The 57,671-nt window shown below is 47.7% G+C and carries 49 protein-coding genes, 1 tRNA gene and 1 pseudogene (1 of these 51 running past the window's edge); 31 read left to right on the top strand and 20 right to left on the bottom strand.

The genetic code is table 11. The features are described from left to right. On the top strand, positions 1-1,260 hold the 3' portion of the coding sequence (gene acs, locus ACLR2L_RS03015; RefSeq protein ID WP_413365568.1) for an acetate--CoA ligase. Its footprint begins 687 nt before the window's first position; only the last 1,260 of its 1,947 coding nucleotides appear in the window; the start codon falls outside the window, past its left edge; its stop codon occupies positions 1,258-1,260. Between the two features lie 12 nt (positions 1,261-1,272). Beyond that, positions 1,273-1,920 carry a response regulator gene (locus ACLR2L_RS03010; RefSeq protein ID WP_140959581.1) on the top strand — a complete coding sequence of 216 codons (648 nt, stop codon included), beginning with the start codon at positions 1,273-1,275 and terminating at the stop codon, positions 1,918-1,920. Between the two features lie 38 nt (positions 1,921-1,958). Here the strand turns inward: ACLR2L_RS03010 and ACLR2L_RS03005 are convergent, their stop codons facing one another. The 6 genes from ACLR2L_RS03005 to ACLR2L_RS02980 all read right to left on the bottom strand — a co-directional run bounded on the left by ACLR2L_RS03005 (position 1,959) and on the right by ACLR2L_RS02980 (position 9,906). Further along, positions 1,959-2,786: an amino acid ABC transporter substrate-binding protein gene (locus ACLR2L_RS03005; protein WP_413365566.1), complete on the bottom strand. Its 828-nt coding sequence runs from the start codon at positions 2,784-2,786 to the stop codon at positions 1,959-1,961. A gap of 140 nt (positions 2,787-2,926) precedes the next feature. Beyond that, positions 2,927-3,709 (bottom strand): hypothetical protein, encoded by a 783-nt coding sequence (locus tag ACLR2L_RS03000; protein WP_413365564.1) that lies wholly within the window; start codon positions 3,707-3,709, stop codon positions 2,927-2,929. Between the two features lie 143 nt (positions 3,710-3,852). After that, positions 3,853-4,311, bottom strand: a complete 459-nt coding sequence (locus ACLR2L_RS02995; RefSeq protein ID WP_413365562.1) for an ATP-dependent zinc protease — start codon at positions 4,309-4,311, stop codon at positions 3,853-3,855. Positions 4,312-4,313: 2 nt separating this feature from the next. Continuing rightward, positions 4,314-5,345, bottom strand: coding sequence for a succinylglutamate desuccinylase/aspartoacylase family protein (locus ACLR2L_RS02990; RefSeq protein WP_140959573.1), 1,032 nt, complete (start codon positions 5,343-5,345; stop codon positions 4,314-4,316). Next, positions 5,345-6,250 carry a 30S ribosomal protein S6--L-glutamate ligase gene (gene rimK / locus ACLR2L_RS02985; RefSeq protein WP_140959571.1) on the bottom strand — a complete coding sequence of 302 codons (906 nt, stop codon included), beginning with the start codon at positions 6,248-6,250 and terminating at the stop codon, positions 5,345-5,347. Before rimK ends, ACLR2L_RS02990 begins: the two co-directional genes overlap by 1 nt. Positions 6,251-6,474: 224 nt before the next feature. After that, positions 6,475-9,906 (bottom strand): PAS-domain containing protein, encoded by a 3,432-nt coding sequence (locus ACLR2L_RS02980; protein ID WP_413365560.1) that lies wholly within the window; start codon positions 9,904-9,906, stop codon positions 6,475-6,477. A gap of 255 nt (positions 9,907-10,161) precedes the next feature. On the opposite strand from ACLR2L_RS02980, the gene ACLR2L_RS02975 reads away from it, so the two are divergent. The 6 genes from ACLR2L_RS02975 (at position 10,162) to ACLR2L_RS02950 (ending at position 15,903) form a co-directional block, all read left to right on the top strand. Continuing rightward, positions 10,162-10,428 (top strand): DUF4212 domain-containing protein, encoded by a 267-nt coding sequence (locus tag ACLR2L_RS02975; RefSeq protein WP_140959567.1) that lies wholly within the window; start codon positions 10,162-10,164, stop codon positions 10,426-10,428. Between the two features lie 4 nt (positions 10,429-10,432). Beyond that, positions 10,433-12,157 carry a sodium:solute symporter family protein gene (locus tag ACLR2L_RS02970; protein ID WP_413365558.1) on the top strand — a complete coding sequence of 575 codons (1,725 nt, stop codon included), beginning with the start codon at positions 10,433-10,435 and terminating at the stop codon, positions 12,155-12,157. Positions 12,158-12,374: 217 nt separating this feature from the next. Then, positions 12,375-14,207: a DUF294 nucleotidyltransferase-like domain-containing protein gene (locus tag ACLR2L_RS02965; protein ID WP_413365556.1), complete on the top strand. Its 1,833-nt coding sequence runs from the start codon at positions 12,375-12,377 to the stop codon at positions 14,205-14,207. Beyond that, complete coding sequence (locus tag ACLR2L_RS02960) at positions 14,204-14,917, top strand: 3'-5' exonuclease (protein WP_413365554.1); 714 nt, start codon at positions 14,204-14,206, stop codon at positions 14,915-14,917. The genes ACLR2L_RS02965 and ACLR2L_RS02960 overlap by 4 nt, the downstream gene beginning before the upstream one ends. Positions 14,918-14,980: 63 nt before the next feature. Next, positions 14,981-15,067 (top strand) — tRNA-Leu (locus ACLR2L_RS02955). 320 nt (positions 15,068-15,387) lie between these two features. Further along, positions 15,388-15,903 (top strand): prepilin-type N-terminal cleavage/methylation domain-containing protein, encoded by a 516-nt coding sequence (locus tag ACLR2L_RS02950; RefSeq protein WP_413365552.1) that lies wholly within the window; start codon positions 15,388-15,390, stop codon positions 15,901-15,903. Between the two features lie 29 nt (positions 15,904-15,932). Here ACLR2L_RS02950 and ACLR2L_RS02945 read toward each other — a convergent pair whose 3' ends face one another. Beyond that, positions 15,933-17,918, bottom strand: a complete 1,986-nt coding sequence (locus ACLR2L_RS02945; protein ID WP_413365550.1) for a methyl-accepting chemotaxis protein — start codon at positions 17,916-17,918, stop codon at positions 15,933-15,935. Between the two features lie 120 nt (positions 17,919-18,038). Between ACLR2L_RS02945 and ACLR2L_RS02940 the strand changes: the two genes are divergently transcribed. Further along, complete coding sequence (locus ACLR2L_RS02940; RefSeq protein ID WP_413365548.1) at positions 18,039-18,269, top strand: hypothetical protein; 231 nt, start codon at positions 18,039-18,041, stop codon at positions 18,267-18,269. 74 nt (positions 18,270-18,343) lie between these two features. Here the strand turns inward: ACLR2L_RS02940 and grxB are convergent, their stop codons facing one another. Further along, positions 18,344-19,000 carry a glutaredoxin 2 gene (grxB, locus tag ACLR2L_RS02935; RefSeq protein WP_413365546.1) on the bottom strand — a complete coding sequence of 219 codons (657 nt, stop codon included), beginning with the start codon at positions 18,998-19,000 and terminating at the stop codon, positions 18,344-18,346. A 163-nt stretch (positions 19,001-19,163) separates the two neighbouring features. Between grxB and ACLR2L_RS02930 the strand changes: the two genes are divergently transcribed. After that, positions 19,164-19,802, top strand: a complete 639-nt coding sequence (locus ACLR2L_RS02930) for a LysE family translocator (protein WP_413365544.1) — start codon at positions 19,164-19,166, stop codon at positions 19,800-19,802. 4 nt (positions 19,803-19,806) lie between these two features. Here ACLR2L_RS02930 and ACLR2L_RS02925 read toward each other — a convergent pair whose 3' ends face one another. Then, the gene (locus ACLR2L_RS02925; protein ID WP_413365542.1) at positions 19,807-20,574 is read right to left on the bottom strand and encodes a ParA family protein; all 768 of its coding nucleotides are present in this window, start codon (positions 20,572-20,574) and stop codon (positions 19,807-19,809) included. 164 nt (positions 20,575-20,738) lie between these two features. On the opposite strand from ACLR2L_RS02925, the gene ACLR2L_RS02920 reads away from it, so the two are divergent. Continuing rightward, a complete protein-coding gene (locus ACLR2L_RS02920; RefSeq protein ID WP_413365540.1) occupies positions 20,739-21,914 on the top strand; it encodes a tetratricopeptide repeat protein in 1,176 nt (391 codons plus the stop codon). Next, on the top strand, positions 21,911-22,912 hold the full coding sequence (locus ACLR2L_RS02915) for a M28 family peptidase (protein WP_413365538.1): 1,002 nt from the start codon (positions 21,911-21,913) through the stop codon (positions 22,910-22,912). The genes ACLR2L_RS02920 and ACLR2L_RS02915 overlap by 4 nt, the downstream gene beginning before the upstream one ends. Here the strand turns inward: ACLR2L_RS02915 and ACLR2L_RS02910 are convergent. The 3 genes from ACLR2L_RS02910 to udk form a co-directional block, all read right to left on the bottom strand. Further along, positions 22,873-23,712, bottom strand: a complete 840-nt coding sequence (locus ACLR2L_RS02910) for an isopenicillin N synthase family dioxygenase (protein WP_413365536.1) — start codon at positions 23,710-23,712, stop codon at positions 22,873-22,875. The two genes, ACLR2L_RS02915 and ACLR2L_RS02910, sit on opposite strands and share 40 nt — an antisense overlap. A gap of 97 nt (positions 23,713-23,809) precedes the next feature. Continuing rightward, on the bottom strand, positions 23,810-25,018 hold the full coding sequence (locus ACLR2L_RS02905; protein WP_413365534.1) for a NupC/NupG family nucleoside CNT transporter: 1,209 nt from the start codon (positions 25,016-25,018) through the stop codon (positions 23,810-23,812). Between the two features lie 10 nt (positions 25,019-25,028). Next, complete coding sequence (udk, locus tag ACLR2L_RS02900) at positions 25,029-25,652, bottom strand: uridine kinase (protein WP_140959541.1); 624 nt, start codon at positions 25,650-25,652, stop codon at positions 25,029-25,031. 410 nt (positions 25,653-26,062) lie between these two features. Here udk and ACLR2L_RS02895 point away from each other — a divergent pair, with 410 nt between their 5' ends. Genes ACLR2L_RS02895 through ACLR2L_RS02885 form a run of 3 tightly spaced genes read left to right on the top strand, consistent with a single transcriptional unit; the run spans position 26,063 to position 31,605 of the window. Continuing rightward, positions 26,063-28,069 (top strand): EAL domain-containing protein, encoded by a 2,007-nt coding sequence (locus ACLR2L_RS02895; protein WP_413365531.1) that lies wholly within the window; start codon positions 26,063-26,065, stop codon positions 28,067-28,069. Between the two features lie 4 nt (positions 28,070-28,073). Continuing rightward, the gene (locus ACLR2L_RS02890) at positions 28,074-30,578 is read left to right on the top strand and encodes a chemotaxis protein CheB (protein WP_413365529.1); all 2,505 of its coding nucleotides are present in this window, start codon (positions 28,074-28,076) and stop codon (positions 30,576-30,578) included. Position 30,579: 1 nt separating this feature from the next. Continuing rightward, positions 30,580-31,605, top strand: a complete 1,026-nt coding sequence (locus ACLR2L_RS02885; RefSeq protein ID WP_413365527.1) for a PAS domain-containing protein — start codon at positions 30,580-30,582, stop codon at positions 31,603-31,605. Positions 31,606-31,651: 46 nt separating this feature from the next. Here the strand turns inward: ACLR2L_RS02885 and ACLR2L_RS02880 are convergent, their stop codons facing one another. Both ACLR2L_RS02880 and ACLR2L_RS02875 read right to left on the bottom strand, forming a co-directional pair. Continuing rightward, positions 31,652-32,623, bottom strand: coding sequence for a hypothetical protein (locus ACLR2L_RS02880; RefSeq protein WP_413365525.1), 972 nt, complete (start codon positions 32,621-32,623; stop codon positions 31,652-31,654). Further along, positions 32,620-33,438, bottom strand: a complete 819-nt coding sequence (locus tag ACLR2L_RS02875) for a PhnD/SsuA/transferrin family substrate-binding protein (protein WP_413365523.1) — start codon at positions 33,436-33,438, stop codon at positions 32,620-32,622. Before ACLR2L_RS02875 ends, ACLR2L_RS02880 begins: the two co-directional genes overlap by 4 nt. A 531-nt stretch (positions 33,439-33,969) precedes the next feature. Here ACLR2L_RS02875 and ACLR2L_RS02870 point away from each other — a divergent pair. Continuing rightward, positions 33,970-37,098, top strand: coding sequence for a TonB-dependent receptor domain-containing protein (locus ACLR2L_RS02870; RefSeq protein ID WP_413365521.1), 3,129 nt, complete (start codon positions 33,970-33,972; stop codon positions 37,096-37,098). A 214-nt stretch (positions 37,099-37,312) separates the two neighbouring features. Here ACLR2L_RS02870 and argR read toward each other — a convergent pair whose 3' ends face one another. After that, a complete protein-coding gene (gene argR, locus ACLR2L_RS02865; RefSeq protein WP_140959528.1) occupies positions 37,313-37,777 on the bottom strand; it encodes a transcriptional regulator ArgR in 465 nt (154 codons plus the stop codon). Positions 37,778-38,102: 325 nt separating this feature from the next. Between argR and mdh the strand changes: the two genes are divergently transcribed. Next, entirely contained in the window at positions 38,103-39,041 is a 939-nt protein-coding gene (gene mdh, locus ACLR2L_RS02860; RefSeq protein ID WP_140959526.1) for a malate dehydrogenase, read from the top strand. A 99-nt stretch (positions 39,042-39,140) separates the two neighbouring features. Here mdh and ppc read toward each other — a convergent pair whose 3' ends face one another. After that, complete coding sequence (gene ppc, locus ACLR2L_RS02855; RefSeq protein ID WP_413365518.1) at positions 39,141-41,762, bottom strand: phosphoenolpyruvate carboxylase; 2,622 nt, start codon at positions 41,760-41,762, stop codon at positions 39,141-39,143. Between the two features lie 244 nt (positions 41,763-42,006). Here ppc and ACLR2L_RS02850 point away from each other — a divergent pair, with 244 nt between their 5' ends. The 13 genes from ACLR2L_RS02850 (at position 42,007) to nqrM (ending at position 54,895) form a co-directional block, all read left to right on the top strand. After that, positions 42,007-42,627 (top strand): FKBP-type peptidyl-prolyl cis-trans isomerase, encoded by a 621-nt coding sequence (locus ACLR2L_RS02850; RefSeq protein ID WP_413365516.1) that lies wholly within the window; start codon positions 42,007-42,009, stop codon positions 42,625-42,627. A gap of 315 nt (positions 42,628-42,942) precedes the next feature. Continuing rightward, entirely contained in the window at positions 42,943-43,473 is a 531-nt protein-coding gene (locus ACLR2L_RS02845; protein WP_413365514.1) for a TRAP transporter small permease subunit, read from the top strand. Between the two features lies 1 nt (position 43,474). Continuing rightward, on the top strand, positions 43,475-44,857 hold the full coding sequence (locus ACLR2L_RS02840; protein WP_413365512.1) for a TRAP transporter large permease: 1,383 nt from the start codon (positions 43,475-43,477) through the stop codon (positions 44,855-44,857). A gap of 10 nt (positions 44,858-44,867) precedes the next feature. Beyond that, a complete protein-coding gene (locus tag ACLR2L_RS02835) occupies positions 44,868-45,962 on the top strand; it encodes a TRAP transporter substrate-binding protein (protein ID WP_413365510.1) in 1,095 nt (364 codons plus the stop codon). Between the two features lie 97 nt (positions 45,963-46,059). Next, positions 46,060-47,238: an enoyl-ACP reductase FabV gene (fabV, locus tag ACLR2L_RS02830; protein ID WP_413365508.1), complete on the top strand. Its 1,179-nt coding sequence runs from the start codon at positions 46,060-46,062 to the stop codon at positions 47,236-47,238. Positions 47,239-47,721: 483 nt separating this feature from the next. Continuing rightward, the gene (locus ACLR2L_RS02825) at positions 47,722-49,062 is read left to right on the top strand and encodes a Na(+)-translocating NADH-quinone reductase subunit A (protein WP_413365506.1); all 1,341 of its coding nucleotides are present in this window, start codon (positions 47,722-47,724) and stop codon (positions 49,060-49,062) included. A 3-nt stretch (positions 49,063-49,065) separates the two neighbouring features. Further along, positions 49,066-50,268 carry an NADH:ubiquinone reductase (Na(+)-transporting) subunit B gene (locus tag ACLR2L_RS02820; RefSeq protein ID WP_140959510.1) on the top strand — a complete coding sequence of 401 codons (1,203 nt, stop codon included), beginning with the start codon at positions 49,066-49,068 and terminating at the stop codon, positions 50,266-50,268. Beyond that, positions 50,258-51,013 carry a Na(+)-translocating NADH-quinone reductase subunit C gene (locus tag ACLR2L_RS02815; RefSeq protein ID WP_413365504.1) on the top strand — a complete coding sequence of 252 codons (756 nt, stop codon included), beginning with the start codon at positions 50,258-50,260 and terminating at the stop codon, positions 51,011-51,013. Before ACLR2L_RS02820 ends, ACLR2L_RS02815 begins: the two co-directional genes overlap by 11 nt. Positions 51,014-51,025: 12 nt before the next feature. Further along, on the top strand, positions 51,026-51,658 hold the full coding sequence (locus tag ACLR2L_RS02810; RefSeq protein WP_140959506.1) for an NADH:ubiquinone reductase (Na(+)-transporting) subunit D: 633 nt from the start codon (positions 51,026-51,028) through the stop codon (positions 51,656-51,658). A gap of 3 nt (positions 51,659-51,661) precedes the next feature. Further along, positions 51,662-52,270 (top strand): NADH:ubiquinone reductase (Na(+)-transporting) subunit E, encoded by a 609-nt coding sequence (gene nqrE / locus ACLR2L_RS02805; RefSeq protein WP_140959504.1) that lies wholly within the window; start codon positions 51,662-51,664, stop codon positions 52,268-52,270. Positions 52,271-52,292: 22 nt separating this feature from the next. Beyond that, complete coding sequence (nqrF, locus tag ACLR2L_RS02800; RefSeq protein ID WP_140959502.1) at positions 52,293-53,525, top strand: NADH:ubiquinone reductase (Na(+)-transporting) subunit F; 1,233 nt, start codon at positions 52,293-52,295, stop codon at positions 53,523-53,525. Positions 53,526-53,657: 132 nt separating this feature from the next. After that, positions 53,658-54,656 (top strand): FAD:protein FMN transferase, encoded by a 999-nt coding sequence (locus ACLR2L_RS02795; RefSeq protein WP_140959636.1) that lies wholly within the window; start codon positions 53,658-53,660, stop codon positions 54,654-54,656. A gap of 5 nt (positions 54,657-54,661) precedes the next feature. Next, positions 54,662-54,895, top strand: coding sequence for a (Na+)-NQR maturation NqrM (gene nqrM / locus ACLR2L_RS02790; protein WP_140959500.1), 234 nt, complete (start codon positions 54,662-54,664; stop codon positions 54,893-54,895). 40 nt (positions 54,896-54,935) lie between these two features. On the opposite strand, the gene ACLR2L_RS02785 is transcribed toward nqrM, so the two are convergent. The 4 genes from ACLR2L_RS02785 to ACLR2L_RS02770 all read right to left on the bottom strand — a co-directional run bounded on the left by ACLR2L_RS02785 (position 54,936) and on the right by ACLR2L_RS02770 (position 57,179). Beyond that, on the bottom strand, positions 54,936-55,625 hold the full coding sequence (locus ACLR2L_RS02785) for an ion transporter (RefSeq protein ID WP_413365500.1): 690 nt from the start codon (positions 55,623-55,625) through the stop codon (positions 54,936-54,938). Between the two features lie 81 nt (positions 55,626-55,706). Next, positions 55,707-55,871, bottom strand: a complete 165-nt coding sequence (locus ACLR2L_RS02780) for a YrhK family protein (RefSeq protein WP_413365498.1) — start codon at positions 55,869-55,871, stop codon at positions 55,707-55,709. Continuing rightward, positions 55,858-56,328 (bottom strand): carboxymuconolactone decarboxylase family protein, encoded by a 471-nt coding sequence (locus tag ACLR2L_RS02775; protein WP_413365496.1) that lies wholly within the window; start codon positions 56,326-56,328, stop codon positions 55,858-55,860. Before ACLR2L_RS02775 ends, ACLR2L_RS02780 begins: the two co-directional genes overlap by 14 nt. 47 nt (positions 56,329-56,375) lie before the next feature. Next, positions 56,376-57,179 (bottom strand): helix-turn-helix domain-containing protein, encoded by an 804-nt coding sequence (locus ACLR2L_RS02770; RefSeq protein WP_413365494.1) that lies wholly within the window; start codon positions 57,177-57,179, stop codon positions 56,376-56,378. 168 nt (positions 57,180-57,347) lie between these two features. On the opposite strand from ACLR2L_RS02770, the pseudogene ACLR2L_RS02765 reads away from it, so the two are divergent. Then, positions 57,348-57,671, top strand: a pseudogene (locus ACLR2L_RS02765) (DNA polymerase IV); the annotation flags it as partial.

Below are 57,671 nucleotides of genomic sequence, written 5' to 3'. Positions count from 1 at the left end.
AACGAGAGCGTAGATGTGTATTGGGATAGCCTGGTAGAAGATTGCTCTGCCCAGTGCGAACCTGAGGTAATGAATGCAGAAGACCCGCTGTTTATTTTATACACATCGGGTTCAACCGGCACGCCTAAAGGCGTAGTACACACCACCGGTGGATACTTGTTGTACACGGCAATGACCTTTAAATATGCGTTTGATTATCGCGAGGACGACATTTACTGGTGTACTGCTGACGTAGGCTGGATCACTGGTCACAGTTATATGGTGTATGGCCCGCTAATCAATGGTGCAACTCAGGTATTCTTTGAAGGTGTACCTACTTACCCTGATGTGCGTCGTATAGCACAGGTAGTTGAAAAATATAAAGTAAACTCACTTTATACTGCGCCAACAGCCATTCGTGCACTGATGGCACACGGCAATGCCCCTGTGGAAGGTTGTGATTTGTCGTCACTGCGTCTGCTGGGTTCAGTGGGTGAACCCATTAACCCTGAAGCATGGGAATGGTACTACCGCGTTATCGGTGAAAGCCGTTGCCCAATTATGGATACCTGGTGGCAAACCGAAACAGGCGGCATGATGATCACGCCGCTGCCGGGCGCTACTGCACTTAAACCTGGTTCAGCATCACGCCCTATGTTTGGTATTCAGCCAGCGCTGTTCGACGCCGAAGGCAATGAGCTGGAAGGTGCGAGTGAAGGTAACCTGGTGATCAAAGACAGCTGGCCAAGTCAGGCTCGCACGGTATACGGTGATCATGAACGCTTTATCAGTACCTATTTCAGTGCATATAAAGGCGTATACTTCACTGGAGACGGTGCGCGTCGTGACGAAGATGGTTACTACTGGATCACAGGTCGCGTGGATGACGTATTGAACGTGTCTGGTCACCGATTGGGTACGGCAGAAATTGAAAGTGCGCTGGTAGCTCACCCTAAAGTTGCTGAAGCAGCGGTGGTAGGATACCCACACGACATCAAAGGGCAGGGTATCTATGTATACATTACGCCTAATGAAGGGGTGGAGCCAGACGAGGAGCTAACCAAAGAAATCCGTGCCTGGGTACGCACTGAGTTAAGTCCTATTGCTACACCAGACAAGATCCAATGGTCGCGTGGGCTGCCAAAAACGCGCTCTGGTAAAATTATGCGCCGTATCCTGCGTAAGATTGCAGCAAACGAGCATGACCAACTGGGTGATACCTCAACATTGGCGGATCCGTCGGTTGTTGATACACTCATCGAGGAGCGTCTTAACAAGTAATACGGAGAGATAATGATAACGCTGCTAATTGCCGATGATCACCCTTTATACCGCGATGCGTTGAAGGGCGCGTTATCGTTATCACTACCCGACCTCACCTTACTTGAGGCCGGGGATCTCACCGCAACAGCCGACATCCTGCAAAAGCAGGATGTCGACTTGTTGTTACTGGATTTGCATATGCCAGGCAGCAACGATTTGTTTGGCTTATTGCATATTCGCAAGTTGTATCCTGATTTACCCGTAGCGGTTGTGTCAGGCACAGAAGATGCCACTATCATTTCCAAAATCGTAGGGGTTGGCGCCCTCGGTTTCATTCCCAAAACGACCAGCGCTGAAGATATTGCCAAAGCCGTGCAATCTATCCTGGATGGCGACATCTGGTTACCCGAGTCCATTAGTGAGAAAATTCAGGATGTTGACGAGGAGTTTTCAGAACTGGCCGATAAGGTATCCAGCCTCACGCCATCACAGTACAAAGTGTTGTGTTATATGCGCGATGGCCTGCTGAACAAGCAAATAGGGTACAATCTGGACATTGCCGAAGCCACAGTGAAAGCGCATGTAACGGCAATATTCAAAAAACTGGGTATTAATAACCGCACACAGGCTGTCCTTATTGCCTCTCAACTTGAGCTCGAACCTCCTGTTCAGCAGTAGTCAGCGATATAAAAACATCACACTATCTGTTTAATTGATTACAAGGCACTGGCTAGTGGTGATTGGTATCGTTTCATTGCCTGGCGGGTTTGTTCACTGAGCAGTGGATTGTTCAAAGGGTATATCGTTCTTCCCTTTAATAGATTTCTTGCCTGAATATAAAAATGCTGCGACGTGAGCAAACGCTGCAAATCGCCGTTTTCGTAAAGCCGGTTCAGGCCAATTTCAAGCCGCTTAGCCAGCTCGGGGCGGCGCGCAGCCACAAAGAAGAACATGGGGTTGTCGTATTGCAACGCAATGTATTGTTCAGTGGTAAGATTCAGAGAATGATGAGTACTTAATTCTTCAAAAATTTCGTGAACCGCTCGGGGAAAATAATCCACCATTCCACGATCCAGTAATTTGAAGGCACTGGTGTATACGCTGGGTGTTACGCTAAAACCGTGATACCTTAAGATGTCTGTATCAGGCCAATCACTGCCCTGAACGGCGCTGAGTTGCTTAAGATCCGGCAGTTCAATAGTCTCGCGAAAGCGTTCATCACCCTCTTTAATCAGCATCACCCTATAGCCGAACATGCCGCCAGTGAGAGGGATACGTATTACCGTGTTTTCCTGCTCTCTGGCATACGTGGTTACCGACCACATAATGTCGGTCTGACCGTTACGCAGATTCAAAAATTGCCGCTGCTGTGGCGTCGGAGCAGGGTTTGCAATAATCTGAACCGGCCCAAATTCCGGTTCCGTAAGCGCCATGGCCAAATTTAATAACGTAACAACGTACTGATAAATGTCGGTAGTACCGGGCTCATAGTTGGGGATGTACACAACACTATCGCGCTTAGGCTCGCTCGCTTCAAGCCTCATTGGCGACAGTATTAAAATACATAAGGTTAATATAAACAGGTGTTTATACATGCAAAAACAGACCCTTGCGCAGTTGTCTTGTTTGAGTATAGCGAAGGCTGAGTAATTATCTATGTGGCAGGCATACTATACCGTGTCGGCTATTGAAAACGCGACAAGGCATCAAGTGTTTCTTTGGTGAGCAGAGGGTTTCTGAGAACGTGGATTTCACGGCCGGACAGGGTGGTATCGGCAACGCGATAAAACGGTTGGCTATGCAGTAACGCATTTAACTGACCATTATTGTGCAACATTGTGAGGCCTTTGGTTAAACGCTCTGCCAGCTCCAGATTGTTTTTATTTACAAAAAAGAATAGCGGATTTGGGTATTTCAGGCCAACATGTGGTGCCAGCTTTAGTTTGTACTGCGGGTTTTCTGCTAACTCCTGGCTATACTCGTGCACTGCTCTTGGGTAATAATCTATCATTCTACGATGCAGTAATTTCAGTCCATTCCCGTAAGAACCAATCACGTTAAATTCATTAAATTGCAGTATTTGGGTATCAGGCCAGTTAGCCCCTTGTATCGCAGTCATCGCCTTTAATTCGGCCAGCGCGGGAGCATAGTTAAAACGCTCATCGTCGACGTGAATCAGCAGCACGCGGTATCCAAACAGGCCACCTATAAACGGCACCCGAACAGGCAGATACTGGGACTCCCGCTCTGCACTGGTGATCGACCAGGCGATGTCGGTGTTGCCGTTAGCAAGGTTCATGAATTGTCTTTGTTGGGGAGTCGTTTGCGGATTCGAATACACAGTTAACCTGCCGTATTCAGGCTCAGTTACCTGTAAGGTCAGCTCAAGTACGCTAACAACGTAGTTGTAGATATCTGAGGTGCCGGGCGCGGGGCTGGGAATGCGCACCATGTCACGCAGTGGCATTTCGGCATCCTGCGCAGAAAGACCTGGAACCTGGAACAGGCTAATCAAAAAAACAAACAGTATCCGCATAACTTAAAGCTACTTTGCGATGCCTCTGCTATCAATATTACCAGCCTAGTACGTATTACTTCGATTTTAAAGGATTATTTTGGCAGAGCATTCGGGCTTGATACGCAAAACTCAAGATCCGGATCGACAATACACTTGCCCGCCATGGCCTGACGGCCGAGTAGCATCAGATAGGTCATTTCCGAACGGTCTGTTAATGTGAGCTTTATCTTCCAGGCACGTTTGCCCAGCTCAAACCGGGTTTTAATCACGTAGCGCTTTTCTCTGGTCGCGGTAGAGCTTTTCACCTTTTTCTGACTCAGTACTTTGTATTCGCAGCGAACGGTTTTGGCAACGTCATGTATATCTGGGTGAATGTCGAAGCGAATCCAGCGAACATTATCTTTCTTGAATTCTTCAATATTATCAACGTGTAGTGACGACGTTGCTGCGCCAGTATCTACGCGCATCGTTAAGTTGTAAATGCCCAATTCAGGCAGGTTAGCGCATTCCAGCGCGCCGATTAATTGCTTCGGTTTTTTAATGCCAGCCATAGTTACAGTACCAATGTTGATTCAGTTGAAACCAGATTGTCTTGTAATAATTCTACTTGTTCCGCTACCGTATCGGGCGCTTTGAAGTAAGCAATATGATAGATAGCCTCGCCTTCCTGGGTAAGCGGAATATTTTGCTTACCTATTACAACGCCTTCGGCCGGGCTGATAATATTGGCTTTAAAAGTACCAAAGGAATCAGCAATCACCGCCAGCTTGTCGCCCTTAACCACATGGTCACCCAGCTGCGCAGAATGGGTAATAAAGCCGCTTTCCGGTGCTCTTACCCAGCCACTTGCGCGGGCAATAAAGGGAGTAATGTTAACGCCTTTGCTGCGCCCTTGGCTCAACATGCCCATGTGTCGCATGGTATTTAAAATGCCTTTCACGCCCGCGCGAATTGAAAATTCGTCGTAACGCAACGCCTGGCCTGCTTCGTAAAGCAGGATCTTTATGCCATCTTCACCGGCGGTCGCACGCAAAGATCCATCACGGAGATCGGCATTCAGCAACACGGGAACGCCAAACGCTTTTGCCATAGCTAGCACCTCGGGATCGTCCAGATTTGCGCGGACCTGGGGAAGGTTGCTACGGTGAATCGCGCCTGTGTGTAAGTCGATGCCAAAATCGCATTTGCTCACAACTTCCTTGTAAAACAGGTAGGCAAGACGACCCGCCAGACTGCCCGAGCGACTGCCCGGAAAGCTGCGGTTTAAATCACGTCGATCCGGTAAATAACGGGATTGGTTAAGCACGCCATACACATTGACCATTGGAACCGCAATCAGTGTGCCTTTCAAGTTATTGATCGCTTTAGACTTAATCAGGCGAGACACAATTTCAATGCCGTTAAGTTCATCACCGTGTAAGGCAGCGCTCACAAACATGGTCGGCCCCGGGCGCTTGCCGCGCTTTACAAATACCGGGATATTCATGCTGGTGGCGGTATACAGGGGAGGCATATCCAATGCTATTTTCTTGGTTTCTCCCGGTGCAATCTTTTTTCCACCAATTTCCAATGGTGCTATGGTCATTAACCCTTCCCTTTCGTTCTGGTGTTGTTCGGCTTGGCCGAGCTTTCGATGAATTCAATGATCATTCCGGCAACATCTTTATTGGTCGCGCCTTCTATGCCCTCGAGCCCGGGGGATGAGTTCACTTCCATTACTACCGGACCGTGATTTGAACGCAGAATATCTACGCCGCAGCAGTTAAGGCCGAGTGTGCGGGCAGCATCAACCGCCGTTTTGCGTTCAGCAGGTGACAAACGTACCAGACTGGCAGAGCCGCCGCGGTGCAGATTCGAACGGAATTCACCGGGCGCTGCCTGGCGTTTCATTGCTGCAATCACCTTGCCGCCGACCACAAAACAGCGAATGTCGGAGCCACCGGCTTCTTTAATGTATTCCTGTACCAAAATACTGGCATTCAAACCCATAAAGGCTTCAATAATCGCTTCAGCCGTTTTTTGTGTTTCAGCCAGCACCACGCCAATGCCCTGAGTGCCTTCCAGCAGTTTAATAACGACAGGGGCACCACCTACATTCTGAATTACGTCGTCTACTTTGTCCGGATGGTGTGCGAAGCCGGTGCGCGGTAAACCTATGCCTTTACGTGACAATAATTGAAGAGAACGCAGTTTGTCGCGTGACCGGCTGATGGCAACAGACTCGTTAATGCTGTATGTACCCATCATTTCAAACTGGCGTACAACGGCGGTGCCATAAAAACTGACCGAGGCACCAATGCGGGGAATAACGGCATCGTATTTGGGTAGCTTACTGCCATTGTATCGAACAGATGGATTACTGCTGGTGATATCCATGTAGCAGTGCATGGTGTCGATAATATCGACGGTATGGCCCCGCAACTCGCCGGCTTCTTTCAGACGACGGGTAGAATACAGACTGGGGTTACGGGATAAAATGGCAATGCGCATAAACTGACCTGTTCGCAGGGAAAATCAAAACGGTGTACTCTGCCTGCTTCATCAAGAATGTAAACCGAATAATATTTATCGTGACGGTGAGGGATTTTTATAGGGTATTACCCAAATCGCTCGGATGTTCTTTAAGATAAAGCTAACGCAAAACGCCGAAATAACAACTACTATTTCAATTGATTAAGTTAATGTTCAAATCAACAAATCTGCACGCCAATACGTTAGCGTGCAGCCTTGATGTGTCGCGTCATACTTTTTAATAACGCCCTCAATTTGGCGGGCTTCAGCGGTTTGCTCAGGTAGTTTACTCCCTGCTCTTTACAGCGTTGAACCACGTCTTCGTCGTGGGTGGCGGTAATGAGCGAGGCGGGCAAGACGACATCCAGATGTTGCCGGATGGCATCAATGAGATCCAGCCCATTTACACCGTGGCCTAACTGATAATCCATCAGCAATATTTGCGGTGAGAAAATATCGGCTTGTTTGATGGCGTCATCCCAGTTATCGGCAAGTACCACACTGATCCCCCAGCGCTCCAACAGGGTCTGCATGGCATCCAGGTTTTCCTGCTGATCATCTACACATAACACGCGCAGGCTGCCAAAAGATGCCGTTGGACTGCCCTGAGTTTGCGGCTGGTTTGCCTGAGGCTGAGCAATAGGAAAACTCAGTGAGAAACAGCTGCCACGGCCTACCTCGGAGTCGACGTGAATTTTGCATTGCATCTGATGGCTCAGTCGGCGTACCACACCCAGTCCCAGGCCTATACCGTGTTCTGCACTTTCATTAGTGCGATAGAAATCGCTGAAAATGAGCGCCTGTTGCTCCAGGGATATACCAATGCCCGTATCTCGCACTTGCAGTAATATTTTGCCATTGCGCTTTCTTGCTGACAGTAGTACTTTGCCTTTTTCGGTGTATTTAACGGCATTTGATAGCAAGTTTTGCAATATTCGATACAAAAAGGTTTTGTCGGCATACACCCAGCATTCGGGGATCCGGGTTCTGAGTTCGAGACCTTTCTCTTTGGCTCGCATCGCGGTTTCATCTACGATGGGGCCACATAACGCGCGAATATCAACGGGTTCCGGATTGGGTTTTAATTCACCCTGATCAAGACGTGAAATATCCAGCAGAGTGGCTATCAGCGCTTCGCTCGAAGTAACCGAATGACTCAATTTATTGACAATACTGACAACGGATTCAGGTAGAGACGCCTCCTGTAACGCAGAGACATACAGTTTTGCAGCATTTAACGGCTGCAATACATCGTGACTGGCCAATGCCAGAAAGCGGGTTTTGCTGGCGTTTGCATCTTCGGCGGCTTTTCGGGCACGGATCAGCTCTTTTTCGATGTCGCGCCGCCGCTCAATCTCCAGGCGCAGTTCTGCATTAATCGAGTGAACCTCTTCCGTGCGCTTTTTAATGCGGTGTTCAAGGTCAATGTTAGACTCTTCCAGAGCCTGTTGAATCTCAACGTGACCAGTGATGTCATTAAAGCTGGTTACAAAGCCGCCGCCTGGTAGCGGATTACCCACCATTTCAATTACCCGGCCGTCACTGCGTTGACGGGTAAAGCGATGCGGTGTGCCCGATTTCAAATGCTCCAGGCGTTTCTCTACTTCGGCTTCAATGTCGTCGCGTCCGAACTCGCCTTGCTGGGCGTTATAACGCATCAGTTTTTCAATGGGGGTGCCCACGACCAGTAATTCTTCCGGATAGGTATACAATGCGGCGTACTGTTTATTCCAGGCAACCAGATTCAGGTGCTTGTCTATTACACTGATCCCTTGATCCATGTTCTCCAGCGACGTAAGCAGTGCAGTCATATTGAACTGCATGGCCTGTGTAGTGTCGTCGAAAAAGTTAATCACTTCAGTAAAGTCGAGCTTTTTACCTCGCAGAACCGAATCGATTAAAGCCTTGGCACTGGAGGCACCAATAACACCGCCAAGGGCCCGTTCACAGAACGCCATAAAGGCTTCGTCAGGCGGCTCGGTGCGTTCAACCGTACAGTGGTGCAACTGCTGATACTCATTCACCAATTGCTGACAGCGCCCGGAGCCCATAAAAGTGGACAGCAGGGTAATCAAATCGGCAATGGTTACGTTAATACTATGGCTTTTTACCGGTGTATTGCGCACATCCGCGGGCGATACAAATGCTTCCGCCTGAATGCGGTCGATGAGTCGGGCGGGGGCAAACCAGGAAAACAGCACATAGGCAATTAAATTAGTGATCAAACTTATAATTGCGCCCTGGCTCAGCAGTTCGCTTTGCGCGTATTCCGACATGGTGCTGTTAACTATAGGCAATACCAGCCACAGTACCCAGGTGATCAGGCCCACCATGAGTCCGGCATATACGCCATGCGCATGCCCGCGTTTCCAGTAGAGTCCGCCAATTACCGCAGGCAACAGCTGGATCACCAGCGAAAACGCGATCAAACCAATGGAGTGGAGCGAGCGACTGCCGGTCATTTGCTGGTGGTAGAAAAATGCCAGTAGCAAAATAATGCCAATGATTATTCGACGAATTAACCGAATGCGCTTGCCGTAATCACCATAGGTTGCTGAATGTTGTTTAACCGCCAGCAGGCGCGGTAATACTACGTCGTTGGTTAACATGGTACTAAGTGTCAGGGTGGCAACGATAATCATTGCTGTAGCGGCCGACAAACCACCCACAAACACAATGATTTGCAATAGCAGGGACTCAGAGTGCATGGCGAGTGATAACACATAGGTATCGGGTTCGACATCCTGCCCGCTGAATACCGCTTGTCCGGCCATGGCAATAATAGGAATCACTGCAGCGGTTATCAAAAGATAAACCGGAAACAGCCAGCGGGCGGTTTTTAAGTGGTTCAGGCTAAGGTTATCTACAATGGCAACATGAAACTGGCGTGGTAAACAGATAATGGCGGCAGCCGCCATGATGGTTTGTGCAAAGAAAGTAAACGATCCGAACTGCGACAGGGCCTGCTCGGTAACAAAATTCGCCAGAATGGGCGTGCTTTCCAGGTTGTACCAGGCCTGATATCCCACATACGCCACCAACACTAACGCCAGCAGTTTAATGGTGGATTCAAACGAAATAGCCAGAATTAGCCCGCGGCGATACTCGGTTACATCGGTCTGTTTGGTACCAAAGTAAATGGCAAACAACGCTATAAACGCGGTTGAAATAACAATAATAAACTGGCTGTTAGGTTGATTGGTAAGCAGTTTGAATGTTGCGCCAATCGCTTTTAACTGCAGAGCGATATAGGGAATGGTCGCCAGCAGCGCAATAATGGTAACCAGCAATGCTACGGCTTGTCGTTTTCCGTAGCGCGAAGCAATAAAGTCGGCAATGGTGTTGATGTGCTGCTTCTTACTCACCAGAGTAAGTTTATATATGAAACGATATCCCAAAATATAGACCAGCACTGGCCCCAGTAATATGGGCAAATATATCCAGGTGTCCCTGGACGCTAGCCCCACGGCGCCGAAGAATGTCCACGCCGTACAATAAATGGCCAGCGCTAGCGAATAGATCACCGGATGAGACGTTATCCATCTTGCGGTAGGGGAGTTTTTATCGCCCCAACTGGCAATGTTAAATAACAAAAATAAATACAAAAGTGCCAGTGTAACCCAACCGAACGTCATGCCTTGTCCTAACAGGTTTTTAACAATATTGATGACATTATACGCAACCCTCTGATACCTGACCTACGACCATGGTCTCATTCCTAGATTGATATTGCGCGTCTAGAGTATATCCGAAGCTCCTAATTATGCGGTTTTTAGGCGATTTTGGCGATTCTAAACAGAAGTCTAAAACGCTAAAGTCGCCTGAGAAGCTTGTCGTTAGGAAAATGTAAAAAAAATACATCGAATTAACCTATTTACGAGGACGGAAAGATGGCATTTAAGAGTGATGACGACAAAACGGCGTATTGGAAGGAGAACCTCTCCCTTCTCGCCAAATTGTTAGTAATCTGGTTTGTCGTGTCTTTTGGCGCTGGCATCCTTTTTGTAGATGTGCTGAACAATATCCAGTTTTTCGGCTTTAAGCTGGGATTCTGGTTCGCACAGCAAGGTGCAATATACGTGTTTGTTGTACTCATTTTTGTGTATATGGCCAAAATGAACGCGTTAGACAAAAAATACGGCGTAGACGAGGAGTAATCCAATGGATGTACAATTATTAACTTTTATCATAGTTGGCGCCTCGTTTGCCCTCTACATCGCCATTGCGATCTGGGCCCGCGCTGGCTCAACCAACGAATTCTACGTTGCCGGCGGTGGCGTACCACCTGTCCTTAACGGTATGGCAACCGCTGCAGACTGGATGTCAGCGGCATCCTTTATTTCCATGGCCGGTCTGATTTCCTTTATGGGTTACGACGGCGCGGTTTACCTGATGGGATGGACCGGTGGTTATGTACTGCTGGCGTTGTGTCTTGCACCTTACTTACGTAAGTTCGGTAAATTTACTGTACCGGATTTCATTGGTGATCGCTACTACTCACAAACTGCACGTACCGTAGCGGTATTCTGTGCCATCTTCGTCTGTTTTACCTACGTTGCTGGTCAGATGCGTGGTGTAGGCGTGGTATTCAGCCGCTTCCTGGAAGTAGACATCACTACAGGCGTGGTTATTGGTATGGCAATCGTGTTCTTCTACACCGTATTAGGTGGTATGAAAGGCATTACCTATACTCAGGTTGCACAATACTGCGTACTGATTTTTGCTTATATCGTACCTGTGGTATTCATCTCTATGATGGTAACAGGTCACATTCTGCCTCAAACCGCATTTGGTGCCACACTGGCCGATGGGTCGGGTGTCTACATGCTTGATAAACTCAACAATCTCTCTGTTGAGCTTGGTTTCACTGAATACACGTCCGGCACTAAGAGCACTATCGACGTATTCTTTATTACCTTTGCACTGATGGTAGGTACTGCGGGTCTGCCACACGTAATCGTTCGCTTCTTCACGGTACCAAAAGTACGTGACGCGCGTAAGAGTGCGGGTTGGGCACTGGTATTCATCGCTATCCTTTACACAACGGCTCCGGCACTGGCTGCGTTTGGTCGTGTAAACATGATTGAAACAATCAATGGTAAGGATATGCAGGGTACGCCTTATGCTGACGCACCAGCCTGGATTACAAACTGGGAACGCACTGGCCTGATTACATTCAAAGATAAGAATGGCGACGGCAAGATGTTCTATGCAGCAGGTAATATCAATGATCCAGCAAGCAAAAACGAAGTAAACGTTGACCGTGACATTATGGTACTGGCTAACCCTGAGATTGCGAATCTGCCTGCCTGGGTAATCGCTCTGGTGGCTGCTGGTGGCGTGGCTGCGGCACTGTCTACATCGGCGGGTCTGTTGCTGGTAATCTCTACCTCAGTATCGCACGACTTGTTAAAACGGAACTTTGCGCCAAATATCACTGATAAGGCCGAGCTATTCTATGCGCGTCTGGCAGCAGGGATAGCCATTGTTATTGCCGGTTACTTTGGGATTAATCCACCCGGATTCGTTGCGCAGGTGGTCGCCTTCGCCTTCGGCCTCGCGGCATCCAGCTTCTTCCCGGCAATTATTATGGGTATCTTCAGCAAGCGCATGAATGATAAAGGAGCTGTTGCAGGTATGATTGCAGGTATCGCGTTCACCGCTGCCTACATCATCTACTTCAAGTTCATTAACCCTGCGGCTAACGTGCCTGCTAACTGGTGGTTAGGCGTATCACCAGAAGGTATTGGTACACTGGGTATGATGGTTAACTTCGCAGTTGCCTATGGCGTATACAAAATGACTGACGAAGCACCTCAGGAAATTCAGGACCTGGTGGAAAGCATCCGCTTCCCTAAAGGTGCCGGTGAAGCGTCAGCTCACTAATCTGAACTAACGTTCAAGTAAAGGCTCATCTTCGGATGGGCCTTTTTACGCTTAAGAAATGGCTTTTCCCGCTAATATTTACACAAAGGCTTTTACATAAATCAGAGCCTTTGTGTAAACAGCTGACAGGCTTTTGATCCAGGGCAGCAAGCCCGCGGATGAAAGGCGCTAACATATGAAGTGATGTCACCTTTTTCTGTTTAGCCCGGAGGCAACCATGAGCGCTACACCCCAGCAGGTTTTGGATTTTCTAAAAACATCCGCGCCGTTTGATGGACTGGCTGATGATGTATTGCAGGATATCGCCAAGCACGCCAGGTTGATCTATCTGGCGGCAGAAAATCAAACGCAGTTGCTCAAAGAAAACACCGGACGGTTGTTTCTTATCCAAAGCGGTCAGTTTTCGGTAAAGGATTCAGACGGTCCTGAACGGCATCTCAGCGAAGGTGACTATTTTGGCTTCCACAGTATTATTGATGGTGTGGCGTACCCTACCAGTGTGAATATTGATAGTCCCGGCCTGGTGTACTGTTTTGAGGCGGAAACGTTTAAGTCGCTGTTATTGCTGCCTGAAGTGGCTAATTTCTTCGAAGGCACCAAAACCGATGCCCTGCAAAATCAGGCAGTACAAGATTCAAATTCAATGTGGCTTTACAAGTCACTCAGTGAGGTAATTGAACGCCAGCCGGTGATCGCAGATATTGGCCTTTCTGTGCAGCAGGCAGCAGCGTTGATGAGCGAAAACAATGTATCGTCGCTACTGATCACCGAGAATGAAAAGCTGGCGGGTATTGTAACTGACCGCGATCTGCGCAACCGGGTGGTGGCAACGGCGCTTGATACAGGTTTACCTGTATCTGCCATTATGACCGACAAACCGGCAATGATTACGCAGAATCGCACAATGTTTGATGCGATGGCGCTGATGAGTGAGCGCAATATTCATCACTTACCGGTGATTGACAGGGTAACACGACAACCAATGGGGATGATTACGGCATCCGATATTATCCGGCATCAAAAAGGTAACGTGTTATTTATTATTGGTGAGTTGTCGAAAGCACAAAACCTGTATGAACTCACGCGACAGTCGTGGCAATTGCCACATTATCTGGCTACGCACGCCAAGCGACTGGGCGACTACGATATTGCGGGGAAAGTACTCGCGCAGGCGACTGACATGATGACCCGTAAACTGATTAATTTTTATCAGCAGCAACATGGCTCTGCGCCAATGGCCTATACCTGGATTGTCTATGGTTCCCAGGCCAGGGAAGATCAGACCATGGGATCGGATCAGGACAATGGTTTGTTGCTGGCACGCAAACCCAATGAACAGGAGGCCGAATATTTTGCCGGTATGGCTGAATACGTGTGTAATGGATTGGGTAAGTGCGGGATTAAATTGTGCCCGGGTAACATAATGGCAAGTAATCCGGCATTGCGGTTGTCACTTGACGACGCCATTGCAGAAGCCCAGCAATGGGTTAAGCAGCCTACCAATAAAGCCATTATGTACTTTAATATTTTTCTGGATGCGCGAGCTGCGGCCGGTGATGCTGACTTATTTCGCAAAATGCAGTTAGCCAGGGCACCCTTGTTAAAGCAGAAGATGTTTTTGGCGGCACTGGCACGTCAGGCCAACGCAGATTCTGTGCCGCTATCGATGTTCCAGAAATTTGTGTACGAAAAAGGGCACACCGTAAAGGACGCTATCGATTTAAAAGTTAAGGCCATTGCGATCATCAATAATCTGGTGCGGCTTTATGCGCTGGACAATGGCCTGACCATGCCGTCTACGCAGGCCAGACTGGCAAGTTTACCCGCCGGTTCCGGGCTGTCGTCTCGAGATGCCAATAATCTGCGTGATATCTGGTTGTTTTTAACCCGTTTGCGCTGGCGTCACCAATTACAAAATAAAGTCACCGACAATCTGGTATCGGTTACCGATCTGTCTTCCATAGAAAAGCACCAACTTAAAGCTGCTTTTAAGGCGATTGAACGCGCGCAGCAAGCGGCTGTAATGAAATTCTCCGGAGGGATGTCGTGAGCGGTGCAACTACAACATCGCTATCGTGGTGGGGAAGAATTCAGCGATGGATGAACGGAGGTGTGCTGCTGCCGGATGACAGAAAACACCTTATGCTCCGAGATGTTCCCTTGTTGGCAGTGGATTTGGAACTTACTTCCCTTGATCCTAAAAAGTCAAAAATCACCTCAGTGGGCTGGGTTGAAGGCAAGGCGGGGAGTATAGAGGTATCGTCCTGCTATTATGATGTGATACGCGCAACGGGTGACTTGGAGCAGAGTCCGGTTATCCACGGCCTGACCGCCGACACCATTGCCCAGGGTGCACATGTGAAAGAGGCATTGGTTAAACTTAGCCAGTACGCTCAAACGCATGTGTGGGTACTGCATAACGCTGGACTGGATATGGCAGTGCTGGACAGGGTAATGGCGGCGAACAATATTTCTGTGAGTAATGTAATTACACTGGATACCTTAAAACTGGCGGTGTATCAGTTACAAAAGCAACACGAAGTGCTTCCGCCCAACAGTGCAACGTTAACCGTGTGCCGTCAGCGGCACAATTTACCCTTAGCGCCAGCGCACAACGCGCTTGATGATGCGATGGCAACGTTACAGCTTTGGTTTGCACAATATTACCAGCTGGACCCCAAGGGCACCCTGTCTCTGCATGATTTTACCCACACCCAGGCAGTGGGATGCAGAAATTTAGGAAAAGTCGAAAATAAATGATTGACAATATTTGGGATACCGCGTATCTTCACGCCCGCGCTGAACGAGAGCTTAGCGCAAGATGCCCAGGTGGTGGAATTGGTAGACACGCTAGCTTCAGGTGCTAGTGGCCTTACGGCCGTGGAGGTTCAAGTCCTCTCCTGGGCACCATCCTTTCTAAGTAGTAAAAAAATCCCTTTGTAAAGAATACCCTTGCAGATAACGTGAGTCAGAGGACTATCCCAGTCTCTCGCAGAGCTCGAGCCGTTTCGCGGGCGTGAGCAACATTGTTTACTCACTCGGATCTCGCTTCATTTTTGCCAGGTCTTATTGAGTGACCGGACTTCCCCGTTTGGGGGGTTGTTGCTGTTATTTAAACTAATGGCTAATTAGCGTACTGTAATATCGTGGTAGGATACTGGTTGTGCGATCACGTGATTTTTCCTATACGCATAAAAGGGATGTTAACTATTACTGGCAGGGTTGTTTAGATGAAGAATCGTACAGGACGCAATGGCTTTACGTTAATCGAGCTAATTATCGTCATTGTTATTTTAGGTGTACTGGCTGTGGTGGCGTCGCCACGGTTTCTCGACTTCAGTTCTGATGCGAAGGTTGCTTCGCTTAAATCCATTGCCAGCCAGATGAAGTCAACCGTTTCCCTGGTGCAGGCTAAAGCGCGCGTTGTTGGTTTGCGCGCGGTAAGTACCAATCCCAATGCCGGACAGGTGGCGTATGTGGTTGATTTTGGATTTGGTACGGCAGAGGTGGACTATCGAAATCTATGCCCCGAAAGCCAGGCGGAACTTGGAACGCAGATGCAAATGCTCGATTTTATGCAAAATACCCTTAGTGCAGATATTTCTACCAGAGCAGACAACCAGTATACGCTGATTGGTTACACCGTGCCGAGCAGCGGCACACCGGTAAATCAAGGTTGCTACATTATTTACGATTCGTTTGGGTCGCCCAACTGCACCATTACGTTAGTTACCGACGACTGCTAACCGATTCCTTACTACCTGGCGCCTATACGCTACTCATACCGGAAGTTCCCCATCGTTTTGGTAAGAATCGCGTTATTGGCTTGTAGATCCGAGGTTACCTTGTTCAGTATCTCTGCAACCCTTACTTCTTCGGTGGCTGCATCCTGAACACTCACAACGTCAGCAGCAATTTGCTCAGATGTCATTGATTGTTCTTCGGCAGCAGCTGACATGGAATTTGCTTGAGTTTCCAGCTGAGTTGCGCTGGCTTTTACCTTGGCAGCGGTTTCTTCACCCTGGTTGGTTAAGGTTAGTGACGCTCTGGCACCATCGGCACTTTTCGATATCCCCTGAATAACATTCAGGCTAACCTGTTGCAATGAATCCAGTAACGACGATATTTTGTCTGACGAGCTGCGGCTTGCGTTCGCCAGTTGGCGAACCTCATCTGCTACCACCGCAAATCCGCGTCCGTGTTCACCTGCACGCGCGGCTTCTATCGCGGCATTTAAGGCCAATAGATTGGTTTGGTCAGAAAGAGAGTTAATCGTATCAAGAATACTGCTTATTTCCGTAAGCTGCTCTCCCATATTTTTAGCCACTGATTCCATGGCCGCCATTTGTTGGGTCAGTGCAGAAATCGATACCTGGATAGATTGATTGGCATGCATGGCTTCGTCGGCCAATAAATCCAAATGTCTGCTGGCTTCAAGTGTCTCAATGGCTGAACGGGCAATTTCTTTACTGGTTTCCGTCATTTGTTCAATTGCTGCGGCAATGCTAACTGCTCGCTGCTGTGTATTCTCTGATTCCTCGTTAATTGTCTTGGCAGAATGTGCTACTTGGTCGCCAAGCCGGGTACTGGCCTGCACAGACTGAGCCAGACCGGTTATCAGGTCGCGAATAGCTTGCAAGGTTTGGTTCATTGCGGCTGCAATACTGCCCAGTTCATTGTCTGAAGGTAAGGATACGTCGATGGTTAAATCGCCTTCCCTGGCAACATTGTGCAAATTGCGCGTCAAGCGGGATAATTGACTCCTGAGTGTCTGCAATAAGGTCACAATGATAAAAGCCGCAATGAATAACGCTACCAGCGCAACGACTCCGATCAATAAAAGCTGAAAGCGGGTAGCGTCAGCATGACGTTGGGATAGCGCTTGTGCATTTCGCCAGGTTTCGTCCAGCAGACTTTTTACCTGACCAATTTGAGTGGTGGCGGTTGAAAACCACTCGCTAGCCGCGGGTAACTGGCTAAAGTCGACATTTTCACGTTGTAATTGTTGATATACCTCGCGCATAGATTGCATTACAGTTGACTGATTTAAGCGTTTAAATTCAGCAAGGCTGTTATCATCCAATGCGTCTTCTAATGAGCTGCTCAGGTATTCAATATTTTCATTATAAATTTCAAGTTCCAGCAGAATCTGGCTGTTGATTGCTCGTTGAGCCAGTACACCGTTTACCTTTCCGCGCAATTGGCCGAGGCGCTCCTTTAACCAGGCTAGTTTTAATGCGTTAGAAATAGTGGCCGATACATCCCGGTTACTCACTCCCAATAGCAGTTGGTTGGCACTATCGAGCGCTACTTTATTCACAAAGCTGTAGTAGCCAAACGCACGCTTGCCGTTGAGACTATCAACTTCACGTCTTACCGCTGATTTATCCTTCAGTACCGTAAATAAGCCGTTGAGCTTGCGTTTAATCTCCAATTCTGCCGGCCAGTCTTCATTGGCCAGTTGCTGCAATGTTGCAACCGCGTTATCTACAACCTGGCGCTGTTCAATCACTTTGGCTTTTGCGACATCCGATTTTGACCCTAAAAAACCAGCCGTTAAGCCGCGCTCCACAGCGTGTTGGTGAGCGATTTTCTCTACCGCATCTACCAGCAGAACTAATCGCTGCTCTGTGTTCGCATGTTCCAGTTTTTCCACATCGCCAACTAGCACCGACACGGTAAGCGCGGCGCAAAATACGCCTAGCAAACCAGTGGCAAGTAGTGTCATTTGAATGATAGTTAATCGTTTCAACCAGAACATGATCTCTCCGTTTAAAATGAATAGGTCGAACTTCAGCCTAGCATTGTATGTCTTACGGGTTGAAGTATAGTCAATGTATACGTTTTAGCTAATTTAACGCGCCAATAAGGAATAAGTGCCATGAACATACAAAAAACCGCATTTGTAGTGGTAATTGCAGGACTGGCCGGATGCACAAATAAGCAACTGTACCAGGGGATGATGCAAAACCGTCAACATGCCTGCTTACAGGAATTGCCACAGGATCAGGAAGCTTGCTTTAAGCGCTACGAAATGAGTTTCGAAGAGTACCAGCAGATCAGACAGCAGGCTCAACAGCAGGTAGAGACGGCCAAACCTGAAAAGCAGTGAAACCAATAGCGCGTAACAGATTGATTGTAAGGGTATTTAACGCTAAGTTGAGTGAAAATACCCTTTTTAAGACGTTAAACGGCCTGATCGCTGTATAAGTGAATATTTGTTAGCTTTGCGACTTCGCCGACATAATCCTTCACTGCCGCAGGCCAGCTTAATCCTTTTACCATAGTCAGGTTTCGCAGGGATGGGAAAATATAAACATCATCCCAACTCAGCTGGTTACCGCGAGCCGAGGGCGGCGTTAATGCGGGTAGTTCAGCCAGCATAGCATTTACCTGAGAAAGGTAAGTTTCAGAATTAGCAAAGGCCTCATTAAAACTGCAACCCAGCATGGCTTCTTTTTTACGCTGAAAATAATCACGGGCCGATTGAGTTTCAAATTCCGGCTGTGCAATCATCAGATTTCGAGGGTACAGTAATCGGCTGATTGCACTGCTGTATTTAGTAATGTGTTCAGTTACAGTGCTTGCATAACCAGCCGGCAACAGTTGCTTGTCTTCAGGTGCCAGGGTAAGAATTTTGGCGACAATATCCAGACTCTCACCCATTGCACTGCCATCACTGGTTTGCAGAATAGGCACCATCTTCACACCCACCAAATTAATGCAGGTTGCTTCGTCGTCGTTTAATAGCAGTACTTTTTTATGAGGCAAACCCGAATAGTTAGCAACCATATCGGCTCGCACACAATAAGGGCAATGCAGATACTGAAACAGAGTAAACATGGAATGATCCTTAGCTTCACCAGGCCGGACATGGCGCGTACACATACAGCGGTAATTTTCCGGTTTGGCTTGAGACAAAACAGGGGATGACTATACACTATTGCATCCTGAAAAATCTAAATTCGTGGTTGTGTATCCCGCAAAAACAACTTAAGAGCAAATAGTGATCACCTTAACTTTTGAAATCGTCACCACCTTTATCCTGGCAACGTTGATGATCAGTTTGTCACCCGGACCCTCTAATTTGTACATCCTGGCCTGTACACTGGGTTCTGGTAAGCAGGGTGGTACAGCTGCGGCACTAGGTATGGCGGTTGGTTCGTCCAGTTACGCGATTGGCACTGCGTTTGGTTTGGCCGCACTCATACTTTACGTACCGGTACTGTTTGTACTTATAAAAGTGCTCGGTGCGGGGTACCTTATTTATTTGGGTGTAAGTGCACTGCGATTTGCAAAAGCCCCGCATTTAAGAAAACCAGTACAAGCCACCACATCGCAAATTGTTAAGCGGAGTTTGCTGGTGGAGCTCAGTAATCCTAAAACCGCATTGTTTTTTATTGCTTTTTTGCCTCAGTTTACTAAGGCCACGGGCGACGTGCTGGTAAATGACTTACTGGTGCTTGGGCTTATGTTCAGTGCTATTGCGCTATGTTGCGATTTGATCGTTGCACAGCTATCGCATCAACTGGGTAAATGGATGGCGCGCAGCCCAACCATTGCAGTGAGACAGGAGCAATTAGTCGGGCTGATATTTGTTGGCCTTGGGCTAACACTGGTTTGGGATCTGTGGCAGGCAGGATAATCTGTTACACGCCCTCAATTTCGTCGTAAAGTGCCACAAGCTGTTTGGTTATTTTGTGGCTGGGCATATAAAAGGGCAGTGGTGCTCGCGCCGAATGCGACTCCTTCACTTTAACTGAACTGCTCAATCGTGTTGCGAACAGGGGTAAACCTTTTTCTTCCAGTTCACCTATCAACGCTGAAGGCAGTTTAGCCTGTGGGTTGTACTGATTGATAATGACACCCGCAAACGCTAATTCCTGATTGTGGTCTTCCTTTATTTCCATCACGTTCTCCAGCAAGCGTTCAATCGCCTGTGCGGAAAAATGGTCGCAATCAAACGGCACTAAAAAGGCATCGGCGGCTATTAGTGCGGCTTTCGAATAAAAGTTAAAATTGGGCGGCGTGTCGATATAGATGCGATCAAACTCTTTACTTAGCGCATCCAGTGTCTCCCGCAATTTAAACATTTTATAGCGCGACTCCAGCTCCCGCTCAATGGTGGCCAAAGCGGGATCAGCGGGCAGTACGTAGAGGTTCTCAAATGCGGTGGGTTGCACAAACGCAGTTGGCGGTTGAGGCTTGCTGAACCAACCAACAATCTGCTTAAACATATCTGCAACAGTAAGCGTGTCGTCTTTTATATCTACACCGGCATAATGCGTTGCATTGCCCTGGGCGTCTAAATCAACCAGCAGCGTTTTAAAGCCCCGGCGCGCGCTTTCTGCGGCGAGATTTGTGCTGATAGTGGATTTTCCAACACCACCTTTTTGGTTAAACACAACCCTTTTCATGTTGTCCTTTCCTTATGCCGCTGAGTACAGGTGATTGATTATTTTGCAATCAATATCAGCATAAGAGATCCAGATCGAAAAGCAACGATATAAAATGTTCTTAAAATGTTAATTTTTTGTAAATTGAGCTAAAATAACAGAATCTTTATAACTGGGAGACAGGTATGAGCAGGTCTCTTTTTCTGGTGTTCATCTTACTCATGGCCGGACTACAAGGATGCCGTGTCACTCCAGACATATCTACTTCAGTTACGCATCCGGTGTACTGGCAGTATTTCCCTGATGCCAGATCAGTTGATGTGGAATCCACTTCTCAGATTCTCGCGCTTTCGCCTGACGCCGAGCGTTTTGTCACTGCCCTTAGCGCCACTGGTATAGCCGATGATTCGCTTGCACTTGATCGGTTTATTGACGCTATATTTCATCATCAGCAACAAGGTTTAAGTTATCACAGTGACGCCAATTATTCGGTCTCAGAAACGTTTCGCCTGCGCGAGGCCAATTGTTTATCGCTAACGCTGATGACTTACGCCCTGGCCACTCATGCAGGGTTTGAAGCCACACTCAGTACCGTGGAAATCCCTGAGTACTGGTCGCGCAAAGAAGGGTATAGCGTCCTCAATGGACATATCAACGTTACGTTGAAGCAGGTTTTCAACGGCAAAGTGATTGCCAGCAGAGTGGTGGATTTTGACGAGCGTATTGAATCACAACAGTTTCCAGCCACTGAAGTACCGTTAACCAGCGTCCTGGCGATGTTTTACAACAACAAGGCGGCAATCGGCTTAATTTCAGGAGAGTTGGACTATGCCTTTGCCTATATGGCCAAAGGACTGGAACTGGATCCTTCCATGCGTGAAGGGTGGGTAAACCTGGGCGTGCTTTATCGCCTTAGCGAACACTATGACGCGGCTGAACAGGCCTATTTACGTGCTGTCTCGCTGGATGCAACCGATCTCACTGCAAAGGAAAATCTGGCCGTACTGTATCGGTTCACCGGTCGGGATTTACTGGCCAGTGCACTTGAAGCACAAGTAATCTCTCAGCGCGAAAGCAATCCGTATTTTCATTTAATTCGTGGCGACGAAGCTTACGACAGCGGTCTTTATGCCATTGCTCATGCACATTACCGGCGCGCTTACCGACTCGACCGTAAAAACCATCTGGTGCTGTCGGCGTTGGGTAAGTCAGCATTCAGTGTGGGCAAACTCAGCGACGCCAAAGTGTACCTGGAACGCGCAATCAACAACGCCAGTCATGAACAGGACATCAACCGTTACACCTCCAAACTGGCTGCGTTGACATCAGTACATAACAAGACTCTAGGAGATTTTGAATGAAGTTAAGTTGGTCGCCTGTGTTGTGGCTATTGATGTGGATAAGTTGCAGCCTGGTTCGTGCCGACGAGCAACCGCGCTGGGTTCAGGATGTACATTATCTTGCATCGGATGAACTGGAAGGCAGGTTAACTGGCTCCGAAGGCGCAAGACGAAGCCGGGAATTTATTATTGACCGATATGAGACCCTGAATATATCCCCACTGAGCGCATTATCAGGCTATACACAACCCTTTACATTACCCGACAGAAAAGACAGGCCGGTAGATGGGATCAACGTTGTGGGGGAGAATGCAGGTCGGGATGCGCCGTATATAGTTGTAACTGCGCATTATGACCATCTTGGCAGAAAAGGGCGGCGTGTATTTAATGGCGCTGATGATAACGCCAGTGGGGTAGCGGCAATGCTTGAAATAGCCCTGCGAACGAAAAGGCAGCCGATGCAATGCAATTGGATTTTTCTGGCATCTGACGCCGAAGAGCACGGCTTGTTGGGTGCTAAAGCGTTTGTAAGTGCTAACATCATTAATAAAGAGAAGGTGTTTGGCAATTTAAATCTGGATATGTTGTCTCAACCAGGTGGGCGTTACGAACTATTGGTGAGCGGTGTGAGCAGCCATCCGCAATTTGCCGGATTGGCTAACGACATTGAGATCGCCACAGGGGTGCGGATGAACAACACTGATTCGGCACTGCGGGTAGGTCGCTATCCGGTGGCTACTGATCGCACAAAAGTCAGTGACCACGCAATATTTGCTGAGCAAGACATACCGTTTTTGTTTTTGGGGGTTGGCAGACACAATTACTATCACACACCAAGAGACACGGCTTCGCGAATTAACGTTGCTTTTTATTCAACAATGGTGGAGGCGTCGTGGCAGTATGCTAAAGGCCTGGATGCCTTATGTGCAGAGAGTATGCAGGCTGACGCGGTTGGCCAGCCTGCCGAAAGTTTTGGGTATTACACTACGCCCAGTTCGCGCAAACGCTCCTTAAGATAAGCGTCTGCGGTGTAACGTTCAGAGAGCACTACATCAGGACGAGGGTGAAGGAACAGTGGTAACGAAATTCGCGAGCGCGACATATCGGCTCCCTCAGGATTAATTACACGGTGGATAGTTGACGGATAATATCCGCCACTGGCTTCCTGCAACATGTCACCAATATTCACGATCAGCGTGCCGAAGTCGCAGGGCACATCCATCCAGGAACCATCTTTGCGTTGCACCTGTAAGCCAGGTTCATTGGCTGCGGGTAACACGGTTAGCAGGTTAATGTCGCCGTGCGCGGCAGCACGAATGGCATCCGGCTCTTCTTCGCCCTTCAATGGGGGGTAATGCAATACGCGTAACAGTGTCTGGCTGCTGTCTTTAATCATATCTGGCAAAGGCTGACTAAAGTTTGCTTTTACCTCTTCAGGTGCGTTTGCTTCAACCCAACTCAGTAACTCCGACGCTAAACTAGTCGCCTTTTCGTAGTAATCGGCCAGTTGGGCTTTGAGATCCGGCGGGCAAATACCCCACGGATAATAGTGGAAATACTCTTTGATATCTTTTTTAGTGAAACCCTTGGCAACTTCCGAGACAGACTGAGGGAAATAACCGTCCTGAGTGCCTTTGTTGTAGGTGTAATCAAACTTGGCGTCGTTGTCGAAAAACGTTTGCCAGGTTTTGTAGATGTCGGTTACAACCTGCTGCTGGATGGGGTGATTCTTAAGTACACCAAATCCAGTTTCGTGCAACGATTTAGCAAACAACTCAGCAGCGTTATCCGCCTGGTAATCAACGGCAACTAAATTCATTCTGTCTTCCTATCATTCTATTTTTAACGGCCGATTATAAATCGACTGGGGAGGGCGGCAATGCCCTCCCGTTGATACAAATCAAGCGTACGGCTTTTTACAGCGTAAGGTAAAATCCGGCCAGTGCCGCACTCATCAGATTAGATAACGTGGCAGCGAACACCGCTTTTAATCCAAGTTGCGCAATTTCCTTGCGACGGGTTGGCGCCATCGCACCAATTCCGCCCATCAGGATGGCAATAGACGACAAATTGGCAAAGCCGCACAGTGCAAAGGTAATAATGGCCTGACTCAAAGGTGACAAGGTTTCTTTGGCGTCAATGAAATCCAGATAAGCAATAAACTCATTTACCACCAGTTTTTGGCCTATAAAACTGCCTGCGGCCTGTGCTTCAGCCCATGGTACGCCCAGTGTCCAAGCCAGTGGTTGGAGAATAAACCCCAGGATTTGCTGAATAGTAAGTGATTCCACTCCAGCGAGTTCGCCAACCCAGCCAATGATGCCGTTTAACATAGCAATCAGGGCAACGAAGGCCAGTAGCATGGCACCCACGTTCAACGCCAGTTGTAAGCCAGAGGCCGCACCACTTGCCGCTGCATCGAATACGTTAGCGTAATGGTTTTCCTGCTCCTGAGACTCGGTCAACTCGTTATTGGGGGTATCGGTTTCCGGCTGCATAATTTTTGCCATCAGCAAGCCACCAGGCGCAGCCATAAAGCTGGCCGCTAACAGGTACTTAAGTTCCACACCCATCCCTGCATAGCCTGCCATTACTGAACCGGCAATCGATGCCAGACCGCCCACCATAATGGCAAACAGTTCTGAACGTGTCATGGTTGGAATAAAGGGGCGTACTACCAGCGGGGCTTCGGTTTGACCCACAAAGATATTGGCTGCCGCCGACATGGATTCCGGACGGCTGGTATTAAGCGCTTTCTGTAAAGCACCACCAATAATACGAATAACCCAGCTCATGATCTTCAGGTGATACAACACCGCAATTAACGATGAAAAGAAGATAATGACGGGCAGCACATTAAACGCAAAGATAAAGCCCAGTGATTTGTCGCCAATCGGACCAAACACGAAATTGATACCGTCCTGGCTGTAATCAATGATGTTTTGCACGAATACAGTGGTTTTCAGCAGTAACTGAATACCGGGTTCAAAATACAGAATAAACGCACCAATTAAGGCCTGAATGGCAAATGCACCACCAACGGTGCGCCAATTTATTGAGCGACGGTTGCTGGAAAACGCAAATGCAATGGCTAACAACAGGGCGACGCCCAATAAACTGATCATGTGTATTCCCTTACAAAAGAGCTTGCTGAATGTGTGATTTAATTACATCCAGTGCGATTTGATTTTTACCACCCTGGGTAACAACAACATCAGCCGTAAAGCGGCTGGGTTCTATAAATTGATGATACATGGGTTTTACCGTTGCCTCATATTGCTTGGCAACCGATTCAATGCTTCTTCCACGCTCTTTAATATCGCGCATCATACGACGCATCAGGCAGATATCGAGCGGCGTATCAATGAAGATTTTCACATCGTATAGCGGTAGTAACTCGGCACGGGCCAGTAACATGATGCCTTCCAGAATGATCACTGGCGCGGGCTGTAAACGCTCAGTTTGTGGCAAGCGTGTATGGGTTTTAAAGCAATAATGCGGGTAATCAATTGGCTCGCCGTTGCGCAGTGCCCGCAGGTGTGCCTTTAACAACTCATGCTCAAACGCATTAGGATGGTCGTAATTGTTTTTTTCCCGATCACCCATAGCCAGGTGGTCTTGCGCGCGGTAATAGTGATCTTCGCGCAAAATTTGTACCGGTCGTCCCTGCTCTGAAAATGCATTGATCAGATTTTCGGTGAATAGTGACTTCCCGGAGCCTGACGCGCCGGAAATAGCAATAATTAAAGGTTGTTGCATCGTTTTTACTGTCGTTTATAGGTAATTAATATCACGCTGGTTTAGCGGCAACTGCCCTAGAGGGGAGTGGGTGCCCGGACCGGCCAGTTTATATTTTTTCTGAATAACGCACTAGTTTACCCTTAATATCGCTGATTCACCACTTTCTGTCGAGAGTAAAAAACTGACCATTTGTTCAGGTTATCACTAAATCTGGCTGATTAATACATGTTGATTGACCCTTGCTAATTCGCGTAAGCCAGGGTGCGCAGGACTTATTCTATTTTTTAATGAAAAGAATCCGCCAGATTAGCGAATCTTGTCTATGCTTTATTTATGGAGGCAAAAAACTAATATATCTATATTGATATTTATAAATTCAAATATTGCTTCTTGTTAATTATGACTTTCAGCAAGCGTGAACGACTAACATGATCAATTTAAAGGCCTGCGAGTTGGTGGCTATGGATAACAACCAACTCTTCGCCAGAAAAATATTGGCGGATGCACACAATGATGTAGTGTATTACGACCCCGAAGGTACTATTCTCAGCGGATTGGATAAAGCCGGTGCCGTTTCAACCATGTATCCTGAAACGATAACCGAACAACTAAAGGAGTGCGTCAAAAGTCAGCCTAATATTGTTACGGTGAATACTTTGCTCATTCACCGGGCGCTGGTGTGTTGGGTAGATAGCCTGCCAATTAGTGACGCTAATGATGGGGGCTGGGCTGTGCTTTTCCTCTCATCAGACAATTTAATGTCTGAAGTAGCCCGCTTAATGCCTTTTGGATTTGTGCATATCGATAAACATTTGCATGCAACGTATTGTAATGAAGTAGCACACCGTATTCTGGGTACCCAGGATTCCGATATGCTGAACAGGGGATGGCTGGAACAATTCGGTGATTCAATTCTGCCTGCGCTTAAGGCCTATGTCGATGAAATTGCGTTACACAGCGAACCCTTGTCGTTGTCGCTTAAAGTTACAACGCCCTTGGGCAGAGAGAAAAGCATAACGTTGCAAGTTTTCCTTTACCCGCACAGTGGGTCTGGTGCGTATTCACTGTATATGCTGTTGTATGATTTATCGGATACCGGATTGTTGCGGGCTGATCTTACCAAAGCCATTGAACAGGACAATCTTACCGGGTTGTTAAATCGCGCTGCTTTTCTTAAACGAATCAAAGACTTCACCAGGCCGGAATTTGAATATGCCGCATATGTATTTATCGATCTGAATGATTTTAAAGGCATCAACGATACCTATGGCCATAAAATTGGTGACAAAGTGCTAGAAAATGTTGCTCGTAAACTCATGTCAGTTACCAAAGGCAGGGAGTTGATTTCCCGTTTCGGCGGTGACGAGTTTGTGCTGTGCTTTCCCGACCAGAAAGATTTAACTGAGATTTACAATTTAGGCCGAAAGCTGGTGAGTGTGGTGAATTCCAGCATGTTCATTTTTGGCCAGAAGCTGGATATTCAGTGCAGCATAGGCATTTGCTGGATGCCTGCGTTGTCTGAACTGAGAAATCTGAATGATGAAGCAAGAGTTGAACGAGCGCTGGATGCCGCAGACCAGTGTATGTATCTGGTGAAAAAACACCAATCAGGTAACAAAGCGTTTAAAGTGTACGACCCTTCACTGAAAAACCTACTGTTTGTTCAAAAGAATAAGCAACAGGAGTTCAACCGGATTTTGCAAGAAGAATGTATATGCATCCACTTTCAGCCGATTTTTAATGATAACGGTAAGATAAGTTCAATTGAAGCGTTGGCCAGATTAACGAAAGAGCTCACATTGCACAGCCACATTGGCGACGTTATCGAATCTGCCAATGAGGGCGGAGAAGAACTGGCGCTTTTTCATATTACTACCGTAAAAACCCTGGAGGAATTTGGTCGTATTCGCCCCAGTCTTGGTGACATCAATTTGAATATCAATATTGATATTAGTCAATTGGAACAACTCAGTTTTTCTACCTGGCTTTCTGAACAGTGTTTAGAAAATAGAGTGCCTTTTTCTAACGTAAGCATTGAAATTACTGAGCTTTTGTTAGAGTCTGACAGTGTGCAGGTTACTAAAAACTTAAATCACCTGTTAGAAATGGGTTTTTTCATTTCGATGGATGACTTCGGCACCGGTTACAGTTCACTTAAGCGTTTATTGGAATATCAGTTCCACGAATTGAAAGTAGACAGATACTTTGTGGAGCATCTGATTGGGTCTGACAAGTACACTAAAATGGTGACAGCCATGGTGGGTATGGGTAATGCGCTGGATTTGAATTTACTTGCAGAAGGGATAGAAACACCAGAGCAGCTGGAATTGTGTAAAGCATTGGGGTTTACCCTGTTTCAGGGCTTTCACCTGGCAAAGCCGATGTCCCCGAAAGCACTGATTGCTCTTTTGAAAGAATACAACACGGAACAATAATGTTATGTACAGCGAGAAAGTAACGAATAGCAACAAACCAACGTATGTTGTTGGTATTGGTGCGTCAGCAGGTGGGCTGGAAGCACTGCAACAACTATTCGAGAAATTGCCGGGAGATTTGGGTGCAGCGTACATTATTGTTCAGCATCTTTCTCCTGATTTTAAAAGTATGATGGATGAACTGCTAAGCAAACATACTTCCATGCCTGTTCATCAGGCGAATGAAGGCGAACTACTGCAGAAAGACACGGTTTATCTTATTCCGGCTGGTAAACTGATGCGGGTTGCGGAAGGTACCGTCTATCTGTCTGATTTGCCGCCAGACAACCGAATAAACCTGCCAATTAACGAGTTATTCCGATCGCTGGCAGAAGATTTTCAGAATAAAGCTGTAGGAGTTATTCTGTCGGGCACTGGGTCAGACGGCAGCCGAGGGGCGCAGGCGCTGAAGGAGATGGGTGCTTTAGTGATTGCGCAGTCGCCCGAAGAAGCGCAGTTTAATGGTATGGCACTGAATGCGATTAACACGGGCACAGTGGATTTTGTGCTGAAGGTTCAGGACATCCCGTCCAGTATTAAACGCTTTATCAATCATCCTCTTGCCATGGCGCCCCACAGTAAATTCCGCGAACATCTGCAAAAAAACACTAAAATTGTTGATGATATTCTGCAGCTCATAAATGAAAAAACAGAGCTGGATTTTAAAGCCTACAAAGAATCAACGGTATCCCGACGTATAGAACACCGAATGAGTATAAACAATAAACATACTCTGATGGAGTACTGGGAGTTTATGAATACTAATGTTGAGGAGATTGAATTACTCAAACAGGATTTACTTATTGGTGTAACCCAGTTCTTTCGCGACAGTGAGGTCTGGGAAAAGATGTACGAAGATGCGGTTAAACCCCTGGTAAAAAGCAGCAAGTCTGACGCGCACATACGTGTATGGTGTCCTGGATGTTCTACCGGGGAGGAAGCCTATTCATTTGCGATGTTATTTGCCGAAGCCATGCTTGAGTTAGGCGTAGACAGAAAAGTCACCGTTTTTGCCAGCGACATTGATCAATCCGCTATTGCTTATGCTGCCAGTGGTATGTACCCACCCAGTATTAAATCAGAAATTCCCAATGACTATTTGAATCGGTATTTTCATCAGTTATTCGACAACAACTATCAGGTTACCAAGCAACTGCGTTCCATGGTGGTATTCGCTACCCATAACCTGATACAGGACCCGCCGTTTTCTAATATGGATGTGGTAAGCTGTCGAAATACACTCATTTATTTACAGAATCCGGCTCAGCAAAAAGTCATGGCCTTTTTCCACTTTGCGCTGAAGAAAGGCGGCTATTTGCTGTTGGGGTCGGCGGAAACACCCGGTAGTTTTTCAGTGTACTTTGATGCCGTGGATTCGCGTTCGCGGATTTTTCAGAAGAACAGTGATGTGAAAGTGCCCTCGTCAACGTTATCCCATCCGCCTACTTTAAAGTCGCGATATGTTCGTCCGGCAACCGTTGGGCAGTTTATAGCTGCGTCGAAAGCCGCAGAGCCTGAAAGGCGCAACATTGCTATTGGCCGTAATCAGGTCATCGATGAGTTTGTGCCGCCTTCACTTGTGGTGAATAACAAACTGCAAGTGGTTTACAGTTATGGTGATACATCAACCTTTACCACCAAACTTAAACCAGGCATGGTCACCAATGATCTTTCTGATATTTTGCAGGATGTTGTTACTGGTGCGGCAATTAGTGCGGTGCATCAGTGCGTTAGAGAACGCAAGACATTGCTGTTTAGTGATGTTTGTAATCTTGATGGTGAACGCTATTCTCTCAAATGTTTCAGTTTTGCAGAGAATAAAGACGATTCTCCTTATGTGGTATTATCGTTCATTAAATCGTCGTTTAGCTCACAACACTCAGACATAATCTACCAACCTGATGAGCAAAATGAAAAGCGACTGCACGAACTGGATGATGCACTTATTGAATGTCAGAAACTTTATCGAGAAGCACTGGAAGAACTGGATTCTACCAGGGAAGAGCTGCAATCAAGCAATGAAGAATTGATGGCGGCAAACGAAGAGTTACAGTCTACCAACGAAGAGCTGCAATCGGTTAACGAAGAGCTGTATACAGTAAACAGCGAATACCAGCAAAAAATCAGTGAATTAACTGATATTAATAATGACTTAGAGAACTTGTTACTCGCCACTAAGCTGGCGGTTCTCTTTTTGGGCAGTGATCTGCGCATTAGACGTTATACCAATGCCATCCGGCGATTTGTTAATATCATTGATTTTGATATCAATCGCGACTTCAGAGACCTGTCTTATAAGATCCCGATTGAAGAGTTCGAGGCACTGGTAATAGACGTGGCAAATGGAAAACTAGATTCTGCTGAACACGAGATGACAGTCGGCGATGTGGTAGTGCGTGTTTCAGTGAACGCTTATAAAGTGAATGAGCAAAACAAAGGCGTGATCATATCATTTGACGAGGTGAGATGACATGAATACAAAGGAAGAGCAGGCTCAGAAGGACGACCAGGATATTGCTGCAATCACAAACGGCGAAGGCTTGATGCACTACCTTGAGAACGAGTTGCACGACTTATTACATGAAGATGTCCTGATGTTTGATTTTTTCCAGGATGCCGCCAGTGATGGCATGTGGTACTGGGATTTAATTGAAACCGATAATGAGTGGATGAGCCCAAAGTTCTGGAAAACGTTGGGAATTGATCCTACCACCAAACAGCATCTGGCGTCGGAATGGCAGGATCTAATTTATGAAGAAGACCTGGAGGTTGCCAGGCGCAACCTGAAGTTACATTTAGCCAATCCCGATTTCCCCTACGATCAAATTGTACGGTATTACCACCGCGATGGCTCTACAGTGTGGATCCGTTGTCGTGGTATCGCTATTTATAATAGCGTAGGACAAGCTATTCGGCTTTTGGGGTCCCACACCGATCTTACACCGGTAATGGAAAAGCAACAGGCGCTAATCGCATCGCAACGCAAAGCAGAACACCTGGAACGGTACGTTAATGATTTGGAACATGAATTAAATGTAACCAAGTCACATTTGGGGTTTGTTGAGCGTAGGCTCAGCGAGTGTCAGCCCGAAGATGATTTTGGCTTTTTAAACCCTAATTTGTTCGTTATAACTGTGAACACGTTAATTCGTAGTGCTCATGCCATAGGTGCCAAGCTTATCACATTGAGGATTGATATTAGTTCGCGCAATGCCATTGAGCAAGTTGCCGAAATATCAACCAAAACGCTAAACGTATTAAAAGCGGTGGCTCCCAGTTATTGTTTCACGCGCATAAATGAAAACTTAATTTGTGGTGTAGGTATTAAAATCAGTGTCGAAGCAGCGGCCGAAATGGTTGAAAACATCAACAGACAGCTTTATTCAGTTAAATGGCTAACGGTAAAACCGCAACTGGATGTGACGTACAAAGTGATCAATCCGCTCGGTGCAGAATGCAGCGATTTTGCTCATTGTTGTGAGATGTTATTAAACTAACCCGCTTGTTGTGCAGTCATTTAGTACCAGATGGTTATTTTGCGGATTAATCGCCAATAATCACAATATCAGACGATACCAGCCCGCTCATTGCATAAGAGTGCTGTTTCGACCTTGAACCTTCACCTTGGGCGCGCGGTGGGTAGTACTTGCTTTTCTCTTCACTGTATCCTGCAAATACTTCATCTAATGCCGCGCGAATTTCACTCAGTGTTTTGTCTAAATTGGCGTTGAAGTCGGGTCGCTTACGCTTGGTGTGTCCGAGATCCATCAAACGGCCAAATGCCTTGTTTGCCTGCGCGGTAAGCTCTGGCGGTATATCTTTATGATGAAGTAGCATGGCATCGGGGTTGTCGATACAGTAGTGCAAGAGCGCGGTGTAGAAACATAACGGCTTGTTTTGCAATTGCACGGTAACGGCATTTACCCCATTACCAATGGTTTTGTCATTTAAGTTGATCACCAGTTTTGGTTCAGGTGCTATCTCGGGTAGTTGTTGGGGCAGGGGCTCCGGCTTAATGATTTTTCTGGCTGGCTTAATGTTCATCAGCACAGGCACCAATAGTGCTGCGGCGAAAAAGGCCAATGGGCTAAAGGCCAAATATCGGTATAGCGGCAGTGAGGCTATTTGTATTTGTACGGTTTGCTCAGAGTTCTGCAATGTAATTGGCGTTAACCGGGCATTGTCAAAATTTGCCGAAGTATTATCGGCACTTACCGATTGTATAGATACCAGGGCGATACCGGTATCAGGGTTAGACAGGGTTGCGTTTAGCCTGGCAAGGTAGTCTTTCAGCGTATATTGATTAGGCGGCGTATTAAGTGTGCTGTTGCCCACGTCCAGAAACTGCAGGTCCAGGCTGATACGACTTTGCAAGCGGTCAATGGTCTCGTGTTCAGCGTACAGGCGCGCGGCAGTTTGACCCAACAATGCGCCGAGCTGGAAAATCACAAACAGCGCAAAAAATAGCGCTGTACCTTTAAACCAGTCCTCAGGTGTCACGTTATAGGCTTTCATGAGGTTGCGCAGTCTCCGATAAGCTCAACATCACGATAGTATTTACGCGGGTGATTGGCCGATATGTCGGCAATTACCTGTTGCAGTGCGCAGCGTAAATCGGTGTTGTGGGTTTGCATTTTTAAATACCAACGCATGCCGGGTACGCTGTTCTCCAGCGATGTAATATAGTTGCGCGACAGTATGTCTTCATCCCCTTTGCCCCAGTAACTGGCAATGATATCCACTTCACCGGCTAGTAATGCGACACGCAACTCCTGGTGTGAGTTGTAGTAATAAAGACTAATGTTGCTATCGTTTAATCCGAGCTGTTGTAGCACGGTTTTAGGCACAATATGGCCTGAGCGGCTGCTGGGATAATCCAGGATGCCAATGCGCTTGCCCAATAAAAACTCTTTGTTTAAGCGGGGTTTTTCGCGTAGAGCAATAAAATAAGCACTGTAGTCAGGGTGGGCAGCGATATCATCGTAGTGGTAAATCTGGTCTGCGCCAAAAGCCAGTACCACATTACTTTTAACCAATGTAAGTTCGGGTACACCGTGGTTAATATAACGGAATGTGTCGAAATCATTTCGACCTATAGTAATGGCTACGTTGCCAAACTGCCGCTGTACCACCTTATTGTTGCACAAAAGGGGCAATGCCATTTCTGCAATAGACAATTCGGTAAGATATACATGAAAGATCTGTTGGTTACCCGAAAGCGGGCTCCCGCAAGTTAGTTGGCTGGTGGTTTGCGGCGGAATATCGGGAGCCGACTGAAAATTTCGGATAAACCCAACCAGCGCACAACATATAAAAATAAGTGCGATCAATGAGGTCCGAATTGTTCTGTTCAGTCGTAACGGGTGCAAAAGAATTTTCGCTTAGTTTTATTTATTCAGCCAATTTGACCAGTTAATGTTATTTATTGCAACAAGTAAGTTTACTTTAATGCCATAACTTTCTGTTTTTTAATTATTTTGTATAAATAACTTTGAATTGGCTTAACCGCTGTTTATTCGTTGTGGTTGTGCGAAAAATATACCCGGGCTTGTGAGCAGGGCCGGGAGTTCCTATAAGCTCAGTAAAAGTTTGACCGTTTGTTCAGGAAAAAATAAAAATACTAAGCGTTGTCAGTTCATACGGAAAGGCAACCGGAACAGATTTGTCATATTGCTGAAACAATAATAATGAACAATCTCGGCCCGATTTACGCTTTTACGGATAATTTAAAATCACTGCCGTTTTTTTACAGTGATAGAAATAAATTGGCTTTATACGTAGACCGCAAATTACGAAAGTAGTTCCCGGCGAACGGTAAAGACAAACGCCTAATGAAAATATAATGCATGGGAAACACACTAATGATGACAAAATCTAAGTTCAATCGCGTAGCGATTGCGGTGGCGATGTCTGTTGGTTTGTCTACTGCAGCTATGGCTCAGGAGACATCATCAGGTATCAACGGCCGCGTAGTTGGCCCTCAGGGTGCGCCAGCAGCGGGCACAGTAATTACGGTTAAACACGTGCCTACCGGCAGTGTTAAAACCATTACTGCTAACGCAAATGGTCAGTTCAGCCTGTCTGGTTTGCGTGTAGGTGGTCCATACGAAATCACGATGGATTCTGATACGTTCGAAGACGCCACCATCACTGACGTTTATTTGTCGTTAAGTGAGCCTCTGAATCTGAACAACTTCCAGCTGGCCACTCAGGCAGACGTAGAGCGCATCGAAGTAACTGCTTCGCAAATCGCGTCTATTGCGTTTGGTCAAAAAGGCCCTTCTTCTAACTTCAGTCTGGAAGAACTGCAAAACGCACCGGCTATTAACCGTGATATTAAAGATCTGGTTCGTGCCGATCCTCGTGTTTATATCGATGAGTCATTCTCGGACGGTATTCAGTGTGCGGGTGCATCACCACGTTTTAACAGCTTAACGCTGGATGGTATGCGTTTGAACGACAACTTCGGTCTGAACTCAAACGGTTACCCAACTGAAAGTATTCCTTTCTCTTACGACGCAATCGAGCAGGTTGCTGTTGAATTAGCACCGTTCGACGTAGAGTACGGCGGTTTTACTGCGTGTAACATCAACGCCGTAACTAAAGCGGGTACTAACGAAATTCACGGTACTGCGTTCTACGACTTCACGTCTGATTCACTGAAAGGTGATTCAATTGACGGTGACGACATCGACAACGGTAACTACACCGAAAAACGCTACGGTTTCACCGTAGGTATGCCTCTGATCAAAGACAACCTGTTCCTGTTTGGTGCCTATGAGAAGAAAGAAGGCGTTCGTCTTCACGAGTACGCAGGTTTAGCCCGCGCGACTGAAGCTGAGCTGGCTGAAATCTCTCGTATTTCTCAGGAAGTGTACGGCTACAACCCAGGTGGTTTTAAAGGTTCTTCTCCGGTAACAGACGAAAAACTGTTGTTAAAACTAGACTGGAACATTAACGAAGATCACCGTGCTACTCTGGTATACAACTGGAACGACGGTTTCACCATTTCTGAGTCTGATACCGGTACTACCCGTTTATCTTACGACGGTCACTTCTATGAGCGTGGCGCAGAAATCGAAACAATCGTAGCGTCTGTTTACTCAGACTGGACACCGGATTTCTCTACCGAATTCCGCATTGGTAAGACCAAACTTGACAACCGTCAGATTTCTGTTGATGCAGCAACTGGCTTCGGTGAAGTACAGGTTCTTACAGACAGCGGCGTAACCGTGTATCTGGGCCCGGATGATTCTCGTCAGGCTAACGACCTGAACTGGGATAACCTGACGTTCAAGTTAGCAGGTACCTACCTGTTAGGTGATCACACGATTACTGCGGGTATTGAATACGAAGACTTAGACGTATTTAACCTGTTTATGCAGCACCGCATCGGTGAGTATCAGTTCAGCTCGATTGCTAATTTCGAAGCCGGCTTAGCTAACCGTATTTACTACAACAACGCCGCGGGCACTAACGATCCAAACGACGTTGCAGCAAGCTTCAGCTTTGCTACTACTACTCTGTATGCGCAGGACGAGTTTTACTTTAACGACGACCTGACGCTGTTAATTGGTTTGCGTTACGACAAGTGGTCTTCTGATGACCGCCCGGTATACAACCAGGCCTTTGAAAACAAATTCGGTTTCGCCAATACCGGCAACCTGGATGGCAAAGACCTGTTACAACCACGTGTTGGCTTTAACTATGTAGTGAGCGACGACATGGAAGTACACGGTGGCTTTGGTCTGTACTCTGGTGGTAACCCTAACGTTTGGGTATCTAACGCTTACTCTAACGACGGTGTTACTCAGGTATTTGCTCGTGAATTCCGTATTCCTGGCTGGCAGTCTGGCACCACCAGTATTCTGGACCTGGACCTGGTTGGTAACGGCAACCCGATTTACGCTCCACCGCAAGGGATGTACGACTACGTTACTAACTACCCAACCAATGGTTCTTCTAGCTTCGTAGTAGCGATGGATCCTAACTTCGAAATTCCTACCGAATGGAAGTACGCGTTGGGCTTAACCTACCTGGCACCTGGCGATTACCTGGTACAGGCTGACTTGTTGTACACCGACAAGAAAGACGCAGCTACTTACATTGAGCCCGCCCGTGAAGTTACTGGGTACGGCCCGGATGGTCGTCCGGTTTACACAGGCTCTAACGAGACGTTCCTGTTAACCAACGTAAAAGGCGATTCTGGCGACGCGACTACGCTGTCGTTAGCGGTATCTAAAGAGTACGACTTCGGTCTGGATGTAAGTGTTGCGTATGCTTACAACGATTCTACCGACGTTAACCCAATGACCAGCTCAGTAGCCGGTTCGAACTACTCTCAGTTCGCGACCAGCGATCCAAACGATCCGGGTGTAGCGACGTCTAACTACAACATCCCGCACCGTTTCACGCTGCGTTTAGGCTATAAGCAAGAGTTTATCGACGGCTATACAACCCGCTTCAGCGTGTTTGCATCGGCTAACGAAGGCCGTGGCATGAGCTACACCTTCGATAACAACATTGATGCTTATTACGGCGACGATGACAGTGGCGGTGGCCGTCAGTTGTTGTATGTACCAACAGCTAACGACGCAAACGTTGTATACGCAGACGGTTTCGACCTGGATGCCTTTAACGCGTTTATCGCTGCTGAAGGCCTGAGCCGTGGCAAGATTGCTGGTCGTAACTCAACTAATGGCGACTGGTGGACAAAAGTTGACGTTCGCGTAAGCCAGGAACTACCAGCGTTTGCTGAAGGTCATAGCGCGTCTGCGTTCTTTGTTATCGAAAACCTGGGCAACCTGTTAAACGATGACTGGGGTGTACTGAGACAAGGTAACTTCGTGTCTGAGTCAGTAGTGAAAGCGTCTGTAAACGATGCAGGTCAGTACGTGTACGAGACTTTCTACGGTGCAGACCAGCGTGACAGCTACTCTACTGCTGCGTCTCTGTGGGAAATCCGTGTAGGTATTAACTACCGTTTCTAAGCCACAGCGCTTAATACTAAAAAACCCCGCGATTGCGGGGTTTTTTGTTTGTGCTTGCTGCGCGTGGTTTAAGACTACTGTGCTCTGGGCCTAAGCTCACCAAACTGGATGTTTACTGTTTAAGCTAAAGGCTTATTAGACTACAAGCCAACGAGTTGGACGAATCCGATGCGGGCTTTCACCAATCTTTTGTGAGTATTGGTATTCATCAACATCACACGTTTTCAAACAGGTCTTCTACCCGCTGCCTGAGATCTTCAATTTTACTGACATCCGCTGGCGCGATAAAAATCGTATCGTCACCAGCAATGGTACCCAGTACACCGTCTTTTTTACTGAGTGAATCGAGCAGTCTGGCAATTAATTGCGCTGCGCCCGGGCTGGTGCGGATGATCACCATTACGTTGTTATGCACAATGTCGAGTACCAGCTGTTTTAGCGGGCTTTTGGCGGTAGGCATGCCCAGCTCAGGTGGCAAACAGTACACCATGTCGCCGCGCGCATTGCGGGTGCGCACCGCACCAAATTTACTCAGCATGCGTGAGATTTTACTTTGGCTGATATTGCTAAACCCCTGAATCTTAAGGCCGTCGACAATCTCCCCCTGGGAGCCATAGCTTTCGGCTTTCAGAATTTCTTTAAATGCTTTAATCAGTTCTTCTTGTTTTTGGTTAGCCATATTCACCTGTCGTTTTAATCAAAGTGGTCACTGCTGGCTTCGGAATTATTTTTCGGCTTGCCAGTTAGCTTGGTGTATACTCTTGCAGGCGAATTTGCTTTGCGGTTTATTTGCGCCGTCGCCCGATATAACGTAAACCCGGTATCGTGCCACAGTGCGCATTAAAAAACAATCAAAATGCATATTTATGCAGTTATTTTGAATATAACTCTGTGATTCACCCAATCTTCTTCCATAAGACCAATAGGTGATTGAGTTTTTTGTCGACATGAATTAGTGTGTCGAGCCGTTATTAAACGTGATTCTTTCCATGAGGAGAAATGGTATGAAAGTAGCCGTGTTAGGTGCTGCCGGTGGTATTGGTCAGGCGCTGTCATTATTGTTAAAAACACAATTGCCAGCGGGTTCTGAACTGTCTTTGTACGACGTTGCGCCAGTTGTTCCTGGTGTAGCTGTTGATTTGAGCCACATCCCTACAGCAGTTAAAGTAACCGGTCACGGTAAAGACAACCTTGCAGATGCGCTGAAAGGTTGTGACATCGTATTGATCCCGGCTGGTGTACCGCGTAAGCCTGGTATGGATCGTTCAGACCTGTTTAATATCAACGCTGGTATCGTTAAAGCGCTGGTTGAAAGCATTGCTGATAACTGCCCGGAAGCCTGTACTTGTATTATTACCAACCCGGTAAATACCACTGTTGCCATTGCTGCTGAAACACTGAAAGCCAAAGGCGTATACAACAAAAACAAACTGTTCGGTGTGACTACACTTGACGTTATCCGTGCAGAAACCTTTGTTGCTGAGCTGAAAGGCCTGGATCCGGCAAACACTCACGTTCCGGTAATTGGTGGTCACTCTGGAACAACCATTCTGCCTCTGCTGTCTCAGGTTGAAGGCGTTACCTTTACCGATGAAGAAGTGGCTTCATTAACTACCCGCATTCAAAACGCAGGTACTGAAGTAGTAGAAGCTAAAGCAGGTGGCGGATCAGCTACGCTGTCTATGGGTCAGGCGGCAGCACGCTTCTGCTTGTCTCTGGTTGCTGCAATGCAAGGCGACAACGTGGTTGAGTACACTTACGTACAAACTGACGACAGCGACGACGCAGCTTTCTTCTCTCACCCTGTTCGCCTTGGTGCAAACGGTGTTGAAGAAATCCTGCCATACGGTGCGCTGAGTGCGTTCGAGCAAAAAGCAAAAGACGACATGCTGGAAGGTCTGCGTGGCGATATCAAAATTGGTGTAGAGTTTGTAAACGCGTAATTGCCAATACAATACCAACCCAATAAAAAAGCCGGTGAAAACCGGCTTTTTTGTGGGTAATGGCCAGTTAATTGGGATAACCAGCCAAGAAAACACAGATCAACCTGTGTTTCGCATCCCTATCGCAATGCCACTGATGGCAACCATCATTGCTTTATCCAGATTGGCATCGTGCTCATCTTCGGCTAACTGACGAATGCGCGACAACAGCTCAATTTGCAAATAATGCAGTGGTTCTAAGTACGCTGCGCGGATATTCATAGACTCGCGCCCAGTAGGGTCTGATTCCATAATGGTTTTCTGACCGGTAATTTCCAGCAGCAGTGCAATCGATTCTTTTAGCTCAGCGCGCAGCGCTTCACCAAAATGCTTGAGTTCGCTGGGCACTAAGCGACTATCGTACTCTTCACTAATGCGCGGATCCGCTTTTTGGAACACCATGTCCAACATGGATAAACGCGACTTGAAGAATGGCCAGTTTTGCAGCATTTCTTTCAGGGTGTCTTCGTTACCTTCTTTTCTTACTGCATCAATGGCACGCATGCTGCCCAACCATGCAGGCAGAACCAAACGGGTTTGTGCCCAGGCAAAAATCCAAGGAATCGCGCGCAGGCTTTCAATGCCGCCAGTCGGTTTGCGCTTAGCCGGGCGACTACCCAGTGGCAGCTTACCCAGTTCCTGTTCTGGTGTCGCAACACGGAAATAAGGTACAAACTCTGGATCCTGACGCACCACGCCACGGTAGAAGTCACGGCCTTTGGCAGCCATGTCTTTCATAAGCTGACGCCATTCGTCTTTAGGTGCCGGTGGCGGGAACAGCATGGCTTCAATAATCGCACTGGTGTAGATACCCAGGCTGCGCTTGGCAAGCAATGGCATACCAAACTTATAGCGAATGGTTTCACCCTGCTCAGTCACACGGAAGCCGCCGTCCAATGAACCAGGAGGTTGCGAATGAATAGCAGCGTGGGCTGGCAATCCACCACGGCCGATTGTACCGCCGCGACCGTGGAATAGCGTTAACGTAACGTCAAACTCTTCTGCCAGCGCTACCAGTGCCTCCTGAGACTCGTACTGAGCCCAGCCCGCTGCAATGGCACCGGCATCTTTGGCTGAGTCGGAGTAACCAATCATCACAAACTGTTTACCCTGAATGTAACCCCGATACCAGTCAACGCTTAGTAGCTTGCGCATAACGGTAGGGGAGTTGTTCAGGTCGTCCAGCGTTTCGAACAATGGCGCTACCGGCATCGGCCAGTCAACGCCCATTTCCTGCAACAGGAGTTGTACGGCCATCACATCAGAGGCTTCGCTTGCCATCGAAATGATATAAATACCAAAGCCGTGGCGGCTGTGGTTAGCGATAACCTTACAGGTATCCAGCACTTCCTGTACGTCTGGCGAAGGCTGCCAGTTACGTGGAAATAATGGACGTTTTGAACTCAATTCACGCAGCAGGAAAGATTGCTTGTCGGCTTCGCTCCACTGTCCGTAATCGCCCAGTCCCAAATAACGGGTAACTTCTGCCAGCACATCGGCATGGCGCTGTGAGTCCTGGCGCACATCCAGACGCAGCAAATGAATACCAAAACACTTTACCCGGCGGATGGTATCTAATAAATAGCCGTTGGCGGTCCCTTCCAGGCCGCTTTCGCACAACGACTGATAACACAGCATTAGCGGCTCAAGTAATTCATCGTTGTCCTGAAGCCATGCGCTTGAATCGTAAGGGCGACCATTAAAGAAGTCGGAGATACCATCGCGTGTATCAGCGCAGCGCTTTACCAGTGGGCGCAAAATCGCGCGGTAAGGCTCTAATTGCTCACCAACGGCGGCCTTGAGTTTGCCATTGCACGCGTTCATCGACAATTCAACCTGTAAGCGATCGAGATCGATAGTTAACAATTTTGCTGCGCGACGACGTGCCAGCAACAATACTTCTTCGGTAACCTTGGCGGTTACAAACGGGTTGCCGTCGCGGTCGCCGCCCATCCATGAACTAAAATGGATAGGTGCTGCGTCAATCGGCAATCTAACGTTGTAATCTTGTTGTAAGCGCTCGTCTAAATCGCGCAGAAATTCTGGCACAGCTTCCCACAGGGAATTTTCAATCACCGAGAATCCCCAGCGCGCTTCGTCGACTGGCGTTGGGCGCACAGAACGGATTTCTTCGGTGTGCCAGGCCTGACTGATTAAATCGGCAATGCGAATCTCTAAGCGTTTGCGCTCGGCATCTGTAAGTTCTTCGTGGTGAATACTCTTTAAGCAAATCGCCAGTTCTTTGTGCTTGTGAATCAGCGTGCGACGGAATACTTCGGTTGGGTGAGCGGTAAGCACCAGATCAATATCCAGTTTGGCAACCGCTTGCTCTACTTCCAGCGCAGACAGTTCTGCTTTGTCCAGATGCGCAAACAAGGAGTCTATGGAGGCTTCTACGTTAAGACCGGCATTGTATTCCTGTTCGGCAATGTTACCCAGATTCAAAAATTGTGCGAAGGCACGGGCAACAACCAGTAACTCGCTGTCTGACATGGTTCTGAAAGTTTCTTTCAGACTTGTACTACAATCGTTGTCGCCTTTGTATGACGCGCGGCCATCGAGGCGGATCTTTTCAATCTTAGCCAACCAATCGGTGCCCAGTTGCGCCTTGATGGTTTCGCCTAAGGTCTTTCCTAAATAACGTACAGTGTCTTTTAACTGTGCATCGTAGTGTGATTGCATGGTGCCCTCCCTATAACAATGCCGATAACATTACTGTTTCCGCGGGCGCTTGTCTAATCACATTTTGCATAAAATGCCACAGCAACGCACCGTTTAGGCTCACTAAATCAAAGGCACGGGCAGGCTGGGCAAGGGTGTGTTACACTGTCGTCCCGATGAAAATGAACGTGTTATAATTTTTCAGAATATTTCATAAATTGTTTGAAATTTACGCGTTTTATGTAATTTACTTTCAGGAGTGACTGTGTCAGATCAATTTAAGACAGTAGAAACCCAGGCCAGCTATGGAATTGGTTTTCAAATGGGCCAGCAATTGCAATCGAATCCGTTTGAAGGCCTTGACCTGGATTCAGTAGTAGCCGGCTTAAAAGATGCGTTTACCGGCCAGGCGCCACAGGTAGACAACGATACACTGCGCGATGCATTTGGTGCTATTCATCAGCGAATGCAGGCCGCTAAAGCCGAAAAGCATAAAGAAGCTATTGCTGAGGGTGAAAGCTTCCTGGCTGATAACGCCAAGCGCGAAGGCGTAGTAGTAACCGGTTCTGGCCTGCAGTACGAAATACTGACCGCCGGTGACGGTGCTAAGCCAACCGCAAGCAGCACAGTACGCACGCATTACCATGGTACGCTGATCAACGGCTCTGTTTTCGACAGCTCTTATGATCGCGGTCAGCCGGCTGAGTTCCCGGTAGGTGGCGTAATCAAAGGTTGGACTGAAGCATTGCAAATGATGCCTGTAGGTTCGAAGTGGCGTTTATACGTGCCGCACAACCTGGCTTACGGTGAGCAAGGTGCAGGTGGTGCGATTGCACCTTACAGCACACTGGTATTTGATGTTGAGTTGTTAGACATCGTTGCTTAAATGCTAGCCATTGGCGATCCATTGGCGATCCATTGGCTATCCATTGGCTATCCATTGGCTAGCCTGATTCAGGCTACAGCCAGCATCAGGTGCTTGTTGCCAGCCCGCTCGTTATAGCGGGCTTTGCGCAACATCATTTTCTGCCCGCTAATCCTGTCCCCGGCACATACTGTTGTCAGTCTGTTCAGCTTTGGTTTTCACAAAACCCACTAAATATCCACGCGACTTGCCATAAGCCGTTGGCAAAGCAGCCAAATAGCTTTAGTCTAGCCCACTATTAACAAGTTTTTTTCAATTGTTGCGTGATTATTCGTTATGGCCATTTCTTCCACACCGCTTGAGCCCGTCATTCGGGCAATCGATACTTTCAGCCGCCGTATTTGTGTGCTCTGCAGTGCACTGTCGCTGGTAATGGTGGCGGTAATGCTGCTTATTGTTATATTCCGATATGGTTTTCAGTTGGGCTGGATTGCACTACAGGAGTCAGTTACTTACCTGCATGCTGCGGTGTTTTTACTGGCACTCGGTTATACCTTGCAGTGCGACGGACATGTGCGGGTAGATGTATTTTATCGCCGCTTCTCTGAACGCCAACAAGCCCGGGTAAATTTCTGGGGAACGCTGGTACTGCTCATTCCTGTGTGTTGTTTTTTACTGTATTACTCAGTGCCCTATGCGGCTGACTCATGGGCGTTGTTAGAATCGTCCAAGGAACCAGGGGGCTTACCGCTGGTGTTTGTGCTGAAGTCCCTGATCCCAATCGGCATTGGTATTTTGTTATTACAGGGGATCAGTGAGTTGTGCCGAAGCTTTATTGGCTGGCGCTGTAGCAAGGAGGCCGAATAGCATGGAATGGCTGGCATTAGTTCTGTTTGCCTGCGTATGTGCAGTGTTGTTATTGGGTTATCCGGTGGCGCTTACGCTTGCTGGGGTATCGCTGATTTTTGCCGCCATTGGCTCTGTTGCCGGCGGATTTGATGCATCTTACCTCACAGCCATGCCAAACCGCCTGTTTGGTATTGTGTCGAACGAAACCCTGATTGCCGTTCCCCTGTTTGTTTTTATGGGGGTGATGCTGGAAAAGTCTAAAGTAGCTGAGTCGCTGCTGGTGGCTATGGCATTATTGCTGGGTAAATACCGCAGCGGTATGGCAGTGTCGGTGGTGCTGGTGGGTATGCTACTGGCCGCGAGTACCGGTATTGTGGGTGCAACGGTAGTTACCATGGGGTTATTGTCGCTGCCTTCCATGCTCAAGCGCGGTTATTCACCGGCCTTCGCAACCGGCGCTATTTGCGCAACGGGTACACTTGGGCAAATCATACCCCCGTCGATTGCACTTATTCTGCTAGGCGACGTGTTGTCGAGTGCGTATCAGAAAGCACAATTATCCATGGGGATCTTTTCGCCAGACTCCGTATCGGTGGGTGATCTGTTCGTCGGGGCCATAGTGCCGGGCTTATTGCTGGTAGTGCTGTACTTAATTTACGTAATGATTGTGGGCATGAAGTCGGGTCAGTCAGGAAACGAAGTCAGTGACGATAAAGCAGAAGCGCAAGGGCAGTCTGAACAATCACAGAGCTTGCTGGCGGCATTAATTCCGCCATTAATGCTGATAGTAGTGGTATTGGGGGCAATTTTGGGCGGCTTTGCCACCCCCACCGAAGCGGCGGGTGTTGGCGCAGCGGGCGCTATCATCCTGGCAGCCTTTAAGAAACAACTGTCGTTGGCGCAGTTAAAAGTCGTCACTATGGATACCACGCGAATGACAGCCATGGTGTTTATGATCCTGATTGGCGCATCGGTATTTTCACTGGTATTCCGTGGTTTTGGTGGCGAAGAGTTGATCCATGGTTTCCTTACTGAATTGCCGGGTGGCGTGTTTGGCGCCATGTTTGTGGTGATGCTGGTGGTGTTCGCGCTGGGCTTTATTCTGGATTTTATTGAGATCACGTTTGTAGTGGTGCCGATTGTCGCGCCGGTTCTGCTTGCGATGGGCGTCGATCCTGTATGGCTGGGGATCATGCTGGCGCTCAACCTGCAAACCTCATTTTTAACCCCGCCATTTGGTTTTGCATTGTTTTATCTGCGTGGGGTCGCGCCGCCTGCCATACTAACGTCTGATATCTATCGTGGTGTTGTTCCCTTCATCATTATTCAGATTGTGCTATTAATAGGGTTAGCCATTTGGCCTGAGCTGGCCACCTGGTTGCCTGAAACGCTCTACAGCTAAGGATAAAACAATGAAAAAAATATTATTGGCAGCACTGGGACTGGGCATGGCGTTAGGCCTGAGCGGTTGCCAGGACAACGCCAAGTCAGATACCAGCGCGGCGCAGGCTGCGCCGCAACAAACCTATGAATGGAAGTTAGTTACCTCGTGGCCGAAGAATTTTCCGGGGTTAGGCCAGGCACCGGAAACCTTTGCCGGGTACGTGAATGAAATGTCGGGTGGCCGCTTAACCGTAAAAGTATTTGGTGCCGGTGAACTGGTGCCTGGTTTTGAAGTGTTTGACGCCGTTGCGCAGGGCACAGCGCAAATGGGGCATGCCGGCGCCTATTACTGGAAGGGCAAAATGCCTGCTGCGCCAATATTTTCGGCGATTCCGTTTGGTATGAATGCCCAGGAAATGAATGGCTGGTTACACTACGGTGGCGGTTTGGAATTGTGGCAGGAGCTGTATAAACCGTTTGGGGTAGTGCCGTTTGCCGGTGGCAATACCGGCGTGCAAATGGCGGGTTGGTTTAAAAAAGAAATTAACAGCTTGCAGGATTTTCAGGGGCTGAAAATGCGTATTCCCGGCCTGGGCGGTGAAGTGCTCAAAGCCGTGGGCGGCATTCCTGTAACACTAACCGGTGGTGAAATTTTTACGTCATTGCAAACCGGTGCCATTGATGCCACTGAATGGGTGGGCCCTTACAACGATCTGGCCTTTGGGTTATTCCGGGCTGCCGATTACTATTACACCAGCGGTTGGCACGAGCCGGGTACCCAATTAGAGTTTCTGGTGAACGAGCAGGCGCTGAACAGTTTGCCTGCTGATTTACAAGCCATTGTAAAAGTAGCCATGCGCGCGGCTAACCAGGACATGCTCGACGAATACACGGCGCGCAATAATGCTGCCATGAACAAACTCATTAACGAACATGGTGTAACGGTACGCGAATTACCACAGGATGTGCTTGAGGCACTGCGCAATGCGTCTGCCAAGGTGATGGCAGAGCAGGCGGAAGCTGATCCGGACTTCAAACGCATTTACGATGCTTACCAGTCTTTCTTTGCCGGCGCGAAAAAATTCCACGGCATGTCAGAACAAGCGTATTACAACAATCGCTAATCAGATTGTTATATAAACCGGGTGATAGCTGCTCAGAGTTGTTATCATCCGGTGGTTTATTACAATACGCGCTAAAATTATAAAGGATAGTGTGACTATGGTTATTCAGCCCAAAATACGTGGCTTTATTTGTACAAATGCGCATCCAGTGGGTTGTGCAGCAGTTGTGTCAGAACAAATCGATTATATTCAAGGGCTTGGCGACTTAGGTCAGGGGCCTAAAAAGGTACTGGTTCTGGGTTGTTCTACCGGATATGGTCTGGCGTCGCGTATTACTTCGGCATTTGGCTATGGTGCGGCAACGCTGGGCGTGTGTTTCGAAAAAGAACCCAGCGATCGCAAAACCGGTACAGCGGGCTGGTACAACACCGCCGCTTTTCACAACAAAGCAAAAGCAGCTGGCTTATATGCTGAAACCCTTAATGGCGATGCGTTTTCTGCAGACATGAAGCAGGAAGTGATCGACAAAATCAAAGCTGACTTAGGTCAGGTGGATTTAGTGATCTACAGTTTGGCGGCACCTCGTCGTACCGACCCGGTAAGCGGCGAAGTATATAAGTCTACGCTGAAACCTGTGGGTCAGGCATACACCACTAAAACCTATGATACCGACAAAGATCTGGTTCACGATGTGAGCCTTGAACCAGCCAATGAAGAGGAAATCTTTAATACCGTTAAGGTAATGGGTGGTGAAGACTGGGAATTGTGGCTGGACGCGCTGGCTGAAGCCGGTGTATTGGCGGAAGGCTGTAAAACCACAGCATACACTTACATTGGTAAAGAGCTCACCTGGCCCATTTACGGTCAGGCAACCATTGGTAAAGCGAAAGAAGATCTGGATCGCGCAGCGAGTGCAATCAATAGCAAGTTATCGGCACTGAAAGCAGAGGCGCATGTATCGTCGTTAAAAGCACTGGTAACGCAAGCCAGTTCTGCCATTCCGGTTATGCCGCTGTACATCTCTTTGCTGTATCGCGTGATGAAAAACGAAGGCACACATGAAGGCTGTATTGAGCAAATCGCTGGTTTGTACAAAGACTGCCTGTACGGCAGTGAGCCTGTGCTGGATGCGCAAAACCGTTACCGCATGGATGGCAAGGAAACGAATGATGCTACACAGGCTGTGATCAAAGGGCTGTGGGATCAGGTAACTCAGGACAACTTCCATGAGTTGAGTGACTACGCCGGGTACCACCATGAATTCCTGCGATTATTTGGTTTTGACGTTAACGGTGTGGATTACGATGCCGATGTCGATCCGATGGTAAATTGGTAAAACCATTGTATAACTAATATAAGCCGTCTTTATGACGGCTTATTTGTTTGCTTTATGCTGGAATTGCCGTGATTTTGCCGGAAGTTTGACCGTGTGGTTTAATTTACGACCAAGGTGGTAGGTTGATTGTACAGTTTAATCCGATAAAAATAGTGCATAATCTGCGAATTGCGTAGCGCAACTTGTAAGGATGATGCTAAAATTCCGAAATTAAGTAGAGGAGCTTTTCAGATCTTCTCGTTCGCCTAGTTAACAGGCGTTAAAACCATGCGCTAATAACAACAATAAAATTGTTAACACTGGCAAATTCTAACTATAAAAGATCAGCTTGATTGCGAAGTAAACAAGAGCTTTGAGGGTTTGTTACGACCTTCAATAGCACAGTAGGGTGAGCATAGTACGTTTTTGAATCGTATTTTTACTTCTCCGGTAAAGATACTGTCTATTCAAAAGGGTATTTCTATTAGAGTAGTGCGATTACGTATGATAAAAATCAAAAAAGGTCTCGACCTCCCTATATCGGGAGCGCCGACACAACAGATCCAGGATGGACTGTCTGTGACGCGTGCTGCCATTCTGGGAGAAGAATATGTGGGTATGCGTCCTACCATGCACGTGCAGGTTGGAGATAAGGTGAAAAAAGGCCAGGTTCTTTTCGAAGATAAGAAAAATCCTGGTGTGAAATTCACTGCTCCGGTTGCAGGTGAAGTGGTAGAAGTAAACCGTGGTGCTAAACGAGTTCTGCAATCTGTTGTGGTTAAAGCGGAAGGCAATGAAGCAGAAGCTTTCACTGCTATTGCTGCTGATAAGATTGCTGGCAGTAGCCGTGAAACCATTGAACAGCTGTTAAACGACAGCGGTTTGTGGTCAGCATTGCGCACGCGTCCTTTCAGTAAATCACCAAAGCTTGGTTCAACGCCAAGTTCTATCTTTGTTACCGCTATTGATACCAATCCATTAGCTGCCGACCCGGCGGTTGTTATTGCTGAACGTCAGGACGACTTCGCAAACGGATTAAAAGCACTGAAAGTGCTATCTGGCCGCACAGTGTGTGTGTGCAAGAAGGCAGGCAGCACAGTATCGGCTGGTGACAGCGGTACCGATGTAGCTGAATTTGACGGCCCGCACCCAGCCGGTCTGGCTGGTACGCACATTCACTACCTTGATCCGGTAGGCGCTAAGAAAACAGTATGGTCTGTTAACTACCAGGACGTTATTGCCATTGGTGCAACAATTACGTCTGGCGAGTTAGACAACAGCCGTGTTGTTGCGCTAGGCGGTCCTGCGGCTAAAAATCCTCGCTTGGTTCGCACTGTAATAGGTGCTGATCTGGCTGAACTTACTGCTGGTGAAGTTGCCGACGGTGAAGTTCGCATCGTGTCTGGTTCAGTACTGAATGGTACTACCGCACAAGGTGTTTACGGTTTCCTTGGACGTTTCCACACTCAGGTTTCGTTGCTGAAAGAAGGCCGTGAAAAGGTACTGTTTGGCTGGATTACTCCAGGTTCTGACAAACACTCAATCACGCGTGCTTACACTGGTCACTTCAGTGGTAGCAAGCAGTTTGATATGACAACAACCACAAACGGTTCAGAACGCTCCATGGTACCAATTGGTAATTACGAACGCGTTATGCCTCTGGATATCCTTCCCACGCTGTTACTGCGTGATTTGATTTCTGGTGATACAGACAGTGCTCAGACGTTGGGTTGTCTGGAATTGGACGAAGAAGATTTGGCGTTGTGTACCTATGTGTGCCCAGGCAAATACACTTACGGTCCGATTCTGCGCAAATGTTTGGCCACTATCGAGAAAGAGGGTTAATTCATGGGCTTAAAAGCGTATTTAGAGAAGATCGAACCGAACTTCGAACCAGGTGGTAAATACGAAAAGTGGTACGCGCTGTATGAAGCCGCTGCGACCATCTTCTATACCCCGGGTAAAGTAAACAAAGTGGGTACTCACGTACGTGACAGTATCGACTTAAAACGCATCATGATCATGGTGTGGATGGCAACATTCCCAGCTATGTTCTTTGGTATGTACAACATTGGTTTCCAGGCGCAGGACGCAATTGCTGCGGGCGCGGGTACCTTACCTGATACGTGGCAGGCAGGCCTGTTTACGGCATTAGGCGGCGACATTACCAACGCAGGCACACTGGGCCTGATGTTCTACGGCGCGTGCTTCTGGCTGCCAATTTACGCGGTGACTTTCATCGTGGGTGGTTTCTGGGAAGTCTTGTTTGCGTCAGTACGTAAGCACGAAGTGAACGAAGGCTTCTTCGTAACGTCTGTACTGTTTGCATTAACGCTACCAGCTACTATTCCATTGTGGCAGGTTGCGCTGGGTATTACGTTTGGTGTGGTAATCGCGAAGGAAATCTTTGGCGGTACTGGCCGTAACTTCCTTAACCCAGCTCTATCTGGCCGTGCATTCCTGTACTTTGCTTATCCTGCACAAATCTCGGGTGACCGCGTTTGGGTAGCCGCTGACGGTTATTCTGGTGCCACGTCTCTGAGCCAGGGCGCAAACGGTGGACTGGATTACAGCAACTCAGACTTGTGGATGAACCACTTCCTGGGTCTTATCCCTGGTTCTGCGGGTGAAGTGTCTGCACTGGCAATTATGCTGGGTGGTCTGTTCATCATCTATATGCGAATCGCCAGTTGGCGCATCGTAGCGGGCGTAGCGTTAGGCGTGGCCTTCTTCGCCACACTGCTTAATCTGATTGGTAGCGACACGAACCCAATGTTTGCTATGCCAGCACACTGGCACTTTGTAGTGGGTGGTCTGGCCTTTGGTATGTTCTTTATGGCAACCGACCCAGTGTCTGCGTCATTTACGAACCAGGGCAAATGGGCATACGGTTTCTTTATCGGCTTTATGACCGTACTGATTCGCGTACTGAACCCTGCGTTCCCTGAAGGTGTAATGTTGGCAATTCTGTTTGCTAACCTGTGGGCACCCCTGTTCGACTACTTTGTCGCTCAAAGCAATATCAAGCGGAGGATAGCTCGTGTCGGCTAAAAAAGAAACTTTTGGAAAAACAGTCGGCGTTGTTCTGGCAGTGTGTTTAGTGTGCTCAATCATTGTATCGGGCGCAGCTGTAGGTCTGCGTGACATTCAGCAAAGCAATGCTAAGAAAGACCAGATGTCTAACATTCTGCAGGCTGCGGGTCTGCTGAGCGAAGCAAACGGCGACATTCAGGGCACCTACAGTAAGTTTGTAGAGCAAAAATTCGTTGACCTGAGCAGTGGTGAATTCGTAGACGCGCCATCGGCAGACTACGATATGTACAAGGCCGCCAAAGAGCCTTCAACCAGCGTTAAAGTTGAAGGTAATGTTGGTTTTCAGCGTCGCGCTGACGTTGCGCCTGTTTATCTGGTTCACGACACTGCTGGTGCTGTTACCCGTGTAATTCTGCCAGTGCATGGCAGTGGTTTGTGGGATCTGATGTACGGTTTCCTGGCACTGGATGCAGACGGCGAAACAGTACGTGAACTGATTTACTATCAGCAAAAAGAAACGCCAGGACTGGGTGGTGAAGTACAAAACCCGGCTTGGCAGGCTAAGTGGGACGGCAAGCAGCTATACAAAGATGGCGAAGTAGCCATTGAAGTGAAAAAAGCCGCTGGCGACGAAAACCCATATGCGGTTGATGCACTATCTGGTGCAACCTTAACCAGTAACGGTGTGAACAACACGGTTCAGTACTGGGTAGGTGACAACGGCTTTGGTCCTTTCCTGAAAAAACAAGCCTGGCGTTCGTAAGGGGTTATTATCATGGCTGATTCTAAAGAAATGAAAAAGGTCCTCTTTGGACCGATCTTAGACAGTAACCCAATTGCATTACAAATCCTGGGTATTTGTTCTGCACTGGCAATTACTACCAAGCTGGAAACGGCACTGGTAATGTCACTGGCACTGACCAGCGTTACCGCGTTTTCAAACCTGTTTATTTCGATTATTCGAAATCAGATCCCCAGCAGTGTGCGTATCATCATTCAGATGACCATTATCGCCTCGCTGGTAATCGTTGTTGACCAAATTCTGAAGGCGTACTCATACGAGATCTCCAAACAGCTGTCGGTATTCGTTGGATTGATTATCACCAACTGTATCGTAATGGGCCGTGCGGAAGCATACGCCATGAAGAGTCCACCTCTGATGAGCTTCCTGGACGGTATTGGTAATGGCTTGGGCTACTCATGTGTGCTGATCATTGTTGGTATCATTAAAGAGTTGTTCGGTTTCGGTACTATCCTTGGCTTTGAAATCCTGCCTCTGGTTCAGAACGGCGGCTGGTATCAAGCGAATGGTCTGTTAATCCTGCCATTCAGTTCATTCTTCCTGATCGGCGGTCTGATCTGGGTACTGCGTACCTTCCGTCCGGATCAAGTCGAGCCTAAGGAGTAATTTGTGGAACATTATTTATCATTATTTGTTCGCTCGATCTTTATCGAAAACATGGCGCTGTCTTTGTTCCTGGGGATGTGTACGTTCCTGGCGGTATCAAAGAAAGTTAAAACGGCCATGGGTCTGGGTATTGCCGTAGTCGTGGTACTGGGTATTTCTGTACCTGCTAACCAAATCATCTACGTAAACATCCTTGCTCCAGGCGCGTTGGCGTGGGCCGGTTTCCCTGATGCCGACCTGAGCTTCCTGAACTTCCTTACCTTTATCGGTGTAATTGCAGCACTGGTACAGATTCTGGAAATGAGCCTGGATAAGTTCTTCCCGGCGCTTTACAACGCACTGGGTATCTTCCTGCCTCTGATTACCGTTAACTGCGCCATCTTCGGTGGCGTGTCGTTTGCAGTACAACGTGAATACAACTTCACAGAGAGTATTGTATACGGTATCGGTAGTGGTATGGGTTGGGCTCTGGCTATCGTATTGCTTGCAGCAGTGCGTGAAAAGCTGAAGTACGCTGATATGCCAAACGGTATCCGCGGCCTGGGTTCTGTGTTCATGATTGCTGGCCTGATGGCACTGGGCTTCCAGTCCTTCACTGGCGTTCAGCTGTAATTAACGCTAAGGAGTAGAAATTATGAATCAAATCGAAATTTTTCTTGGCGTTGGAATGTTCATTGTAATCGTTCTTGCGCTGGTGTTTGTGATCCTGTTTGCAAAATCCAAACTGGTACCTACTGGCGATGTAAGGATTTTAATCAATGGCGATCCAAACAAAGCCATTACTACTGCACCAGGTGGCAAGCTACTTGGTGCACTGGCGAATGCGGGTATCTTCGTATCGTCAGCCTGTGGTGGTGGTGGTTCATGCGGTCAGTGCCGTGTGGAAATTCACTCTGGTGGCGGCGAAATCCTGCCAACTGAGCTTGATCACATCACTAAGCGTGAAGCACGTGAAGGTTGCCGTCTGTCTTGCCAGGTATCTGTTAAGCAAGACATGGAAATTGAGCTGGAAGAAGAAATCTTTGGTATTAAGAAGTGGGATTGTGAAGTTATTTCTAACGACAACAAAGCCACCTTTATTAAAGAGCTGAAGCTTAAGATTCCAAATGGCGAAAGCGTACCGTTCCGTGCGGGCGGTTACATTCAAATCGAAGCGCCTGCTCACCACGTTAAGTACAAGGATTTTGATATCCCAGAGAAATACCGTGGCGACTGGGAGCGTTTTGGCTTCTTTAACATCGAATCTAAAGTAGATGAAGAAACCATTCGCGCTTACTCAATGGCAAACTACCCGGAAGAAGAAGGGATTATTATGCTGAACGTGCGTATTGCTACGCCGCCGCCTAATAACCTTACTCTGCCGGCTGGTAAAATGTCATCGTACATTTGGAGCCTTAAAAAGGGCGACAAAGCGACAATCTCTGGTCCATTTGGTGAGTTCTTCGCTAAAGAAACAAATGCCGAAATGGTCTTCATTGGTGGTGGTGCTGGTATGGCGCCAATGCGTTCGCATATTTTTGACCAGCTGCGTCGTATTAAAACTGATCGTAAGATCAGCTTCTGGTACGGTGCCCGTTCACTGCGCGAAATGTTCTACGTAGAAGATTTCGATATGCTGGCCAAAGAAAACGACAACTTTAACTGGTATGTTGCTCTGTCTGATCCACAGCCAGAAGACAACTGGGATGGTTACAAAGGGTTTATCCACAACGTATTGCTGGAAAACTACCTGAAAGATCACCCTGCGCCAGAAGACTGTGAGTTCTACATGTGTGGACCACCTATGATGAACGCAGCCGTAATCAACATGCTGAAAGAGTTAGGTGTTGAAGACGAAAATATCCTGTTGGATGACTTCGGCGGTTAATACTAAGTTCAGCAATAAAAGGGGGCAGTCAGCCCCCTTTTTTACTTACTTAGAGATCATGTTTGTAATTGGTGCAGTAAAGATACACAAGTCTACCTAATCACGGAGGCGAGTTTGAATAAGTTCAGGTATATGATTGGCCTGTTAGTGTTTTTGTTGGTGGCGTGCTCGAACCCACCAGTAGAAATAGAACACATTTACGGCAACACTATGGGCACGACGTATAACGTTAAATTTCCAAAAGTGGAAAGTGCCGACAAAGAAGCAGTAAAACAGCTTATCGATGAGCGACTAGTTCATGTAAATAAACTCATGTCGACTTATGACCCCACGTCGGAGTTATCGCGTTTTAATCAGTATCGGTTTGAGCAACCCTTTGCGATTTCGCCGGAAACCCGCAAGGTAGTACTGGAAGCGATTAGATTAGGCGAATTAAGTGATGGTGTACTGGATGTTACAGTAGGGCCCTTGGTAAATTTGTGGGGGTTTGGCCCAACCATGCGCCCGGAAACGATTCCCAGCCAACAGGAAGTCGACGAAGTAAGAGCCTATACAGGTTTGGACAAACTGACCGTAGTTGAGGACGGATTGGTAAAGGCGCATCCGCAGTTGTATGTAGACTTGTCGACTATTGCCAAAGGGTATGGTGTAGATGTGGTGGCTGACCTGTTAGAGTCGCAGGGGATCAACAGTTACCTGGTTGAGATTGGCGGCGAAATGCGCGTCAAGGGCAGTAAGGGCAGTGGCGGTGAATGGCTCATTGCTATCGAAAAGCCTGTGTCGAACGAACGCGCAGTACAAAAGGTGATTTCAATTGGCGATAACGCGATTGCAACATCAGGTGATTACCGCAACTACTACGAACAAAACGGTGTTCGGTACTCTCATTTGATTGATCCTCGCACGGGCAGACCCATACAACACAATACCGTTTCGGTTACGGTGATTCACCCGTCTTCAATGACTGCGGATGGGCTGGCAACGGCATTTAATGTGATGGGATGGGAAAGTGCTATCGTATTAGCTGAAGAAAACGACCTGGCGGTATTTATAGTAAAGCGTGAAGATACTGGATTTGTGGAATACAGCAGTCCGGCATTTGAATCGCTGGTAACGGTTTACGAAGAGTAGTAGGAATGAGTACGTTTATATTAGCGTTTGTATTTTTTCTGGTAATGGTAGTCGCCATGGCGATTGGTTACCTGCTTCAAAAGAAAACTATTTCGGGCAGTTGCGGTGGCCTGGGTGCACTGGGTATCGATAAAGCCTGCGATTGCCCTGAGCCGTGTGACCGGAAGAAAGCCCGTCAGGAAAAAGAGGCATTACGCCAGGAAAAACTGAAGGCCTGGGATAAAGATCGCATTATCTGAGATTGCTATTAACCAGCGGGTAAGTGAACGAACTTATCCGCTAGTTTTTCTCGGATTGTCTAACCGTTGATAACGCCGTGGCAATGATCCCAGTGGGCACTGCAATCATACCCAGTCCCAGCATTAGCACTAAAAACGTAAACAATTTCCCGCCGACAGTTACTGGGTAAATATCGCCATAACCGACCGTGGTTAAGGTTGCTGCTGCCCACCACATGCAGTCAAAAAGCGTAGTGAACACCTCTGGCTGAGCGGCATGTTCGAAATGATAAATGCCAACAGAAGCCAAAAACAGAATGATCAGGCTGGCAAAACTGAATATCACCAGTTCTTCTTTTACCGAGTACAATGCCTGACTGAAACGTCTGATTGCATTGCTGTATCGGGTAAGTTTTAACAAGCGGGCAAGCCGCAGCAGGCGAAACAATCGCAAAGCTCTCAGGTCGATTGCCAGCATAAGATAAAACGGCAAAATGGCGAGCAGGTCGATGATACCATAAAAGCTAAAGACAAAGCGCAATGGATGCTTTGCTTTATATACGCGTGTCGCGTACTCCAGCGTAAAGACCAACACAACCACAAATTCTGAGTAATGTAAAAATGTCACTAACGCAGAAGGTAAATCTGGAATGGTTTCTAAGGAAAAGGACAAAACAGAATACAGGATCAGGGCAATAATTAACCAGGAGGGGCCCGGTTTGTCCCAAAAGCAATCTTGTTTATTGTTCATCACTTTTCCTTTGACCATTCAAAAGCACAGAGTATCAGCCAAAAAATGGCTTTGCATCCGAATATGTTGGTGAATGCAACACTACGCTTTGGCCGTTAGCGTATCAATCAACATGAGCAGCGACCCCAACATAAATAAATACACGCCAATGGTGGCAAAATTAGCCAGTTGGGGCAGAAACAACGTACTGCCAAATAGAAAACACAGGCTGGCAACGACGAGTTTCTTGTTCTTAGGCTGATGCATGGACACCCTCCACTTCAGGTGTGAAATTAAAACCAACAGCAATGCGATTCCAGCTGTTAATCTCCAGTATTACCGTAGTGAGTTCTACGATAGCCTGATTATTAAACTGACTCGTCAACTGCGAAAAAGCAAGCGACACGTCAGGTTGTGCAGCAATCAGTGTGACGGCTTCAGCCCAAGCCAGCGCTGCTTGCTCTTTTGCATTAAAGCAAGGCGCTTCTCGCCAGGCTGGCAGCACGTCCAGCCGCACTTGTGACTCTCCATCGGCTCGGGCTTCAGCCGCGTGCATTACCTGACAAAATCCGCAATGATTGAGTTGGGATACCCTGAGTTTGACCAAGTGCTGGATTAACGTCGGCACCTCAACGTTATTACTCACTTTTCCCAGGCCAAGTAAGTGGGGGGTAATGCGGGGACACCGTTCAAAAACTTCATCTGGTGTGATATGAGCGGTCATGTGTTGCTCCTCTTGATTAGAAAATTAAATAAGAGGGTAGGCAATACTTAAATTCGGGTATTGGAAATTTGCGACAATTTTCTGCGGCGATATTGCGCCGGTGATTCCATGGTGGCGTCGCGAAATAGATTGGTAAAGTGAGCCTGGTCGTAAAATCCGGTAGTTAATGCGATATCGGCTAACGATTGGGTACCCGATATCAATTGTTCGCGAGCAAGTCTGATTCGACGGAAATCCAGCATTTGATTAGGTGAAACTCCCAACTGCGAGCGCATGCGTCGCTCCAGTGTGCGCCGCGACATACCGAGTTTATTTGCATATTGCTCAGGCGCTGTATTAATGGAAGACAACGCAGTAACGAGTCCGGCGTTTATCTCTGCCTGACGCTGACTAAGCCGGTTTATCAGCCAGGTTTGTACTGTTTCAACCCGCTGCCAATGACTTTGTGGGAGTAACTCGTCTGATAATCTGTTAATGCCTGCTAAATCGTGTTCATCCAAAGGCAGTGAAGCGTTCGCGAAATCAAGAAACTGAACACCCAGTAGCGCACAAATAGCGCCAGGCTTTATACGAATACTCAGATGTTCTGCCTCAGGCGACCATTGATGCCGAAGCGTTTGGGTATTAAAGCAGAAGCGACATATTACCGTATCACCAGAAAACTCAAACATCAGGCTTGCGCCCGCATCAGGATAGAGTTTTTCTGCGTTGATTGCACTGCCTGCTGGCTGGACTGGCAGGGTCCAAATGCATTGAACGTAATTTGCCAGTGCCGGTACGGGGATAAACCAGCCTGGCTCATACTGCGAGAATGACGAAGGCACAATAATGCCGATGGACTCCGGTTTCATAATCAATGCGTGGTAAAAATACACTGCGATGTTACACACTAATGAAGAGGTAATACACTATTGCCTGAAAATTAACCACAACAACGTGTTTTACAGTTAACTGGATATATGTACAGTTGTGCGCTAATATGTGCCGGTGCTAGGTTACTTCAGGCTGGAATGTCGGTTGTGCGTAAAATAATTCATGTGGATATGGACTGCTTTTATGCTGCAGTGGAAATGCGGGATAATCCGGCTCTACAGCATGTACCCATTGCCATTGGTGGCAGCTCAGACCGGCGTGGCGTTATTGCCACCTGTAACTATCAGGCTCGTCAGTTTGGCGTTCGTTCTGCCATGGCGTCAGCTTACGCATTAAAGTTATGTCCGGAACTCAAACTGATACCGGGGCGCATGGCCGTGTACCAGGAAGAATCGCGTAAAATTCGCGAGATATTTGCTGATTATGCAACCAAAATAGAGCCGTTATCACTGGATGAAGCGTACCTTGAT

Origin of the sequence: Alteromonas sp. AMM-1 (genome assembly GCF_047290655.1) — a bacterium.
GTDB lineage: Bacteria > Pseudomonadota > Gammaproteobacteria > Enterobacterales > Alteromonadaceae > Alteromonas > Alteromonas mangrovi.
The sequence above is the reverse complement of the archived record's forward strand: the minus strand, read 5'-3'. Positions and strand labels throughout refer to the sequence as shown.

Coding starts and splice junctions, on each gene's coding strand:
- ACLR2L_RS02970 (WP_413365558.1), top strand. CDS start 10,433: ATGGATGTACAATTATTAACTTTTATCATAGTTGGCGCCTCGTTTGCC.
- ACLR2L_RS02890 (WP_413365529.1), top strand. CDS start 28,074: ATGTACAGCGAGAAAGTAACGAATAGCAACAAACCAACGTATGTTGTT.
- ACLR2L_RS02990 (WP_140959573.1), bottom strand. CDS start 5,345: ATGACCATAGCACCATTGGAAATTGGTGGAAAAAAGATTGCACCGGGA.
- ACLR2L_RS02785 (WP_413365500.1), bottom strand. CDS start 55,625: ATGAACAATAAACAAGATTGCTTTTGGGACAAACCGGGCCCCTCCTGG.
- ACLR2L_RS02950 (WP_413365552.1), top strand. CDS start 15,388: ATGAAGAATCGTACAGGACGCAATGGCTTTACGTTAATCGAGCTAATT.
- ACLR2L_RS02915 (WP_413365538.1), top strand. CDS start 21,911: ATGAAGTTAAGTTGGTCGCCTGTGTTGTGGCTATTGATGTGGATAAGT.
- ACLR2L_RS02825 (WP_413365506.1), top strand. CDS start 47,722: ATGATAAAAATCAAAAAAGGTCTCGACCTCCCTATATCGGGAGCGCCG.
- ACLR2L_RS02965 (WP_413365556.1), top strand. CDS start 12,375: ATGAGCGCTACACCCCAGCAGGTTTTGGATTTTCTAAAAACATCCGCG.
- ACLR2L_RS02770 (WP_413365494.1), bottom strand. CDS start 57,179: ATGAAACCGGAGTCCATCGGCATTATTGTGCCTTCGTCATTCTCGCAG.
- ACLR2L_RS02845 (WP_413365514.1), top strand. CDS start 42,943: ATGGCCATTTCTTCCACACCGCTTGAGCCCGTCATTCGGGCAATCGAT.
- ACLR2L_RS02810 (WP_140959506.1), top strand. CDS start 51,026: ATGGCTGATTCTAAAGAAATGAAAAAGGTCCTCTTTGGACCGATCTTA.
- ACLR2L_RS02940 (WP_413365548.1), top strand. CDS start 18,039: ATGAACATACAAAAAACCGCATTTGTAGTGGTAATTGCAGGACTGGCC.
- ACLR2L_RS03005 (WP_413365566.1), bottom strand. CDS start 2,786: ATGAGGCTTGAAGCGAGCGAGCCTAAGCGCGATAGTGTTGTGTACATC.
- ACLR2L_RS03010 (WP_140959581.1), top strand. CDS start 1,273: ATGATAACGCTGCTAATTGCCGATGATCACCCTTTATACCGCGATGCG.
- ppc (WP_413365518.1), bottom strand. CDS start 41,762: ATGCAATCACACTACGATGCACAGTTAAAAGACACTGTACGTTATTTA.
- ACLR2L_RS02920 (WP_413365540.1), top strand. CDS start 20,739: ATGAGCAGGTCTCTTTTTCTGGTGTTCATCTTACTCATGGCCGGACTA.
- ACLR2L_RS02945 (WP_413365550.1), bottom strand. CDS start 17,918: ATGTTCTGGTTGAAACGATTAACTATCATTCAAATGACACTACTTGCC.
- ACLR2L_RS02870 (WP_413365521.1), top strand. CDS start 33,970: ATGATGACAAAATCTAAGTTCAATCGCGTAGCGATTGCGGTGGCGATG.
- ACLR2L_RS02975 (WP_140959567.1), top strand. CDS start 10,162: ATGGCATTTAAGAGTGATGACGACAAAACGGCGTATTGGAAGGAGAAC.
- ACLR2L_RS02835 (WP_413365510.1), top strand. CDS start 44,868: ATGAAAAAAATATTATTGGCAGCACTGGGACTGGGCATGGCGTTAGGC.
- mdh (WP_140959526.1), top strand. CDS start 38,103: ATGAAAGTAGCCGTGTTAGGTGCTGCCGGTGGTATTGGTCAGGCGCTG.
- ACLR2L_RS02980 (WP_413365560.1), bottom strand. CDS start 9,906: ATGACGTTCGGTTGGGTTACACTGGCACTTTTGTATTTATTTTTGTTA.
- ACLR2L_RS02905 (WP_413365534.1), bottom strand. CDS start 25,018: ATGATCAGTTTATTGGGCGTCGCCCTGTTGTTAGCCATTGCATTTGCG.
- ACLR2L_RS02995 (WP_413365562.1), bottom strand. CDS start 4,311: ATGGCTGGCATTAAAAAACCGAAGCAATTAATCGGCGCGCTGGAATGC.
- nqrM (WP_140959500.1), top strand. CDS start 54,662: ATGAGTACGTTTATATTAGCGTTTGTATTTTTTCTGGTAATGGTAGTC.
- nqrF (WP_140959502.1), top strand. CDS start 52,293: ATGAATCAAATCGAAATTTTTCTTGGCGTTGGAATGTTCATTGTAATC.
- rimK (WP_140959571.1), bottom strand. CDS start 6,250: ATGCGCATTGCCATTTTATCCCGTAACCCCAGTCTGTATTCTACCCGT.
- ACLR2L_RS02820 (WP_140959510.1), top strand. CDS start 49,066: ATGGGCTTAAAAGCGTATTTAGAGAAGATCGAACCGAACTTCGAACCA.
- ACLR2L_RS02885 (WP_413365527.1), top strand. CDS start 30,580: ATGAATACAAAGGAAGAGCAGGCTCAGAAGGACGACCAGGATATTGCT.
- ACLR2L_RS02780 (WP_413365498.1), bottom strand. CDS start 55,871: ATGCATCAGCCTAAGAACAAGAAACTCGTCGTTGCCAGCCTGTGTTTT.
- ACLR2L_RS02880 (WP_413365525.1), bottom strand. CDS start 32,623: ATGAAAGCCTATAACGTGACACCTGAGGACTGGTTTAAAGGTACAGCG.
- argR (WP_140959528.1), bottom strand. CDS start 37,777: ATGGCTAACCAAAAACAAGAAGAACTGATTAAAGCATTTAAAGAAATT.
- ACLR2L_RS02840 (WP_413365512.1), top strand. CDS start 43,475: ATGGAATGGCTGGCATTAGTTCTGTTTGCCTGCGTATGTGCAGTGTTG.
- grxB (WP_413365546.1), bottom strand. CDS start 19,000: ATGTTTACTCTGTTTCAGTATCTGCATTGCCCTTATTGTGTGCGAGCC.
- ACLR2L_RS02895 (WP_413365531.1), top strand. CDS start 26,063: ATGATCAATTTAAAGGCCTGCGAGTTGGTGGCTATGGATAACAACCAA.
- udk (WP_140959541.1), bottom strand. CDS start 25,652: ATGCAACAACCTTTAATTATTGCTATTTCCGGCGCGTCAGGCTCCGGG.
- ACLR2L_RS02795 (WP_140959636.1), top strand. CDS start 53,658: ATGATTGGCCTGTTAGTGTTTTTGTTGGTGGCGTGCTCGAACCCACCA.
- ACLR2L_RS03000 (WP_413365564.1), bottom strand. CDS start 3,709: ATGCCACTGCGTGACATGGTGCGCATTCCCAGCCCCGCGCCCGGCACC.
- ACLR2L_RS02910 (WP_413365536.1), bottom strand. CDS start 23,712: ATGAATTTAGTTGCCGTTGATTACCAGGCGGATAACGCTGCTGAGTTG.
- ACLR2L_RS02925 (WP_413365542.1), bottom strand. CDS start 20,574: ATGAAAAGGGTTGTGTTTAACCAAAAAGGTGGTGTTGGAAAATCCACT.
- fabV (WP_413365508.1), top strand. CDS start 46,060: ATGGTTATTCAGCCCAAAATACGTGGCTTTATTTGTACAAATGCGCAT.
- ACLR2L_RS02775 (WP_413365496.1), bottom strand. CDS start 56,328: ATGACCGCTCATATCACACCAGATGAAGTTTTTGAACGGTGTCCCCGC.